This is a genomic window from Streptomyces sp. GESEQ-35, from assembly GCF_017948485.1.
GTDB lineage: Bacteria > Actinomycetota > Actinomycetes > Streptomycetales > Streptomycetaceae > Streptomyces.
In genome coordinates this window covers 57,672-114,326 of sequence record NZ_JAFFSX010000002.1, presented here as the reverse complement: position 1 = coordinate 114,326, position 56,655 = coordinate 57,672, and the positions used below count along the sequence as shown (strand labels likewise).

The window sequence follows — 56,655 nt, the reverse complement described above, 5'->3', positions numbered from 1 at the left end:
CTCAGTACCTGGCGCGGATGGTGCAGCAGCAGGCTGAGCAGGTCGAACTCCTTGGCGGTGAGCTCGACGGGGGTGCCGGCGCGGTGCACCTCGCGGCTCTCCGTCGTCAGCACGAGATCGCCGAGGACCCGTACGGAGTCGTCGGCCGGCCGCCGCTCGGCCCCGGCGCGGCGCAGCAGCCCGCGCAGCCGCAGCACGACCTCCTCCAGGGAGAACGGCTTGGTCACATAGTCGTCCGCGCCTGCCGACAGCCCGTCGATACGGTGCTCCAGGGCGTCCCGGGCGGTGAGCATCAGGACGGGCAGCTCCGGTTTCTCGTACCGCAGACTGCGCAGCACCTGGAGGCCGTCCAGGTCGGGCAGCATGCCGTCCAGGACGACGGCGTGCGGAGCGCAGCCGCGGGCGATCCGCAGCGCGCTCTCTCCGTCCAGGGCGGGGTAGGGTCGCCAGCCCGCCTCGGTGACGGCGACGGCGAGCAGTTCGGTGAGACCGGGCTCGTCGTCGACGATGAGGACGCGGATACGGCCGGTGCGCAGCCCAGAGGTGCCAGACATGTTGCGATCCTGTCCCGGTCCGCTGGGGGAATCCTGTGTTCCACCTGAGACGGGGCGATGTCCTCAAAAAGCCGGTACGCGAAGGGCCGCACCCCCGTCACCGGGGATGCGGCCCAACTGCCGTACGCGATCCGTTACTTGACCGGTTTCCCGATCTGTTACTTGCGGATCAGGCTGCGCAGCACGTACTGAGACATGCTTCGATTGCCGTTCTTAACCCTATTCACCGCCGCCGTTTGACCTCACTCTCGACCAACCACACAAAATGACTGGTCAAAGGCGTGCCGAGGGATACAAACAGGCACTAACTCGCAGTTGGTGAAGCACCTCAGTTCACATGCTTCGGTTGCGATACTTGCGATCGCCACCTCCCCTGAAATCCGACGTTGCGATCGACCCGGGCTCCGAGCCGAGCTTCCGCGCTTGGCACCGGCTTCGTCGGTCATGGGTGGGCATGGCAGCGCTGCTGCGGGCAGGCGAAGACCAGTCGTAGGAAGGAGGCTGTCGGTGTGAGGTCTCAGGAGATGCTTAACCGTTTGTGCTCTGGACATGGTTGACACGTTCGGCTGAACGTCCGCTATCCCCCAACTGCCGGTGCGGCAGCGGCGCTTCCGTCGGAGTCGTGGATGTACAGCAGTTGGCCGAGTACCGCTACCGGGCTGTCCGCGAAGTGCTCGGCGGGTCTCCGATCGGTGAGGTCGCGGCCCGGTACGGCACCTCGCGCCAGACCCTGCACAACTGGCGGCGGCGGTTCGAGCAGGAGGGCATGCCCGGTCTGCTGGATCGCTCCCGCCGGCCGCGGAACAGTCCCACGCGCCTGTCCGCCGAGGTTGAGGCCGAGATCTGCGAGCTGCGCCGCCGACATCCCCGGTGGGGTGCCCGCCGGATCTCCCACGAGCTGTCCGGCCGCGGGCTGGAGTCGGCGCCGTCGCGGGCCACGGTCCACCGGGTGCTGTCCCGCAATGGCCTGGTCCGCGCCCAGGAACAGCAGCATCCGCTCACGTACCGCCGGTGGCAGCGTGAGACGCCGATGCACCTGTGGCAGCTGGACCGGGTCGGAAGGAGGCAACTGTCGGGTTCATCAGCTGCAGCAAACGACACAGCCGAGAACAGCAGCGATGTACCACGGTCGGTTCGACGCTCGGCACGCACGACCGTGAGCGTAGAGCACGCCGACAATCAGAGCGCCTCGCGAACACCATGGCCGCGCCGCCCGGCCTCTGCGGTCGTACTCGAGGACCTCCGGAAGGCGGGAGCCGCCAAGGCCGAGGGCGCGCCTCCTCTGTCACAGGCGCAAGTCGACCGGATCGTCGCCATCCTGCGCCAGCGCAGGCTCTCAGGCCAGTGCACGTCGTGGACGCGGAGCGCCACACCGGACGGCTGGCGGCCGTGGAAACAGTACCCGGCACCGGCGGCACGGGGTGCGGTCACGCTCCTCTCGCGTTCGCGCTCACCCAGCGCCGCAGCGCGAGCCCGCTGGTCTGGTCCTCCCTGATCGCGACCGAGACGGACCTCTGGACCGGGATGGCACCGGCGACGCTGGTGATCGCCCTCGGCTTCGGGACCGGCGTCATCGCCCGAACCAGGCCGCAGTCCATGGAGTGGACGACGACAACCGGAGATCGCCTCGGCGCTGCTCACCTCCGCCCAGCACCTCGGCGTCGCCCCCGGCCTCGCGATCCTGGCGAGCGTCGCCGCTGCAGTCAACGCCGCGCCGCGACGGCCGGCGCGAGTACTTCGTCGAGTTCGTCCTGGGCGACACCAGCGGCCTGGCTCCGGATCAGCTCGCAGACAAGTGGCAGCAGGAGGCAGTGGCCGCCGGCAACGCTGCGTCGGCGGGCCTGCTGCGCCGTCTCTGGCTCCGCCCGGACGGGCTCCCTGCCCTCGGGGTGTGGCAGGCGACCGACCGGGAGACGCTCGACCGGGCGCTCGAGGGTCTCCCTATGGCTCCGCGGCTCATGATGCCGGTCACTCACCTGGATCCACACCCGATGAACTGCGCGAACACCACCCGCGGCTCAGGCCGGTTGAACAGACGCCCCAACGAGCCGGTCAGTCTGGTCAGTTCGTCACGCCACTCGGCTATCAGTTCAGCCGTCACATCCCGCATCATCCCCGGTCAACGACAGCACGCGGACCCCATCACAAGATCTCCGACTGTCGTAGTCGCCGCCGCGTGTCTCGGGATCGAAGCGGGTGCAGAGGCGCGGGCCCGCTTGTGCCTGGGCTGTCTTCCGCCTGCAGACCACCGCCCGGAGCTGCCCGGCCGCCGCGACGATTGACAAGACGGAACGGGCGGCATCGTGACCGTGATGCCGCCCGTTCCGTCGGTGCTCCCTCGGCCCCGGCGGTGTTGCTGAAACTCACCGAGATTCCAGACGCCGACCCCACCCAGTCGTTGCTGGAACTCACCGACAGGCGTTGCTGCCCGTAATCGACATACTCAGTTGTGACGTCTCCCGCCAACGGCTCGCGGGAAAGCGTCGCCAGCAGATACTGCGTCAGGACGAGAGCGGAGACGACCGCCATCACGGTCAGGGGAAGACGCCGCCGGAACACCACTGCCACCGCCATCGACAGACCGATGAGCCAGTCGGCGCCGGTGTCGTAGAACAGCGTCGATCAGGCGACCAGCCCGGCCAGGGCCAGGTCGTACGCCCGATGCCTCCCCGACGTCCGGGATATCCGGCCCAGCATGGCCGCCGGTGCACAACGGTGATCACAGCGCGCGACCGACCCTGTTCCGGTAGCGCCCCGCTGACACTGTCCGAGGTGCGCCGTTCCATGTCGGGCCGCGCATGCGCCTACCCCGTGGAGGACGTCAACGGTAATGCGTCCGTGCGTGAGTGGATGCGATGAGGACGACCGGTGCCGGGACGGCGTTCACTCACCGACCCGGCACGCCGCACCGGCAGCTCGCGCCGCAGCGACTCCGGTGAGATCGGGGGCGCCGGGCGCGTGCCCGCGACGTCGTGTCTGCTACTCCCAGGAGCAGGCTAGATGTGGAGAGCCTGGCCATACTCGGTCGCATGGACGAGACAACGCACGGCAAGTCCCTCCTCGGTGAGTTCCTGTCCACTCGCCGGGCGCAGTTGAAGCCGGCAGACGTGGGGCTGCCGGACTACGGCGACCGGCGGCGGGTGCCGGGGCTGCGGCGTGAGGAACTGGCCCAGCTGGCCGGTGTCAGCGTGGCCTACTACATCCGGCTGGAACAGGGTCTGTCGCTCAACGCCTCGCCCCAGGTCCTCGACGCGCTGGCCACCGCTCTGCGGCTGGACAACGCGGAGCGGCGTCACCTGCACACCTTGTCCGGTGATGCCTGGAAGAGCCGCCGCCGGCTCCCCGCCGAGCGGGTCACCGCAGCGGTGCGCCAACTGGTGGATGCTTTCGGGGACTCACCCGTGGTCGTCCTCGGCCGGCGCTCGGACATCCTGACGTGGAACCGCGCCGGGCATGCGTTGTTCGCCGGGCACTTGGCCCCGGACAGCCCGGATCAAGCGGCCACGCGGCCCAACACGGCCCAGCTGGTATTCCTGGACGCCCACACCCGGGACCTGTACGTGGACTGGCCCAGGAAGGCACGGGACGTGGTGGGCAAGCTCCGGCAGGCAGTCGGCGAGTATCCGGACGACCGGCAGCTGGCCTCCCTCATCGGCGAGTTGACCATGCGCAGCCCGGAGTTCGCCAAGCTGTGGGCCGAGCACCGGGTGCGCGCCTGGGACACGGCCGAGTACCGGATGCACCATCCGATGGTCGGGGAGCTGGACGTGCTGCAGCACTCGCTGCCGGTGCCCCGGGGACAGGGGATCCGGGTAGTGGTGACGACGGCGGCGCCCGGCTCCGCCGCCCAGGCGGCGCTTCAGCTGCTCAACCAGACCCTCCAGCCCGCTGCGGACAGGCCGGCAACCGCCCACCCCGCCGTCGGCACCCCCGCACGCGTCGATCCTCCCGTGCATTCCTGACTCGGCCGTCCGGCCGCCGCAAGACCACAGTCCGCTCAGAGCGTCACGCCTGAACGTCACCCGGCAGCCCCCGGCCCGAGGCCGGCAGGGAGTGCCGCGGGGGCCCTGTCACGCGCGCCTTCCCGCCGCCGATGACGCTGCCACCCCTCTTTTCTTCTCTTTCACGCCAACTGGAGGTTCCCCATGTCCACTACACCTGTCACGGCTTTCGCCGAGGTCATTGACACCGTTGCCCACCTGGTCGAGGCCGTGGAGAAGGAGCAGTGGAGCGCGCCCACGCCCTGCACCGACTGGGATGTCCAGCAGCTTGTCGACCATCTGGCGGCGGGACAGCACACGTTCGCCCTCGTGATGGGGGCGGAGCCGCCCCTGCCCGCGCTCGATGCCGACCCCGCTCCAGAAGCGCTCAAGGAGAAGTTCCGGACGTCGGCCGCCGCCCTGGTGACCGCCTTCGAGGCGCCAGGAGCACTGGAGCGCACGGTGCAGGCCCCGATCGGTGAGGTGCCGGGCGCTGTGGCGCTGCATCTTCAGACCATCGACCAACTGGTGCACGGCTGGGACCTGGCCCGGGCCATCGGCCAGAAAGCCCTGTTCGACGACGCCACGGTCGAGCGGGAGACCGAGTTCGCCCGCGGCCTCGTCGCACAGCTGCCCTCCGGGCCGGGCGCTCCGTTCGCGCCGTCCCGGACCGCTCCGGAAGACGCCCCCGCGATCGACCGGCTGGCCGCCCTGCTCGGACGCGACATCACCAAGTGACCCCCCATACAGCTCACCGCAGTACACACCGGCCCCAACTCTCCCGAGGAGCAAGGACAATGAAGAGGACGAAGCTGAGGATTGCCCTCGCGGGCGCGGCACTTGTCGCTGCCGCGGCCACCGGGACGGCGTTGGCCGCGAGCAGTTCCGATTCCTCTGCCGGACCCGGATCCGGATCCGAGCAGCCCCAGACACAGACCCAGACACAGACCCAGCAGAGCAAGCAGAAGACGCCCAACGTCATCAAGGCCGATGGCGCGAACGTGTTCCCGCACTCCCTGGACTACGACCCGCAGTCGAAGACGTTCTTCGCCACCTCGCTGAAGCAAGGCAAGGTATCCGCCTTCGGTCGGGACGGAAGGGTGCGCACCCACATCGACGACCCGGCGCTGGTGTCGGCGCAGGCCGTCAACATCGACCGCGAGCGGGACCGCATCCTGGTCAGCAATACGGACTACGGCATTGCCGACCGTTCCCACAAGGACAACCCCTTCAAGGTCGCCGGTGTGGGCAGCTACGACCTCGCCAGCGGGAAGCAGCACTGGTGCGTCGATCTGACCGCGGTCGCCAACGACGGCAAGAAGCACCTGATCTCCGACGTCGCGGTGGCGCCCGACGGCACCACGTACGCCGTCGACGAGCTGACCGCGACGGTGTTCAGCGTCGACAGAAACGGCCGCGGCTCGATCTTCCTGCAGAACGACCTGCTCCAGGGCAAGCTCGACATTCCCGACTTCCTTGACGATGTCGGTATGACAGCGGTCGAGTGGGTGGAGGGAAACCAGCTGATCATCTCCATGGCCGACGGCTCCCTGGTACGGGTGCCTGTCGACAACCCCGAAAAAGCGCAGAAGGTGAAGCTCTCCACCCCGCTGTCGTCCCCTCCGGCCGGCATGGAGCTCCTGAAGGACGGCTCCATCAATGTGGTCAGCAGCGGTCTGCTGACCGGCAAGCCCGCCACGATCCAGCATGTGAAGCCCCGCGACGGCTGGAAGGAAGCCACGGTGAGCGTCACCGACTCCGTCAACGACCCCATCACCAGCGACGTCACCGTGGGACCGGGCGGGACGACGTACGCGCTCAGCGGTGGGCTGGCCCAGTTCCTCGCAGGCAAGCCCAACGACGGATTCACCCTGACCCCCGTCAAGACCGATTGAGCCGGAGGCCGTTCCCCGGACGACCTGCGGGCACCGCTCCCGCGACCTGTCCCGGAGCCGGCAGTGTGCGGTAGCGCCCCTCTCACGGGCGGGCCACCGCACGCTGCTTGGTACGAAACGGAGCACAAGGTGGTCGGCGTGTTCCTCCCGCACGTCCAGGCCCTGCGCCAGATGATGGTACAGAACTACCACCGTGACGCCGCAGGACGCCTGCTCTGGCGCACTGCCGAGGACGACGGACCGGGGCCTGCCGCCCTCGTCCCGGGCGATCGTCTCGCCCTACGACACCGCGGCCCGCCACGCACGGCACGGACACATCATCAGCTGGAGCGGGTTCTCCGCTCACGACCAACTCCCGGGCACGAGCCAGGCCCCGCCGGTGCAGAAGGACGACGATGAGTGAGACACCGCTCTCCGATGTCGACGAGGACGTCCAGTCCGCCCTCGCGGCCTTAGAGACCGCCGACGGGCTGGTGCCCGGCGAAGCATTTCCCGCCCTGCAGACCGATGCACTGCGGGCAGTTGCCGTCCGGAGTCTGGCCGGCCACGGCCGCGTCCTGCTGGTCCGCGAACACCATGGAATATCCGGCTTCACCAGCGGCTACGACGACACCGTGGGCGAACGCCTGGCCGCCGAGGGCATCGGAGTCCTGCCGCCCTTGGACCGGGCGGTGCTGGTACTGGTCCTGCTGCGCACGGTCGCAGCCCTCGCGTGGCGGACGGCGGGTACGACGTGGCTGACCCGTGCAGTGTGGACCCAATGGCCGGCACCCTCGCCGAGGCTGAGGAACTGCTCGCCGAGGCGCGGCGGCGCCCGGCGCTGTGGCGGATCGGCGTCGGCGGGCTGACGGCGGAAGGCGCCGGCAGAAGATTGCCGGCGCCTTCCGCCGTTCCCTGGCCAGAACGCGACTGTCAGGTTCCCTTCAGCCATGGTTCATCACGCCGGGTGATCTGGAGCGCAAGGATCATGAGGTTCGCCCGGTTGCTGATCCCCCGCCTTCCCCCGGATCCTGCGCAGATAAGTGTCGACGGTGTGCGGGCTGAGGTGCATGCGCCGCGCGATGGAGGAGTAGGTGTGTCCTTCTGCGAGGTGGCTCAGCACCTCGATTTCGCGCGTACTCAGCAGGTCGAGTACGTCGCTGGAGGGCAAGGGCGCGTCCAGTTCGGGTCCATCGGATACACAGGGCCGTCCCATACCAGTGCCTGATCGACGAGACCGGGCACTGTCGTGTCCTGGCGTCCGTCCGCGTACTCCACACCGCGGGTCTCGTGCAGGGCGTCGGCGACTTCGATGAGGTAGTCGGCGAACGAAGGCCACACGCCCAGTTCTGGGATGCCGGCCTCTTCGAAGGTTCCGATCCGCCCGTAGCCCGGCCCTGGCGTGCAGTCGGAGAACAGCCAGTACAAGGCCGCTGCGGTCGGTCGCGGCGAAGGCCAGTTACCGCATCGCGGGGTCAGCGGGCCGACCGATGGTGTGGGGGCCCTCGTCCCAGGTCGGCAGGTGCTGCACCGGGGGGATCGCGTGCTTCATCGGCAACAGCCAGGCAGTCCCCTGTCCTTGCAGGGGGAACCCGGTCTCGGGTTCGGGTGTCCAGCCGAAGTCCGCGGGGTGACCGGTGCCGTTGCGGAGGCGGTAGAAGGCCTTGAGGCCGGGTGGGATGGTGAGGTCGAGTTCCTGCTCGACCTCATGGATGTCGGCCTCCGGGGCGGGCGGAGGAAGCAACCGACAGGAACGTGGAGCGTGCTCCCTCAGCCACGCCTCGATCCTTGCCCAGGCGCCCGCAACGGCCCGCTCCTGCTGCTGAGTCCGGGAACAGATCGCGGGCGATCATGGTCGCAGGCGCGTATTCCGCCCCGTCGAGCGCGAGCGCCCCGCCCCCCGCGCGCGAGATGCAGGGGCAGGGCGCTCGTTCACGTCAGGTCAAGAACCGACAAGTTGGCGCAGCACGTACTGCATGATGCCGCCGTTGCGGTAGTAGTCGGCCTCACCGGGGGTGTCGATGCGGACGACCGCGTCGAACTCGACGCCCGTGTCGGTGGTGACCTTGACCGTGCGCGGCGTGGTGCCGTTGTTGAGCTCCTCGACGCCGGTGAAGGAGAAGGTCTCCTCGCCGGTCAGGCCGAGGGACTCGGCCGAGGTGCCCTCCGGGAACTGGAGCGGGAGCACGCCCATGCCGATGAGGTTCGAGCGGTGGATGCGCTCGTACGACTCGGCGATGACGGCCTTCACGCCGAGGAGCGCGGTGCCCTTGGCCGCCCAGTCGCGGGACGAGCCGGAGCCGTACTCCTTGCCCGCCAGGATGACCAGCGGGATGCCGGCGGCCTGGTAGTTCTGCGAGGCGTCGTAGATGAAGGAGACCGGCGCGCCCTCGACGGTGAAGTCGCGGGTGTAGCCGCCCTCGGTGCCCGGCGCGATCTGGTTGCGCAGGCGGATGTTGGCGAACGTACCGCGGATCATGACCTCGTGGTTGCCGCGCCGGGAACCGTACGAGTTGAAGTCGCGACGCTCCACACCGTGCCCGGTGAGGTACTTGCCGGCCGGGGTGTCGGCCTTGATCGCACCGGCCGGGGAGATGTGGTCGGTGGTGACCGAGTCGCCCAGCTTCGCCAGCACGCGTGCGTCGGCGATGTCGGAGACCGGGGTGGTCTCCATCGTCATGCCCTCGAAGTACGGGGGCTTGCGGACGTAGGTGGACTGCGGGTCCCACTCGAAGGTGTTGCCGGTCGGGATCGGCAGCGCCTGCCACTGGGCGTCACCCGCGAAGACGTCCTGGTAGGACTTGTTGAACATGTCCTCGCCGATGGCGTTCGCCACGACGTCGTTGACCTCGGCCTCGGAGGGCCAGATGTCCTTGAGGAAGACCGGGTTGCCCTCGGTGTCGACGCCGATGGCGTCCTTGGTGATGTCCACCTTCATGGAGCCCGCGAGGGCGTACGCGACGACCAGCGGCGGGGAGGCCAGGTAGTTCATCTTGACGTCGGGGTTGATCCGGCCCTCGAAGTTCCGGTTGCCGGAGAGGACCGAGGTGACCGCGAGGTCGTGGTCGTTGACGGCCTTGGAGACCTCCTCCGGCAGGGGGCCGGAGTTGCCGATGCAGGTGGTGCAGCCGTAGCCGACGAGGTTGAAGCCGACCTTGTCCAGGTACGGGGTCAGGCCCGCCTTGTCGAAGTAATCGGTTACCACCTTTGACCCCGGGGCGAGGGTGGTCTTGACCCACGGCTTGCGGGTCAGGCCCTTCTCCACGGCCTTCTTCGCGACGAGCGCGGCGGCGACCATGACGTACGGGTTGGAGGTGTTGGTGCAGGAGGTGATCGCGGCAACGGTTACGGCACCGTGGTCGATCGTGTAGGTCGAGCCGTCGGGGGCCGTGACCTGGACCGGGTTGGACGGGGCGCCGTTCGGTGCGACGGCCGGGGCGTCGGAGGCCGGGAAGGACTCCTGGCCCGCCTCGTCCACGCTGTCGACGTAGTTGCGTACGTCCGTCTTGAACTGCTCGGCGGCGTTGGCGAGGACGATGCGGTCCTGCGGGCGCTTCGGGCCGGCGATCGACGGGACGACGGTGGACAGGTCCAGCTCGAGCTTCTCGGAGAAGTCCGGCTCGGCCTTCGGGTCCAGCCAGAGGCCCTGCTCCTTGGCGTACGCCTCGACGAGCGCGAGCTGCTGCTCGGAACGGCCGGTGAGCTTGAGGTACTTGATCGTCTCGTCGTCGATCGGGAAGATCGCCGCGGTGGAGCCGAACTCCGGCGACATGTTGCCGATGGTGGCGCGGTTCGCGAGGGAGGTGGCGGCCACGCCCTCGCCGTAGAACTCGACGAACTTGCCGACGACACCGTGTTTGCGGAGCATCTCGGTGATCGTGAGCACGAGGTCGGTGGCGGTGGTGCCGGGGGTCAGCTCACCGGTGAGCTTGAAGCCGACGACGCGCGGGATGAGCATGGAGACCGGCTGGCCGAGCATCGCGGCCTCGGCCTCGATACCGCCGACGCCCCAGCCGAGGACGCCGAGGCCGTTGACCATGGTGGTGTGGGAGTCGGTGCCGACGAGGGTGTCGGGGTACGCCTGGCCGCCCCGCACCATGACGGTCCGGGCGAGGTGCTCGATGTTGACCTGGTGGACGATGCCGGTGCCCGGCGGGACGACCTTGAACTCGTCGAAGGCGGTCTGGCCCCAGCGCAGGAACTGGTAGCGCTCCCTGTTGCGGCCGTACTCCAGCTCGACGTTCTGCGCGAACGCCTCGTTGGTGCCGAACTTGTCGGCGATGACGGAGTGGTCGATGACCAGCTCGGCCGGGGCCAGCGGGTTGATCTTCGCCGCGTCACCGCCCAGCTCCTTGACGGCCTCGCGCATGGTGGCGAGGTCCACGACACAGGGCACGCCGGTGAAGTCCTGCATGATCACACGGGCGGGCGTGAACTGGATCTCCTGGCTGGGCTGGGCCTGCGAGTCCCAGCCGCCGATGGACCGGATGTGGTCGGCGGTGATGTTCGCGCCGTCCTCGGTCCGGAGCAGGTTCTCCAGCAGCACCTTCAGGCTGTACGGAAGGCGAGCCGAGCCTTCCACCTTGTCCAGCCGGAAGATCTCGTACGACTCGTCGCCCACCTGCAGCGTGCTGCGGGCGTCGAAGCTGTTCGCCGACACGACAGTCTCCTTCTTTGATGTGCGCGTTCCCACCGCATCCTGCCGCCACGACGTCTTGGCCGATCCGCTAAGGTCAGGCTAAGTTAGGTAACCCTTACTGCCAGACCGGTGATGGCGTGCGGTTGCGGTACGCCTCCGTAGATATCTCGATGTCGAGATAACTCTAGTACATGGGGGCCGGATGGTCATGCCCGGCCCACGGCGATCTGCCATGCCCGCACGCCTTCCGGGTATCCGCTACGGAAGGAAGGGAGGCACCCATGCCCCTGACGTTCCGCAAGAGTTTCCGGATACTTCCGGGAGTGCGCCTGAACATCAATCGGCGCTCATGGTCCATCACCACCGGCGGCGGCAAGCACGGGCCGCGGCATACACACAGCAGTACCGGACGTCGTACGACATCGGTTGATTTGCCCGGACCTTTCGGATGGCGTCGCACCCGTAACTCCAGGCGGCGTTGACGGCCCGTCACCCGAATGGCCTCCTTAGGAGGCGCCATCTCATATCTGAGATAACCTCAACCCCATGGCAGACGACTACCTCGTACGCATCGGCAAGCTCATCCGTGACGCCCGGCAGCACCGGGGCTGGACACAGTCGCAACTCGCCGAGGCGCTCGGCACCAGTCAGAGTGCGGTGAACCGCATCGAACGCGGCAACCAGAACATCAGCCTTGAGATGATTGCCCGGATCGGTGAAGCGCTCGACAGCGAAATCGTCTCTCTGGGTTACGCGGGGCCGATGCACCTGCGTGTGGTCGGTGGTCGTCGGCTGTCCGGCTCCATCGACGTGAAGACCAGCAAGAACGCGTGCGTGGCACTGCTGTGCGCCTCGCTGCTCAACAAGGGGCGCACAGTGCTGCGTCGGGTGGCGCGCATCGAGGAGGTGTACCGCCTGTTGGAGGTGCTGGGCTCGATCGGGGTCCGCACCCGCTGGATCAACGACGGGGTCGACCTGGAGATCGTGCCGCCGGCCGAGCTCGACCTGGAGGCCATCGACGCCGAGGCCGCCCGCCGCACCCGGTCCATCATCATGTTCCTCGGTCCGCTGCTGCATCGTATGGACGCCTTCAAGCTGCCGTACGCGGGCGGTTGCGACCTGGGGACCCGGACCATCGAGCCGCACATGATCGCCCTGCGGCGCTTCGGGCTCGACATCGCCGCCACCGAGGGGCTGTACCACGCCCAGGTGGACCGGTCCGTCTCCCCCGAGCGGCCGATCGTGCTGACCGAACGCGGGGATACGGTTACCGAAAACGCGCTGCTGGCCGCCGCGCGGCATGACGGCGTAACCGTTATCCGCAACGCGTCCTCCAACTACATGGTCCAGGACCTCTGTTTCTTCCTGGAGGCGCTCGGCGTCAAGGTCGAGGGCATCGGCACCACCACGCTCACTGTGCACGGCGTGCCGACGATCGACGTCGATGTGGACTACTCGCCCTCCGAGGACCCGGTCGAGGCGATGAGCCTGCTGGCCGCCGCCGTCGTCACCGAGTCGGAGCTGACGGTGCGTCGGGTGCCGATCGAGTTCCTGGAGATCGAGCTCGCGGTCCTCGAGGAGATGGGGCTCGACCACGACCGGAGCCCCGAGTACGTCGCCGACAACGGCCGTACGCGGCTGGTCGACCTCACCGTACGGCCCTCCAAGCTGGAGGCGCCGATCGACAAGATCCACCCGATGCCGTTCCCGGGCCTGAACATCGACAACGTCCCGTTCTTCGCGGCCATCGCGGCCGTCGCGCAGGGCCAGACCCTCATCCACGACTGGGTCTACGACAACCGGGCGATCTACCTCACCGACCTCAACCGCCTCGGCGGACGCCTCCAACTCCTCGACCCGCACCGGGTGCTGGTCGAAGGGCCGACCCGCTGGCGGGCCGCCGAGATGATGTGCCCGCCGGCGCTGCGGCCCGCCGTGGTCGTCCTGCTGGCGATGATGGCGGCCGAGGGCACGTCCGTGCTGCGGAACGTGTACGTCATCAACCGGGGATACGAGGATCTGGCCGAGCGGCTCAACACGATCGGGGCGCAGATCGAGATCTTCCGGGACATCTGAGAAACGGGGTACGGGCTACGCTCCGCGCGCCGCGAACACCGCCGCACCCAGCAGGGCCTTGTCCTCGCCGTCGTCGTGCACCGACAGGGCGAGTCGTTGGAGCCGCGGGCTGTCCTGGGTGAGGCCGGCGGCGAGGGGCGGGCCTATCAGCGGCCACGCGGCCGTGATGGAGCCGCCCAAGGCCACCGTGTCGGCCTCGAAGGCGGTCAGCCACGGGGCGAGGGCGCCGCCGAGAGCGCGCAGTGCCGAGGTGATCACGTCTCGGGCGATGACGTCGACGGCGGCGAGGGCCGTCAGTTCCCGTAGCCCGTCGACGGGACGGCCGGTGCGGTTCGTGTAGTGGGTGGTCATCGCCCGGGTGGAGACCGTGTCCTCCAGCGGGCGGCCGTCGACGGTGAGCAGGTCGACGCGACCCTCGGGCGGCACGCGTGGGTCGTCCTCGACGATCGTTCCCCGGTCCAGGAACGCGGAGCCGACCCCCGTGCCGAGCGTGACCGCGACGAGGCGCCGGCTCCCGGTGTGGGCCGCGTGCCAGGCACCGAGGGCGAACGCGGAGGCGTCGTTGAGGAACCGCAGCCGGTCCGGGCGGCGGCTCAGACGGGGCGTCAGGAGCCCGCCGACGGCGAGGCCGTCCAGCGAGGCGAACTTGCCGACGCCCTGGTAGCGGGCGATGCCGCGCGCGTAGTCGAACGGCCCCGGTACCGCGATGCCCCAGGTGCCGCCGACCGCACGCGCGCCGAGGGCCGTCGCCGAGAGCACGCCGTTGGCGGCCTCGGCGAGCGCGGCGAGGAAGTCCTCGGGGCCGATACCGGACGTCAGCGGCAGGCGGCGCCTCGTGCCGTCGGCGATCGTGGCACGGTCCAGGTCGACGGCCGCCGCGGTGACATGGGAGCCACCCACTTCGAGGACCGGCACGACGGGCAGCGGCACGGGGCCTGCGGAATCCGCCAACGGCGACATCGACGTCATCGGCGCCTACCGCGCTGCCAGGTGGTCGACGAGCGTGGCGCGGTCCAGGTCGACGGCCGCCGCGGTGACATGGGAGCCACCCACTTCGAGGACCGGCACGACGGGCAGCGGCACGGGGCCTGCGGAATCCGTCATCGGCGACATCGACGTCATCGGCGTCTACCGCGCTGCCGGGTAGTCGACGAGCGTGGTCGCGATGGTCACGCGCCGCGGCGGCTGCGGGACAGTACTTGCCTGGCGCTCGAACAGCAGCGCCGCGGCGGCCCGGCCGATTTCGGCCGGGTCGTAGGCGACGACGGTGAGCGGCAGGTGCAGCATGTCGGCGAGTTCGATGTCGTCGAAACCCGCGAGGGCGACCGGCTCCTCGTCCTTCGCACGGCCTTGCAGGGCACGCAGCGCCCCGATCGTGTTCCGGTTGTTGGCGGTCAGCAGGGCGGTCGGCGGGTCCGGCAGGGCGAGCATGGCGCGCGCCGCCTTCTCCGCGAGCACTCGGTCACCCCGGTGCCGGCTGATGTACCGCTCGTCGAGCGCGATGCCCGCCTCCTCCAACGCCACCGCGTAGCCCCGGAAGCGCTCTGAACCGGTCCACAGCGACGGCGGCAGACCGAGGAAGCCGACGCGCCGGTGACCGCGGGCGACGAGCCGGCGGCACGCCTCCCGGCTGCCGCCGAAGTCGTCGACGAGGACGCAGTCCACGTCGACCCCCATCGGCGGGCTGGCCGCGAGGACCACCGGGAGGTCGCGCAGCCCTTCGCCGCCGAGGTGGCTGTGATCGTGACCGGCCGGGACGACGACCAGGCCGTCCACGCCACGATCCACCAGGTCGGCCACCACCTCCCGTTCGGCGGCCGGGTCCTCCCCGGTACTGCCGAGCACGACCCGTGCGCCATAGCCGACACAACTCTGTTCGAGACCCACGGCGAGTTGGGAGTAGAACGGGTTCGCCAGGTTGGTCACGACCAGGCCGATGAGTGCGTTGGGACTGCCCGAACGCAGCCCTCGGGCACGCTTGTTGGGGCGGTAGCCGAGAGCCGCCACCTCGGCGAGCACCCGCTGCCGGGTGGCCTCGCCGATTCCGGGCTGACCGCGCAGCGCGCGGGAGACCGTCATCGGGCTGACGCCGAGCCGCGCGGCCACGTCCCTCATGGTGAGGGCCTGTTCGGCATCCGAATGTGCGCTCATACCACCTGTGCCTTCACCAGCCGGACCGGCTCCGGCCCTGGATTGTGCACCCGGTAGGCGGTGACCGACGCCGGGATTGCGAGAGTCTCGGCATAGTTTACGGAGTGCCGGTGCCCGGCGTCGGTGGTGACGATCGCGCCCTGTCCGTCGACGACGGTCAGCACGTGGAAGCGGCCGTCGGTCTGCTGCTCGGCGGCGCGGCCCGGCTCGACGGCTATCCGGTGCACCTGGAAGAACATCGCGGGCAGCGCGCCGATCACCTCCTCGTGCCAGCCGTCGCCGGCGTGCAACGGCCGGGGCCGCTGGACCAGTTCGCGGGCGACCGCGGCACCCGACCGGGCCGGGTCGAGGTTGCGGAAGGCGTGCTCCACATGCACGGCACGCTGCCGGTCCGCCGCGTCCCGCCGCAGCCAGTCGTAGAACCGCAACGAGTACAGGTAGGGAGTGGCACTTACTTCCAGGACGACATTGCCCTCGCCGCTGCCGTGCGGTGTACCGGCCGGGACCAGGTACAACTGCCCGGCCTCGGCGGGAAACACCTGCACGTACCGCTCGATGTCGAACGGCGTGCCGTGCGCGTCGGCGGCGTGCGCGCTGTGCTGGAACGCCTCGACGTCGGCGCCCTCGCTCAGTCCGAGGAAGACCTTGCTGTCCGCCCCGGCGCGCATGAGGTAGTAGCTCTCGTGCTGGGTGTACGGCCAGCCGAAGACGCCGCGCATGTCGTCGGGCCTGGGATGGCAGTGGACGGACAGGTTGCCGCCGCCGACGGTGTCGAGGTAGTCGAAGCGGACCGGGAACGACGTGCCGAACAGGTCGTACACGGCCGGGCCGAGCACGTCCAACGGGGAGAGCGCGACGACGAGTTGGAACGGCACCTCCACACACCGGGAGGCGTCGTCGCCGAGCAGGACCCCGCTCTCCGGCGCGATCAGTTCGTAGCCGAGAGCCGTGTTCTCCGCGTCCGGGTTGTGACCGAGCGTCTCCTGTCCCCAGTGCCCGCCCCACGGCGTCGAGTTGAAGGTCGGCCGGGTACGGAAGGGGCGGGTGGCGAGCGACCGGCAGGTCTCGCGCAGCGCCGGCCCACGGATCGACGTCGGATTTACGGTATCGGTAACGTCGATCCATCGGTCGATCCGCCCCGCCATGTGGTCGCGATGGCGGTCGAGCAGCGGCCAGTCGATGTAGAACAGCCGCCGCAGGGTCGGCGGCTCGCCCTCGGGCGCCGCAAGGTTGCGGCCCCGGCCGTGTTTGACCGCCGCCTCCGCGTAACGCTTCGGCAGATCGACCCACCACAGGACGTCGGCGTCCCCGAGCGCGGCGCCGGGCCCGAGCAGGACGCGCAGCACGCCGCCCTCGTCCGGGCCGGCGAGCGCCGCCAGGGCCGACGGGTCCATCAGGTCGAGGAGGTCGCCGCTCGCGAGTCTCGCGAAGTCGGGGTCGTCCCGCAGCTCGTCGGAGTCCGTGAGCCGCCGCACCGTCTCCCAGTCGCGCACCGCCGTCCGGACGTCCGCGATCTCCACCCGGGTGCGCCCGTCGTCGAACGCCGCGTGCAGTCCGGCGGCGACGGCGGCCCAGTCCAGCACCGCGGGGCCGTCCACGGCGAGGACCCGCGTCCCCGTCGGAAGCGTCCCGGCCGCCTCGGCCCAGCCGACGGCGACCCTGTCGGCGAGGACCGGGTAGCACGGCATCGGTTCGTACTTCAGGACTTCCGCCTTGACCAGCGAGCTCTCGACCATGTCACCAATCCCGCGAGATACGTTAACGCGACCACTTCTCAAACCACCTGCGTGCCACTACGTTACCGATACCTTAACAAGGTAGGTGATCGACGTGCCACACGGAATGAGCCGACGCAAGGTGTTGGCCTCCTCTTTCACAGGCATCGCCGGCCTTGCGCTCAGCGCATGCGCACGCGGTTCGATGAGTAGGCCCGCACCGGCCGATGTGGTCTCCGTGTTCAACGACAACCCCACCTGGTCGCCGGGTTTCCAGGCGGCGGGCAGACGACTGCGACCGCTGTCCGGCTTCCGGCTCGCGCCACGGGCGGTTCCCAACGTCAGCAACTACCAGCAGATCGTGCGCATGTCGGCGCGGACCGACTCCACGACCGATCTCATCAAGTGGTGGAACGGGTACCGACTGCGCGACATCGCCCGCTCCGGGATCGTCGCCGACGTCACCGACGCCTGGGACGAGGCGGCACGGCGCGGCTGGAGCGACGACACCGCGTTGCGCGCGACCTTCACCCACGGGGGAAGGCAGTACGGCGTCCCGCTCTACAAGTCGTACTTCGTGGTCTTCTACAGCCGGCCCGCCTTCGAGCGGCTCGGTGTGGACGTGCCGACGACCTGGCAGCAGTTCCTCGACGTGGTGGACGCCGCCCATGCCAAGGGCATCACGCCGATCTCCGCCGGCGGCGCGACCAACTGGGAGTCATTGATCTGGTTCCAGCAGCTGGTCAACGGGCTCGACCACCGCTTCTACCAGGACCTCACGGCGGGCAGGGCGTCGTACACCGACGAGGTCTGCCGACGCGCGATGGCCCTGTGGAGCGACCTGTACCGGCGGGGTGCCTTCTCCGCGCCCGACGCGTCGACCACGGACCTGCCGGCCCGGTTCGCGGGAGGTACCACCGCCATGTGCCTCTACGGCACCTGGAACACCGGGGCGTTCCTCGACAACGGGGTCAAGGCCGCCGACCTCGGCGCCTTCCTGCTGCCTCCGCCGCCCGACGGCGCGCGCTCGGTGATCGTCGAGAGCGGTGTACTGGCGGTGTCGGCACACGCCCACAAGCTCGACGCCGCCCACGCCGTGGCACGCGCCTGGTTCAACCCGTCCGTCCAGACGGCGTGGACCGGATTCCTGCGGGACACCTCCGCCGACCCCGGCGTCGTACCGAACGTGGGCACGGTGCGGCAGGTCGCCGCCCAGGTGCGACGGGAACGGCCGACACAGGCCATCCGCTACTGGGAGGCATCGCCCCCCGTACTGATCGAAGGGAACGTCCAGGATCTGAGCGCCTTCATGATCGACCCCACACACTCCCAGGCGACGAAGACCCTCTCGAACATGCAGCATCGAGCCGACAAGGAGTGGAAGGTGTGGACGTCCTGACCCCTGCCGACCCGGCAGCCGGCCGAACGGGGCCGCGCCGGCCCCGTCCCCCCGGGCCCGACCCGCGCTCCGAGCGCCGTCGCGCCGCCTGGGTGGGCGCGTTCCTGACGCCCGCCGTGGCACTGATCCTTGTGCTCCTGCTCGTGCCCTTCCTGGTCACCGCATGGCGCAGCCTCTTCGACGACAACGGCGTCACCGCGCGCTTCGTCGGCCTGTCCAACTACGTCGCGCTGTTCACCGACCCCGACTTCGGCCGGTCACTGCTGAACACCGTGCTGTGGGTGGTGGGCACGCTGGTCCTTCCCGTGCTGCTGGGCCTGCTCCTGGCGGTGCTGACCCACTCGGTGCGCTGGGGCGCGGTGGCCCGCACCGCCGTGGTCATCCCCTACGCGCTCTCCGGCTCGGCGACGGCGCTGCTGTGGACGTTCCTGTTGAGGACCGACGGGGCGGTCAACCAGACGCTGAGCGCGGTGGGGCTCGGCGGCTGGCAGCAGGAGTGGCTGCTGCACTGGCCGATGAACACCCTCGTCATGATCGTGGCGACGACGTGGCAGGCGACCGGGGCCTCGTTGATCCTGTTCCTGATCGGGCTCCAGACCATCCCCTCGGAAACCGTCGAGGCCGCCCGGCTCGACGGGGCGCGGGGCCTCCAGCTGTTCCTGCGCATCATCCTGCCGCAGCTGCGGCCGATGACCGTCGTGGTGGTGGGCATGTCCATCGTCAACAGCCTCAAGACCTTCGACATCGTGTGGCTGCTCACCCAGGGCGGCCCCGGAACGGCCTCCGAGACGCTCGCGCTGACCATGTACCGGCAGACGTTCACCCTCAACCGGTACGGCTACGGCGCGGCCGTCTCCGTCGTGCTGACGGTCGTCGTCATCGCCGCCTCCTGGCTCTACCTGCGGCGTCAGGTGCGGCAGCGGACGGGGGAGGCAGTATGACCGGCAAAACGGCGCGCGGCGTTCTGGTCGCTCTGATCTCCGTACTGTGGCTGGTGCCGACCTGGCTGGTCGTCGTCAACGCCTTCACCCCGGCCGAGCAGTACACCGGATCCCCCCGGTGGTGGTTCACCTCCCCCGGGTTGTTCTCGAACATCCGCGCCGCGTTCGACAGCGCCGAGGTCGGACAGGGACTGCTCAACACCCTGATCTACGCGGTGGTCGGCGGGGTGGTGGCCGTGCTGATCGCGGCACTCGCCGCGTTCGCCGTCGCCGTGATGCCGGTGCGGCGGCCAGGACTCTGGTTCTGGTTCATCTTCGTCGGCACCGTGCTGCCCCTCCAGACGTTCCTGTCCCCGCTGTTCACCGGGTACGCCACCACCGACCTCTACGACACCCAGTACGGCATGGTGCTGATCTACGTGGCGCTGACGATCCCCTTCGCGTTCTTCGTCAACCGCAACTTCATGATCACCGTGCCGAAGGAGATCTCCGAGTCGGCCCAACTCGACGGCGTGAACTGGCTGTCGATGTTCCTGCGGATCCACCTGCCGCTGGCCAGAAACGCGCTGCTGGCCGCGTTCATCTTCCAGTTCACCTGGATCTGGAACGACCTGCTGTTCGGCATCACCCTGTCGCTCAGCCCCAACGTGCGGCCGGTGACGGCCACACTGGCCGACCTCAGCGGAAACTACGGCACGGTGGGCCCGCCCGTCGTGCTCGCCGGCGCGCTCGTCGCCTCGGTGCCGACCGTGGTCCTCTTCTTCGTGTTCCAGCGCTTCTTCGTCAACAGCCTGAAGCTCACGGCCTGAAGCTCACGGCCTGAACCGAACCACCCTGAAAGAGAACTGACACATGACGACTCGCGCCCTCGTACGCGATCACCGCTGGTCCACCGACAAGGCCCGGACGAGCATGATCGGCCTCGCCGTCGCCGCGACCGCGCGAGCCGGTGGCACGGAACTGCGGGCCCTGCCGGAACACCTCATTCAGCGCGACGACGCCGGTGCCAGGCGCAGTGTGCGGATCCTCGTCTCCGGCGACGCGCCGGGCCACGACGAGTGGACCTTCGAGGTGGACGTCGCCGGCCGTGGCCGGGTGCCCGTGGAGGTGCTGCCCGCGCCCGGCGGGCCACGCCTCATGCTCCCTGTGGAACACGACCGCCGCGACGTGCGCGTCACCGCCCGCAAGGGCGGGGTGTCGGCGGTGCTCGCCTTCGCGCTGGAACCGCCGCGCGACTGGACGATCCACCTGGTCCACCACTCGCACCTGGACATCGGCTACACCGATCCGCAGGGCACGGTCCTCGGCGAACACGTGTCCTTCCTCGACTCCTGCCTCGACCTGACCCGGGTCACCGACGGCTGGCCCGACGACGCCAGGTTCCGGTGGGCCGTGGAGTCGCTGTGGTCGTTCGAGCAGTGGGCCGCGGCCCGGCCCCCGGAACGGGTCGCGGAGTTCATCGAGCGGGTCCGCGCCGGACAGATCGAGCTGACGGCCCTGCCGTACAACCTCCACACCGACACCTGCTCCACCGACGAACTCCACGAACTGCTGCGGTCGGCCCGCCAGTTGAGGGACACGTACGGGATCGAGTTCCGCTCGGCGATGCAGACCGACGTACCCGGCTCGGTCGCCGGGCTGCCGGACGCCCTGTCCCCCCTGGGCGTGCGTTATCTGTCGGTGGCGCACAACTGGGCCGGACGCTCGGTGCCCACCATCAACGGCGGGGCACGGTTGCCGCGCCTGTTCCGGTGGCGTGCTCCGTCGGGCAAGGAGGTGCTGGTGTGGATGACCGACAGTCCGCACGGCCTGGCCTACATGGAAGGGCCCGTACTGGGCTTCAACACCTCCTACACCATGGTGGACGACCTGCTGCCGGCCTATCTGACGTCGCTCGCGACCCGGCCCTACCCGTTCCCGCCCGAACTCCTCGGCTCGCCGGCCCCCGCTCCGGGGGAGCGTGCGCCCTACCCGTGGGACGTGCTGCATCTGAGGGTGCAGGGCCACTTCGGGGACAACGCGCCGCCGCGGCTGATCCTCGCCGAGACCGTCCGCCGCTGGAACGAGACATGGCAGAGTCCGAGGCTCCGGCTGTCCACCAACACCGACTTCTTCACCGACGCCGAGTCCCGCCTCGGCGGTGCCATCCCCGCCTTCGAGGGCGACTGGGGCGACTGGTGGGTCGAGGGCGTCGGCTCGGGCGCCCGGCCCCAGGCCATGGTGCGCCGCGCCCAGTCCACCGTCACCGACGCCGCCACCCTGTACGGCATCGCCGCCCTGGCCTCCCCCGCGGGCCCCACCACCACCCTGGCCACCGCCGCCCGCGGTGGCGCCGACCAGGTGTACCGGTCGGTGTCCCTGTTCAACGAACACACCTGGGGCGCCGCCGACCCGTGGACCCACGGTGACGCGGGCGGCGAGTCGGGCGAGCAGCAGTGGCACTGGAAGTACGGGTACGCGCTGCGCGGCGACAACGACGCCGACACCTTCCTCGACCACGCCTCGGCCGCACTGGGCGCCGTACTGCCCACCGCGGCGACCGCCGACGTGACGTACTGGGCCGTCAACACCACGGCGGTCGCGCGCACTTCGGTCGTGACGGTGTTCCTGCGCGAGAGCCGGATCCCGCTCACGAGCCGGGTGTCGGTGACGGACGGCCGCAAGGGCGTGGAGCTGCCGGTGGTCCAGGAGGCGCAGACCAACCCGGTCCACCGGGACGCCGGGCGGTGGCTGCACATCCAGGTGCCCGACGTGCCGCCGTTCGGCCTGGTACGGCTGGACGTGACGGCGACCGGCGAGAGCAGCGGCGCGGGGGCACCACCGCTGCCGCTCCGCCTCGACCAGGACGACGAGCACAAGAACCGCGCGGTGCCCCTGCCCACCGCCGACGACCTGATCCTGGAGAACGAGCACCTGCGCGTCCGTGTCGACCTGACCACGGCCTGTGTGGCGAGCCTCGTCGAGAAGGCCACCGGCCGTGAACTCGTAGACCAGGACGCCGTCGTCGGTTTCAACGGCTATGTCTACGACACCTACACCACCGCGGGCGGCTACAACCACCAGGCCAACAAGACCACGGTGAGCGAGGAGTTGGAACTCCTCGGCTCCCGGACCCTGGCCCGCCCCGCCGTGCTGCTCGAACGCGTCGACGACGCTCTCGGGCAGCGCCTTACCTACGAGTACGCGGCGGACGGCGTCCGCCAGGCCCGCACCACGGTCAGCCTCGGCCGCGACGACTCGCACCTGGTGATCGACAACCGGTTCGACAAACCCGCCACCATGACGAAGGAGAGCGCGTACCTCGCGTTCCCGTTCGCGCTGTCGCAGCCCACCGTGCACTACGAGATCACGGGCGCGCTGACCGGCACCGGCCTCGCGCATGTGCCCGGCGCGCCCCAGCACATGCGTGCCGTCAGGTCGTTCGTCTCCCTCGCCGACGACGACGGCCCCGTCGCCTGGATCACCAGGGACGCGCCGCTGGTCCAGCCGGAGACCATCGCTCTGCCCTACGCGCCCTTCCCCGACTCGATGGCGCCGCGACAGGCCGGGACGGTCTATTCCTGGGTGCACAACAACCTGTGGGACACCAACTTCCCGTCCCAGCAGGCGTTCCACACCACCTTCCGGTACGCGGTGGGCGTCCGCCGGAGCGGCGAGAGCATCGATGCCGACGCCCTGGCAGTGCGCACCGCCTACGAGGTCGACCACCCGCTGATCGGCGTACCGGCACATGGTGCGCCCGACGCGGACCGGCCGGCCGAACTCGCGCTGCTCTCCGTGGACGACGCTCGCGTCGCGATCCGCGACGTGGCCCCGGTCCCGGGTGACGACGGCGTCGACCTCCTGATAAGGCTCCAGTCCTTCGCCACGAGTCCCGGGACGGTCCGGCTCAGGTACGGCTTCCCTGTCGCGGGCGCGGAGCGCTCAACCTATCTCGGCGACCCCGACGGCCCCGCCGTTCTCGACGGCGACGGCATCCTCGTGGAGATCCCCCGTCTGGGCACCACCGCGGTGCGCGTGCGCCTCGGCACCGCGGGGTAGGTCACGGGGCCGGCTGGTCCCTTCCGGGGAAAGCGGGCGGTGCTCGCCCACGTCCTGCGCGCCGTTCTCGACGAGGTGCCGGGCTGACGCTCGACCGCTGCACCGGGAGCAACGCCGGCCCGGAACTGGACGAGACCTACCCGCGCTCAGTGTCCTGGGGAGCGTCTCCGACCACCGCGTCCGGCTGCCGCGCGCGGCCTTCGAGAAGCTCCTCACGGCAATCGTCGCGCGTACGGGTGCCCTGGGCGCGATGGCGGAAACAGCAGGGCGGCCCGGTCGTCCCCGGTGTCGGTGTGACAGAGACCGTAGAACACCGCCCTGCGCCATGGACCGGGTCCGTCGGCAGCAGAACGCGCAGGGCCATGGAAACTCCGTGAACGACGTGCGGCCCTCGGTACCCCTCCGCGCGCCGGCGACACCGTGCATCGGCCGGTTCGGTCCTCCGCGCTCCCGGGTACTCGGAGTGGCCACGTCCCCCACGGAGGCACCTGAGATGGCTGACTTCGGATACTTCCTCTCCTGCGAGGAGCACACGCCGGCACAACTCGTCGACCAGGCCCGGATGGCCGAGCAGGCGGGTTTCGACGCTCTGTGGATCTCGGACCACTACCACCCGTGGAACGACCGTCAGGGCCAGAGTCCGTTCGTGTGGTCCGTGATCGGCGCCTTGTCCCAGGCCGTGTCGCTGCCCGTGGAAACGGCGGTGACCTGCCCACTGATACGTACGCATCCAGCCGTGATCGCCCAGGCCGCCGCCACCAGCGCGGTACAGCTCGGCGGCCGGTTCCGCCTCGGGGTCGGCACCGGAGAGGCCCTCAACGAGCACATCGTGGGCACCGGCTGGCCCGAGGCTCATGTGCGCCTCGACATGCTGGAGGAAGCCCTCCAGATCATCCGAAGGCTGCTCACCGGCGAGCAGACCAGCCACCGCGGAAGGCACTACACCGTGGAGAACGCCCGCCTGTACACGGTTCCCGACGAGCCGGTCCCCATCGACGTCTCGGCCTTCGGCCCGCAGGCCGCCGAGACCGCCGCGCGGATCGGCGACGGGCTGATCACGATGACGCCCGACGCCGCCCTGGTCGAACGCTTCCGGCGCGGCGGAGGCGGCACCAAACCCGTGTACGGCGGGCTCAAGGTGTGCTGGGGCGCCGACCGGCCGGAGGCGGTCCGCGCCGCCCACCGTCTGTGGGCGAACGAGCAACTGCCCGGGGAACTCCCCCAGATCCTGCCCACCCCGAGCCACTTCGAGCAGGCGTCCGAGCTGGTCACCGAGGACCAGGTGGCGTCCGCCGTAACCTGCGGCGACGATCCGGACGCACACGTCGAGGCGCTGACCGCGTTCGTCGACGCGGGATTCGACACCGTTTACGTCAACCAGATCGGCCAGGACCAACAGGGCTTCTTCGACTTCTACCGCACCAAGATCCTTCCGCAGCTGCGCAATTGACGAAGCCTCCATGGCCGTAGGCGAGTCGGTGTGCTGCCCGCCGTCCGGGCCTCCTCTCCCGGCAGCCTGGTGCCGGCCGCCGGGCCCTGCACCTCGCGGAGGACACCTGCGCCGCCCTGAGTCACACACCCCTTACGGAAAGGACCGACCATGTCGACGAAGGTCTCCGACCACATCCTTCAACGGCTGCGCGAGTGGGAGGTGGAGCATGTCTTCGCCTACCCCGGCGACGGCATCAACGGCCTCCTCGCCGCCTGGGGCCGCGCCGAGAACAACCCCCGGTTCGTGCAGTCCCGTCATGAGGAGATGTCCGCCTTCGAGGCCGTCGGCTACGCCAAGTTCTCCGGCCGGGTCGGCGTCTGCGCCGCCACCTCCGGCCCCGGCGCCATCCACCTCCTCAACGGCCTCTACGACGCGAAACTCGACCACGTACCCGTGGTCGCGATCGTCGGTCAGACCAACCGCAGCGCGATGGGCGGTTCCTACCAGCAGGAGGTCGACCTCCTCAGCCTCTACAAGGACGTCGCCTCGGACTTCTGCGAGATGGTCACCGTCCCCGAGCAGCTGCCCAACGTCCTCGACCGGGCGATGCGCACAGCCGTCGCCCGCCGTTCGGTGACCGCCGTGATCATCCCGGCCGACGTGCAGGAACTCGACTACGCGCCGCCCGGGCACGCGTTCAAGATGGTGCCGTCCAGCCTCGGTATGCCGCACTACGCGCCGGTGCCGGACGACGACGACCTGCAACGGGCCGCCGACGTCCTCAACTCCGGCGGCAAGACCGCCATCCTGATCGGGCAGGGCGCGCGGGCCGCCCGGCCGGAGGTCGAGGCGGTCGCCGACCGGCTCGGCGCCGGGGTCGCCAAGGCGCTGCTGGGCAAGGACGCCCTGGACGACGACCTGCCGTATGTGACCGGGGCGATCGGGCTTCTGGGCACCCGGCCGTCGTACGAGATGATGCGCGAGTGCGACACGCTGCTGGTGATCGGCTCGTCGTTCCCCTACACCCAGTTCCTGCCGGAGTTCGGCAAGGCGCGGGCCGTGCAGATCGACATCGACCCGCACATGGTCGGTCTGCGCTATCCGTTCGAGGTGAATCTCGTCGGTGACGCCGCCGGGACCCTGCGCCGGCTGCTGCCCCTGTTGGAGCAGATGGAGGACCCTGCCTGGCGCCAGAAGATCGAGGCCGACGTGGCCCGCTGGTGGGAGGTCATGGAGCGGCGGGCCGCCGTCGACGCCGATCCGGTCAACCCGGAGTACGTCACCCACGCGCTCAGCGGTCTGCTCCCGGACGACGTCATCCTGTCCGCCGACTCCGGATCCGCCGCCAACTGGTACGCCCGGCACCTGAAGCTGCGCGGTGCGATGCGCGGTTCGCTCTCGGGCACGCTCGCCACGATGGGGCCGGGCGTGCCGTATGCCATCGGTGCCAAGTTCGCGCACGGTGGCCGGCCGGCGATCGCCCTGGTCGGCGACGGGGCGATGCAGATGAACGGCATGGCCGAGCTGATCACCGTGGCCAAGTACTGGCAGGACTGGGAGGATCCGCGGCTGATCGTCGCCGTCTTCAACAACCAGGACCTCAACCAGGTCACCTGGGAGATGCGCGCCATGCAGGGCGCCCCGCAGTTCCAGCCCTCGCAGTCGATCCCCGACGTCGGCTACGCCGACTTCGCCCGGTCCCTGGGCCTGGCCGGCCTGCGCGTCGAGAAGCCGGACGACGTGGTGGGCGCGTGGGAGACCGCGCTCGCGGCCGACCGGCCGTGCGTGCTGGACTTCGTGACCGACCCTGCCGTACCGCCCATTCCGCCGCACGCCACCCTCGACCAGATCGAGGCCTCCGCGGCATCCCTCCTCAAGGGCGACAGCGACCGGAGCGCGGTGGTGCGCCAGGGGTTCAAGGCCAAGGTCCAGGAGTTCCTGCCGGGCAAGCGCCATGACCGAGATGAGCGGTGAGCAGGTCGTGGAGCGGGGGGCAGCGGGGCGTACACGCGCTCGGGCGCAAGGGCCCGGCTGCCCCTTTTGCTCATCCCTCGATACCGGTGGAGGTGTGCGGGGTTCCGACGGGCTTGGACTCCGGGGAACCTCGCTGGCGCAGGTAGACGGAGAAGATCGCCATGGAGGCGACTGCCAGGAGTTCGGACTGCCAGTTCTGGAGGCTACGGCTCCAGAAGTCCGCGGACGCGAGGTACTGCGTCCAGTCGATGGGAGCCTGGAGCTGCCTCAGCTGCTGCTCGTTGTAGGCGGCGGCGCCCGCGATCGACTGGGCCAGCCAGGACAACAGGAAGAGCCCGGCCATCACCAGGCCGAGCGACCGCGAGAACACCGCCTGCCGCGCCCCGCCCACGCCCGCCCAGCGCGGTGAGTCCGGGCGGGCGTGCCCGCCCATCAGCTGATCCTCATCCGTTTCGGGGCCGGCCTTGTCCATCTTCTTCGACTCCGGTGACCCGCGTTGCAGCAGCCAGACGGTGGCGAAGATGTAGAGGAAGAACTGTAGGTACTCCGACTGCCAGTTCTCCGTCACGTCCACGGCGAAGTCGGAGGACGCCAGGTAACCGAGGAAGCCGATCTGCGCGAGCCCGTCGGTGGCGAGCTGGTTGTTGAACTCCGCCCAGCCCGCGATCGCCTGACCGGCGAGAGCGAGCAGAAAGGCGATACCGAAACCCAGACTTATGCCGTTGTCGCGTACGAAGCGACGCGTGCCGTGGCCCCTTGCCGCGGTGCCCTCGTGCCGGTCCGGTTCGTCGCGCGGAGACTTCGGGACGGAGGCGGTCATCGCCGCATCAGTCCCACCACGATGAAGTAGGCAAGGCCGCCCACCACGACGGTCAGGCAGAGCGTGAACATGGTGCGCATACGTCAGCCTCCTTTGACCGAGCACTGGTACGGCTGCCCGGGACGGGGCCGGCATCCGGCGGCCACGATCTTCCAGCCACCCGGGAACTGGGCCAGGAACAACGTGTCCGACGCCAGCACAACCCGGGCCTGACGCCCATATACGTCCACGCCGCTGACCGGGCCTCCGGCCGGGAGATCCTGCGCGCCGACGGCATCGACGCACGTCTCCTCCTCGGAGTCCTCCACCTCGGCGCGCGTCTGCGGAGCCAACGCCGAGCACTGCGCTGCCCGGTCGCCACCGGCCAACGCCTTCTCGAAGGCAGCCGCCGCGGCGGACGCGTCCGCCTCGCGCTCCCCGGCGCCGCCGCAACCCGCCAACGCCAGCACCAGCACGCACCCGGGACCGAGTGCCCGCCCTGCGCGCCGACGGCGTCCGCTCACCATGGTTCCTCCTGTCACCGAGGCACGTCCCAGCCGATCGTGGGCGACTGGATACCCGAATTGCCGCCTGACACGCCTTGCCCCATGGCTTGTGTTTCCTTCAACGCCACAGGCGAGAACTTCCGTATGGCGGAGAAATTTTTCCAGGCAATACCCCCGGGTAGGGGTTTACTCAGTGCGTCTGATCGGTAGCGTGGGGTCGTCGTTGCCGCCGCACGCAGGGCGCCAGGCCCTGAAGAATCGCGGCGCGATGAGGATTCGATCTTGACTCAGGCGACTGTCGCCCCAGCCGAGACCTTCCAGCTCCAGCCCTATACCGACCAGTGCCGCGTCATCGCCGGCGAGGGCGCGCACGCGATCATCGGGGTCTCCCCCGGCAACAGTTACTTCTCCGCCCGGCGTCTGAACGATCTGGCGCGCTGGGCCGCAGCCCGGTTCGACCAGGCGGACTTCGTCTATACCGATGTCCATGTGGCCGACATGTACCAGGCCCTCGGCCACACCCCCGAACACGCCCGGCAGAAGGCGGTGAAGAACGTCCGGGGCGTGCGCGCCAAGGTCTCCACCGCCTGCGCGGACGCGGACCCCGGGGGCGATCGCCTGACCTGGCACCCCATGTCGGCCTTCCAGGGCAACGCCGCATATCGGCGCCTCCACCACGAGGTGGTCCACGCCGTTGAGACCGACCCGGCCGTGCGCGAGACCTGCGATGCCCTGGCCGGCCTCTTCCTGGCCGGAAAGCTCGGCCCGGACGGACAACCCACCGACGAGCAGCGGCAGGTGTGCCGGGACTACGTCTGCGCCGAAGTCCCCCTGTTCATCGACACACCCGCCATCCTCGGCGTCCCGTCGTCGCTGAACTGCTACCACCAGGCCCTGCCGCTCGCCGACCTGCTCTACGCACGGGGGTACGGCCTGCGCGCCTCCCGCAACCAGGGCCACGGCATTCTCACGCCCGCCGAAGGAGAAGCACGTTGATCACCGCCGCGACCGAGACGCTCCCCGCGTTCCCCTTCGACTGGAACGGCACCCGCCTGCCCGAGGACGTCGAGGCCCTGCGCGATGCGCCCGTGAAAAAGGTCCGCACGATCGCCGGAGCCGAAGCGTGGCTGGTCTCCTCGTATCGCCTGTGCAAGCAGGTACTCGAAGACGACCGGTTCTCCCTCAAGGACACCTCCGCCCCCGGCGCTCCCCGGCAGTACGCCCTGACGATCCCGCCGGAGGTGGTGAACAACATGGGCAACATCACCGGCGCCGGGCTGCGCAAGGCGGTGATGAAGGCCATCAGCCCCAAAGCCCCTGGCCTTGAGGAGTGGATGCGGCGCGAGGCCGGCCGGCTGGTGGACGGGCTCCTCGCCGAGGCGGCACCGGCCGAACTTCGCGGCGGTTTTGCCGACCCGTACTCCGCCGGGATGCACTGCCACATCCTCGGTGTTCCGCAGGAGGATGCGGCGTTGCTGCTGCGCAGCCTGGACGTGGCGTTCATGAACTCGCCCCGGGAGATCGAGGCGGCGCGGCTCAACTGGGACCGCGACATCGCGTACATGGCCGCTCGCCTCGACGACCCGGCCACGACGGGCCTGATGGGCGACCTCGCGAAACTGCGCGGCACCGGCGAATACGCCCACGTCACGGACGAGATGTTCGCCACCGTCGGCGTCACGCTGTTCGGCGCGGGGGTCATTTCCACCTCGGGATTCCTCACCATGGCACTCGTCTCGCTGCTGACCCGCGACGACGTCCGCCGGGCACTCACCACCGGCGGCGTTTCGGTGGCGGACGCGATGGACGAACTCCTGCGGATCAACCTGTCCATCGGCGACGGCCTGCCCCGCCTCGCCCTGGAGGACGTCCGGCTGGGCGATGTGGAGGTGAAGAAGGGGGAGTTGGTCCTGGTCCTCGTCGAGGGCGCGAACCACGACCCCGCGCGTTTCCCTGAGCCGCACAGGTTCCAGCCGGGCCGGGAAGGCGCCGCCGATCATCTCTCCTTCGGTGCAGGAGCGCACTACTGCCCGGCCACCGCCCTGGGGAAGAAACACGCGGAGATCGCGCTTCAGGCCCTGCTGGAGCGGCTTCCGGGCCTGCGGCTGGCCGTACCGGTCGAACAACTCGTGTGGCGCACCAACTTCATGAAACGCCTGCCGGAGCGGCTCCCCGTCGCCTGGTAGGCGTCAGGACAAGAAACAGGGCAGGAAAGGAGAACAGGGGCGCCTCACCGCAGGCGCCCCTGTGATCCGGGTCAGGCGAGCGCGTCTACCGAGGGGACGACGACGCCGTACATGTCCGTGATCGTCGCCAGCGCGCTCCGGTGGAGCTGCTCGGCAGTCACCTCGCCGGCGGCCGTGCTGACGGCAGCTCACCCGCGTCTTCAATACGGAACTGGGCACGACCCCCGCCGCCTATGTCGATTCGGCCCGGTCGAGGTGGCGCGGAACCAGCTGGAAACCACGGACGACACCCTTGCCGCCGCAAGCTCGACACCACCCCGACCGAGTACCGAAACCGGTTCCGTCACACGACATGAGCAAGCGTCTTCCGACGCTTTCCTTCCGACGCTTTCCTTCCGACGCTTTCCGCGGGGCTGCCCCGCCTCAGCTGCCCACGTAGTCCGCGAGGTGCTCACCGGTGAGGGTGGCGCGGGCGGCGACCAGGTCGGCGGGTGCGCCCTCGAAGACGATCCGGCCGCCTTCGTGCCCCGCGCCGGGGCCGAGGTCGATGATCCAGTCGGCGTGCGCCATGACCGCCTGGTGGTGCTCGACGACGATGACCGACTTCCCGGAGTCCACGAGCCGGTCGAGCAGGGCGAGCAACTGCTCGACATCGGCGAGGTGGAGACCGCTGGTCGGCTCGTCGAGGATGTAGATGCTGCCGGACCCGGCCATGTGGGCGGCCAGCTTGAGCCGTTGCCGCTCGCCGCCGGACAGGGTGGTGAGCGGCTGACCGAGGCTGAGGTAGCCGAGCCCGACGCCGGCGAGCCGGCCGAGGGCGGCGTGCGCGGCCGGCGTGCGCGCCTCACCGGCGCCGAAGAACTCCCCGGCCTCGGTCACCGACATGGCGAACACCTCGCTGATGTCCCGGCCGCCGAGACGGTACTTCAGCACCGAGGCCTGGAACCGCTTCCCCTCGCACTCCTCGCAGGTGATGGCGGTACCGGCCATGATCGCCAAGCCGGTGTAGGTGACGCCGGCGCCCCTGCAAGTGGGGCAGGCACCCTCGGAGTTGGGGCTGAACAGAGCCGGCTTCACGCCGTTGGCCTTCGCGAACGCCTTGCGGATCGGGTCGAGCAGTCCGGTGTACGTCGCCGGGTTGCTGCGCCGGGAACCCCTGATGGCTCCCTGGTCCACCGTCACCACGCCGTCCCGGCCGGCCACCGAGCCGTGGATCAGCGAGCTCTTGCCGGAGCCGGCGACCCCGGTGACCACGGTGAGCACGCCGAGCGGGATGTCCACGTCGACGGCGCGCAGGTTGTGGGTGTCCGCACCGCGCACCTCCAGCACGCCGGACGGCCCCCGCACCGACGGCTTCACCGACGCCCGGTCGTCCAGGTGCCGTCCGGTGAGCGTGCCGCAGGCCCGCAGCCCCTCCACCGTGCCCTCGAAGACCACCTCGCCGCCGGACGCACCGGCCGTCGGCCCGAGGTCGACCACGTGGTCGGCGATCAGGATCGTCTCCGGCTTGTGCTCCACGACCAGCACCGTGTTGCCCTTGTCGCGCAGTTGAAGCAGCAGGTCGTTCATGCGCTGGATGTCGTGCGGATGCAGGCCGACAGTGGGCTCGTCGAAGACGTAGGTGACGTCGGTGAGGGCGGAGCCGAGGTGGCGGATCATCTTGGTGCGCTGCGCCTCACCGCCGGAGAGCGTGCCCGAGGACCGGTCGAGCGAGAGATAGCCGAGCCCGATCCGGGCGAACGAGTCAAGGGTCTCTCCCAGTACCGCCAGCAGGGTCGCGACCGACGGCTCGTCGAGGCCGCGGATCCATGCGGCCAGGTCGCTGATCTGCATCGCGCAGGCGTCGGCGATGCTGACACCGTCGATCTTCGAGGACCGGGTGATGTCGCTGAGCCGGGTTCCGTGGCACGTGGGACAGACGCAGAACGTCACTGCCCGGTCCACGAACGCCCGGATGTGCGGCTGAAGCGCTTCTCTGTCCTTGGACAGGAACGACTTCCGTACCCGCGCGATCAGGCCCTCGTAGGTGGTGTTGATCCCCCTCACCTTGACCTTGACCGGGTCCCGGTGCAGGAAGTCGCGCAGCTCCACGCCGGTGTAGTCGCGGATCGGCTTGTGCGGATCGAGGAAACCGGATGCGGTGAACGACTGCACCACCCAGCTGTCCGCCTTCCACCCCGGAACGGTGATCGCACCGTCGGCGAGCGACTTGGAGTCGTCGTAGAGCCGGCGGGGATCGATGTCGGAGACGGTGCCCAGGCCCTCGCAGCGCAGGCACATGCCGCCGACGACGCTGAAGCTCTTCTCGATCAGCTTGCCGTTCACCTCCAGCGTGCCCGACGCCTCGACCGAGGCGATGTTGAAGGAGAACGCCTTTTGCGAGCCGATGTACGGCTTGGCGAGCCGGCTGAACAGGATGCGCAGCAACGCACCCGCGTCGGTGGCGGTGCCGACCGTGGAGCGGGGACTGGCGCCCATCGGCTGCTGGTCGACGAGGATCGCGGTCGTCAGCCCGTCGAGTACGTCGACCTCGGGCCGCCCCAAGGCCGGCATGAAGCCCTGCACGAAGGCGCTGTAGGTCTCGTTGATCAGCCGCTGCGACTCCGCGGCGATCGTGTTGAACACGAGCGAACTCTTGCCCGAGCCGGAGACACCGGTGAACACCGTCAGCCGGCGCTTCGGGATCTCGACGTCTACGTTCTTGAGGTTGTTCTCACGCGCGCCGTGCACGCGGATCAGATCATGGCTGTCAGCTTCACTGGTCATGCCCCTTAAGCGTACCTCTGCAACGCCCGTTGAGACTTTCTCGGAGAAGTGGCAGGACACCTGCGATAAAGTCTCAAACCGTGGACCACCTGCGCCCTTCCGACCTCGCCCGCGAGCACGGCATCTCGACCCAGGCGGTCCGTAACTACGAGCGGGACGGCTTCATCCCGCTCGCCGAACGCACCCCGTCCGGCTACCGGACCTACACCGAGGTCCACGCGACGGCGCTACGCGCCTATCTGGCGCTCGTCCCCGCGCACGGTCACGCCGTGAGCGGACAGATCATGAGGTCGCTCAACGCGGGTGAACTCGACGCCGCGCTGACGGCCGTGGACCGCAGTCATGGCCAGCTGCTGCGCGACCGGGGAACGCTGGACGCGGTCGGACAGGCCGTCGAGCACCTGACCACCGGCCCGGACACCGCCGCGCACGCACCCGCGGGCGCCGAGCCCCTCAGCGTCGGCGAACTGGCCCACCGTCTGGGCGTCACCGCAGCGACCCTCCGCAACTGGGAGGTGGCGGGCATCCTCGCCCCCGGCCGCGAGCCGGTCACCGGACACCGCATGTACGGTGCCGCCGACATCCGCGACGCCGAGCTCGCCCACCTCCTCAGACGAGGCGGCTACCCGCTGGACCAGATCGCCGTCGTGGTCGAGCAGATCCGTACCGCCGGCGGCACCCAGGCGCTGTCAGCCGCCCTCGACGACTGGCGGCAGAGACTCACCGCCCGAGGGCTCTCCATGCTCCACGCGGCCGCCCGGCTCGCCCAGTACGTGGCCCTGCTCGACAGCGTCCAGACCGGCACTTCCTGAGGGAGTTCAGCTCGAGGACGGGGCGAGCACCACGAAGTCCGCGCCCGACGGGTCGAGGCAGACGGCCAGCCGGCCGACACCCTCGGCGTCGTCCGGGCCCATCTGCACACTGCCGCCGTTCTTGGTGACCTCGGCGACCGCGGCGTCACAGTCGGCGACGGCGAAGACCGGGTGCCAGTAGGGCCGCCCGTTCGCCAGCGCGAGGTTCTCCTTGGGGAGCTCCATGAGGCCGCCGTGCATGCGGTCCTCGGGAAGCCCGGCGGGGGTGATGAGGCCGTACGTGCCGCCGCCGCCCGGCAGCTCCATGTCGCTGAACTGCCAGCCGAGGACACCGCCGTAGAACTCCTTCGCGGCCGCGGCGTCGCTCGTGTACAGCTCGGTCCAGGACAGCGAGCCCGGCACGTCCACCAGCTCGACGCCCTTGTTCGTCCCCGGCTGCCAGACGGCGAACTGGCCGCCCAGCGGATCGCTGTACTGCGCCATCCGGCCCCACTCGTCGAGGTCCATCGGCGCGACCCGCACCGTGCCGCCCGCGCGCTCCACGGCCTTTGTGGTGGCGTCCGCGTCAGCGACGCTGTAGTAGATCATCCAGGCGGGGCGCGCGCCCTCCTCGGTGAGCTTGCCGAGCCCGGCGACGATCTTGCCGTCCGTCCGGAACATCCCGCCTTCCACGTCCTCCCCCTGGCCCATGGACTCGAAGTCCCAGCCGAGCACCGCGCCGTAGAAGGCCGCGGCGGCCCGGACGTCAGGGGCACCGAGGTCCAGCCAACAGGGTGAGCCGGGGACGAAATCTGTGGTGATCACGGCGATTTCCCTTTCGCAGATCCTGTGTGACCCCAGCCTGACACCCGGCACTGACAATCGCCCCTCGGCCGGTCCCGCCAAGGGCCGGACATGCCGTCGCGCCTCCCCTGTCCGGCGGAGGCGCGACGGTTGACGGTCCTGTTGCGTCAGCCCTGGGCAGGGGTGACGTCCTGGGCGGGTCAGCCCTTGCTCAGGGTGACGTCCTTCTGGAGTTGAGCGTGGAAGTGCGGCATCAGGGGCAGTCCGCCCCAGGGGCGGAGTTCCACCACCGTGGCCTCGACCTGGGCCTTGCCGAGCTTGAGCGTGCTCGGCTCGTGCTTGCCGGTGTTCTCCCAGCGGTGCACGGCGCCGTCGCACACGGCGCGGGTGCCGCCGACGGAGTAGCTGACCGTCATGGATCCCAGGCTGTTGGTGTTGCTCTTGCTCTGGCCGACATTGGAGCTGACGAAGGTCGGGCCGACGCTGTCGCGGCAGCGGTAGGTGCCGGAGAGCTTGACGGTCCCGTCGGCCGCCATACTCACCTTCTTGTCGACCGTCACGGTCTCACGGGGCTCGGCGGGGGCGGGCGGGGCGGCGGGCGCGGACGGGGCGGCGGCCAGCAGGAGCAACGCGGCGCCCGCTGTGGCTAGGACGGCAGGAACGGGACGGACGGGCATGGCAGGATCTCCCGATTGAACGGAATAGAGGTTTCCACATCTAATTCCACCGGTACGCCCGCAGGCGTGAACCTCACCCCTTCGGTGGCGAGTCCGCCCCGACCGTCGTGGAACCGTCCAGGTGTTGTCCGCGTGTTGTCACGCTTGGCGACAGGCCGTTCCGCCCACTTTCCCGCGAGGGCATGGTCTATCCATAGGGATGGCTCAAGGACGGCCTGACTGACCTGGAGGTACGCCATGTGTTCCCACCAGACTTCGTACTCCTCGGCCGACAGCAACACTTCGCACATCGTCGCCGCCCACCCGGAGCAGGGCTGGAGTCTGCTGTGCGACGGCGCGATCGTCTTCGACGACTCCGGTGAACTGCTCCCCGACGGCCGCGTCGTCGCGCCGCACCGGGTGCCGGTGGAGCGGCCGGCCCTCGCCGCCTGACCGACTCCTACGGCAGTACGGCGAACCCGTCGAGCTCGACCAGCGCCTGTACGTCCCACAGGCGTACGACCTCCACGACCGCCATCGCCGGATAGTCCCGCCCGGCCAACCTGCGCCAGACTCCGCCCAGTTCGGCGGCGTGGGTGCGGTACGCGGCGACATCCGTGGCGTAGACGGTGACGCGGGCGAGGTCGGCAGGGGTGCCGCCCGCGGCGCGCAGGGCGGTCAGCAGGTTGGTGAGAGCTTGCTCGAACTGCTCGGGGAGGGTGGATCCGGTGACCTTGCCGTCGGCGTCGAGGGCGGTCTGGCCGGCCAGGAACACGATGCGGGCGCCGGTGGCGACGACCGCGTGCGAGAAGCCTGTGGGCGGGGAGAGCTCGGGCGGATTGACACGCTCGGCGGTCACGGAGCCTCCCCCATGGATGCGTACAACTCCTTGGCGATGATGCCTCGTTGGACCTCGCTCGCGCCTTCGTAGATACGTGGCGCACGCACCTCGCGGTAGAGGTGTTCGAGGAGGTGGCCGTGGCGCAGGGCGCGGGCGCCGTGCAGTTGGACGGCCGTGTCGACGACGTACTGCGCGGTCTCGGTGGCGAGCAGCTTCGCCATCGCCGCGCGCTTGGGGACGTCCGGGGCGCCTTCGTCGTACGCCGTCGCGGCCGCGTACACCATGAGGCGGGCCGCGTCCGTGCGCAGCGCCATCTCGGCGACCTGATGGGCGACGGTCTGTAGGTCCTTCAGCTTGCCGCCGAAGGCGTCCCGCCCTGCGGTGTGGGTGAGGGTCGCGTCGAGAGCGGCCTGCGCCATGCCGACCGCGAAGGCGCCGACGCTCGGGCGGAAGAGGTTGAGGGTGCCCATGGCGACGCGGAAGCCGCGGTCGACCTCGCCGAGCACGTCGTCCGCGGTGACCGGCACGGCGTCGAAGTCGAGGGTGCCGATGGGGTGCGGGGAGAGCATGTCCAGGGCGGCGCCGGTGAGGCCGGGGCGGTCGGCGGGCACGAGGAAGGCGGTGACACCGCGGGCACCGGCGCCGGGGGTGGTGCGCGCGAAAACGGTGTAGCAGTCGGCCTCGGGGGCGTTGGAGATCCAGCACTTCTCGCCGGTGAGCCGCCAGCGGGAGGGGCCGTCGCGCTCGGCCGACAGGGACAGAGCCGCCGCGTCGGACCCGGCCCCCGGCTCGCTGAGCGCAAACGCCGCCACCGCGCTTCCGTCTTTCACCCGGGGCAACCACCGCTCCCTCTGGGGTGGCGTGCCGTGCGCGTGAACCGGATGCGCGCCCAGCCCCTGAAGGGCCAGTGCGGTCTCCGCCTCCGTGCAGGCGTACGCGAGGGACTCCCGCATCAGGCACAGATCGAGAGCACCGGAGGTGAACAGACGCTCCAGTAGGCCCAGTTGGCCGAGTTCGGCGATCAACGGACGGTTCACACGTCCTGGCTCACCCTTGTCGGCGAGCGGGTGCAGGCGTTCGTGGGCCAGGGTGCGCAGCTCCGCACACCAGGCGGTTTGCGCCGGATCGAGCGAGAATGCGGGCATTGCCGGTCCCCTCTCTCCATTGGGCCCTACGACGATATCGCGCACCATTGACTGCCGTCACCAACACGATACGCTCGTTGCGCCGGCCCACCCAGGCGCCCACAAGGCAAGGGGGCGAACCGCCATGAACGTCTCGGCCCACGTGGACTCCTTCGCACGCGACCATCTCCCGCCACCCGAGCAGTGGCCCGAGCTCCGCTTCGACCTGCCGGAGCTGCGTTACCCCGATCGGCTGAACTGCGCCGCCGAACTGCTCGCCGGGCCGGACGACGATCGTCCGGTGTTCCACACACCCACCGGCGACACATGGTCGTACGGCACACTCCGCGCCCGCGTCGACCGGCTCGCGCATCTCCTCACCGGCGACCTGGGCGTCGTCCCCGGCAACCGCGTCCTGCTGCGCGGCCCCACCACCCCCTGGCTGGCCGCCTGCTGGCTGGCCGTGCTGAAGGCGGGCGCGGTCGCGGTCACCGTGCTGGCCCAGCAGCGCCCGCACGAGCTCAGGACCATCTGCGAGATCGCCGAGGTACGGCACGCGCTGTGCGACATCCGGGCCGTCGACGACCTCGCCAAGGCCGAGATACCGGGCCTGCGGATCACGACGTACGGCGGTGACGCCCCGGACGACCTGCTGCACCGCACGGCGCCCGACACGCCGTACGCCGCCGTGCCCACCGCTGCCGACGACGTCGCGCTGATCGCCTTCACCTCCGGCACCACCGGCCGCCCGAAGGGGTGCATGCACTTCCACCGGGATGTGCTCGCGATAGCGGACACCTTCTCGAAGCATGTGCTGCAACCACATGTGGGCGATGTCTTCGCGGGCAGTCCCCCGCTCGGCTTCACCTTCGGGCTGGGCGGGCTGGTGATCTTCCCGATGCGAGCCGGCGCGAGTGCGCTGCTGCTCGAACAGGCGGGCCCCAAGCAGCTGTTGCCCGCGATCGCCGAACACCGGGTCTCGGTGCTGTTCACCGCGCCGACGGCGTACCGCGTGATGCTCGACGAGCTCGACTCCTGCGACATCTCGTCGCTGCGCCGCTGTGTCTCCGCCGGCGAGAACCTGCCCGCCGCCACCTGGCGGGCCTGGCACGAGCGCACCGGGCTGCGCATCATCAACGGCATCGGCGCCACCGAGCTGCTGCACATCTTCGTCTCGGCCGCCGACGAGCACATCCGGCCGGGGACGACAGGGGTTCCCGTACCGGGGTGGCACGCGCGCGTGGTCGACGAGCTCGGCGCCGAAATGCCCGACGGCGAACCGGGGCTGCTCGCGGTGCGCGGGCCGATCGGCTGCCGGTATCTCGCCGACCCGCGGCAGCGGGAGTACGTGCGCGGCGGCTGGAACATCACGGGTGACACCTACGTCCGCGAGGTTGACGGCTACTTCCGCTATGTCGCCCGCGCGGACGACATGATCATCTCGGCCGGCTACAACATCGCGGGACCCGAGGTGGAGGACGCGTTGCTGCGGCACCCGGATGTGCTGGAGGCCGCCGTCGTGGGACGGTCCGACGAGGCGCGCGGGCAGGTCGCGGTGGCGTACGCCGTGCTCAGGGAGGGCGCGCGGCGGGACGCCGAGGCGCTGCGCACGTTCGTGAAGGCGGAACTCGCGCCCTACAAGTGCCCACGCGAGATCGTCTTCCTGGACGCGCTGCCGCGCACGCCGACCGGCAAACTCCAGCGCTTCAGACTGCGCACCGACGGTGACCGGCACATGGGGCCGCGCACCGAAGGTGACCAGCAGTGATGCCGACGACCTAAGATGATCAACGTGTCCGACCAGCATGCTCCACGGTCCCTGATCGTCACGCTCTACGGCGCGTACGGCCGCTTCCTCTCCGGCCCGATGCCCGTCGCCGAGCTGATCCGGCTGCTCGCCGCAGTGGGCGTGGACGCGCCTTCCGTGCGTTCGTCGGTGTCACGGCTCAAACGGCGCGGGCTGCTGGCACCGGCCCGTACGGCGCAGGGCGCGGCCGGGTACGAACTGTCGCCGGACGCCCGCCAGTTGCTCGACGACGGCGACCGGCGCATCTACGCCGGCACGCCGCCCGAGGACGCGGGCTGGGTGCTCGCCGTGTTCTCGGTGCCGGAGTCGGAGCGGCAGAAGCGGCATGTGCTGCGCTCGCGGCTGGCCGGTCTTGGCTTCGGCACCGCGGCCCCGGGTGTGTGGATCGCCCCGGCCCGGCTGTACGAGGAGGCCCGGCACACCCTCCAGCGGCTGCGGCTCGACCCGTACGTCGACTTCTTCCGCGGCGACCACCTCGGCTACGCGCCGACCGTGGAGGCGGTCGCCCGCTGGTGGGACCTGGCCGCGATCGCCAAGGAGCACGAGGCGTTCCTCGACCGCCACGCGCGCGTGCTGCGGGACTGGCAAGGGCGCGCGGCGGCGAACACCCCGCCCGAGGAGGCCTACCGCGACTATCTGCTCGCCCTGGACTCCTGGCGGCACCTGCCCTACGCCGACCCCGGACTGCCCGCGCATCTGCTCCCCGCCGACTGGCCGGGCGTCCGCTCGGCGGAGGTGTTCCGGGGACTGCACGAGCGGCTGCGGGACGCGGGGGCCGTCTTCGCGGGCGTGTGACCTCACCCACGAATTGTGTGATCCCACCCACATCATGCGTCACTAATGGAACCCTTAGGTTCTTCTATCGCTCTTCTCAAAGTTCTTACCTAGCGTCCACTCAGCACGCCAGGTAAGGAAAGAGGATTCTGACGCATGACCACCACGGCAAGGGCTCAGGGAGCCACCGTCTGGCTCACCGGGTTGCCGAGTGCGGGTAAGACGACGATCGCCCGGCATCTCGGTGAGCGGCTGAAGGCCGAGGGACATCGCGTGGAGGTCCTCGACGGCGACGAGATACGGCGTTTCCTCTCCGCCGGCCTGGGCTTCTCCCGCGAGGACCGCAACACGAACGTGCAGCGCATCGGCCTCGTCTCCGAGGTCCTCGCCCGCAACGGCGTGCTCTCAGTCGTCCCGGTGATCGCGCCGTACGCCGACAGCCGGGAGGCGGTGCGCAAGCGGCACGACGCGAGCGACACCCCGTACATCGAGGTGCATGTCGCCACGCCGGTCGAGGTGTGCAGCGAGCGGGACGTGAAGGGTTTGTACGCCAGGCAGGCCGCGGGCCAGCTGTCGGGGCTGACCGGCGTCGACGACCCGTACGAGCCGCCGACGGACGCGGCGCTGGTGCTGCCGACGCAGGACCAGACGCCCGAGGAGTCGGCGGACGCGGTGTACGCGGTGCTGGCGGAGCGGGGGTTGGTGTGACCGGGTTCAGCCTCTCCCATCTGGACGCGCTGGAGTCCGAGGCGGTGCACATCTTCCGTGAAGTGGCGGGTGAGTTCGAGCGGCCGGTGATCCTGTTCTCCGGCGGCAAGGACTCCATCGTCATGCTCCACCTGGCACTCAAGGCGTTCGCCCCGGCGGCGATCCCGTTCTCACTGCTGCACGTGGACACCGGGCACAACTTCCCCGAGGTGCTGGAGTACCGCGACCGTGTGGTGGCCGCACATGGGCTGCGCCTCCATGTGGCCTCCGTACAGGACTACATCGACCGCGGTGTGCTGCGCGAACGTCCCGACGGGACGCGTAATCCGCTGCAGACCCTGCCGCTGACCGAGAAGATCCAGTCCGAGAAGTTCGACGCGGTCTTCGGCGGCGGACGCCGGGACGAGGAGAAGGCCCGCGCCAAGGAGCGGGTGTTCTCCCTGCGGGACGAGTTCTCCCAGTGGGACCCGCGCCGCCAGCGCCCCGAGCTGTGGAACCTGTACAACGGCCGGCACGCGCCCGGCGAGCACGTCCGCGTCTTCCCGCTGTCCAACTGGACCGAGCTGGACGTGTGGCAGTACATCGCCCGCGAGGAGATCGAGCTGCCGGAGATCTACTTCGCACATCAGCGTGAGGTGTTCCAGCGGGCCGGCATGTGGCTGACCGCCGGCGAGTGGGGCGGGCCCAAGGCGACCGAGACGGTCGAGAAGCGGCAGGTCCGCTACCGCACCGTCGGCGACATGTCCTGCACCGGCGCCGTCGACTCCGACGCCGACACCATCGAGAAGGTCATCGCCGAGATCGCCGCCTCCCGGCTCACCGAACGCGGCGCCACCCGTGCCGACGACAAGATGTCCGAGGCCGCGATGGAAGACCGTAAGCGCGAGGGGTACTTCTAACCATGAGCACGACCATCGACACCCTCCGCTTCGCGACCGCCGGTTCCGTCGACGACGGCAAGTCCACGCTCGTCGGCCGGCTGCTGCACGACTCCAAGTCGATCCTCACGGATCAGCTGGAGGCCGTGGAGCGCGCCTCGGCGAGCCGCGGCCAGGACGCCCCCGACCTCGCGCTGCTCACCGACGGGCTGCGCGCCGAGCGCGAGCAGGGCATCACCATCGACGTGGCCTACCGCTACTTCGCCACCCCGCGCCGCCGGTTCATCCTCGCCGACACCCCCGGCCACGTGCAGTACACCCGCAACATGGTCACCGGCGCCTCCACCGCCGAACTGGCCATCATCCTGATCGACGCCCGCAACGGCGTCGTCGAGCAGACCCGCCGCCACGCCGCCGTGGCCGCCCTGCTCCGTGTCCCGCACGTGGTCCTCGCCGTCAACAAGATGGACCTCGTCGGGTACGAGGAGAAGGACTTCGAGCGCATCGTCGAGGACTTCGCGGGCCACGCGGCCGAGCTGGGCCTGCCCGGCTTCACACCGATACCGGTTTCGGCGCTCGTCGGCGACAACGTCGTGGACCGCTCGGCGCACATGGACTGGTACGAGGGCCCGGCGCTGCTGGAGTTCCTGGAGAACGTGCCCGTCGGCAGCGGCCCCGCGGACGCCCCGGCCCGCTTCCCCGTCCAGTATGTGATCCGGGACGGGGAAGTCCGGTACTACGCCGGGCAGTTGGTGTCGGGCTCGCTGAAGGTCGGTGACCGCGTCACCGTTCACCCGTCCGGCGAGACCTCCGAGATCACCGCCATCGACGTACTCGGCACCGAGGCCGACGTGGCGCATGCGCCGCAGTCGATCGGCATCCGGCTGGCCGACGAGCGGGACATCTCCCGCGGCGACATGATCACCGCATGCGTCGACGCGCCGACGCTCACGCGGGAAGTGCGGGCCGCCGTCTGCCACCTGGCCGACCGCCCCCTGCGGGTCGGCGACCGCGTCCTGGTCAGGCACACCACCCGCACCGTGAAGGCCCTCGTGCAGGATCTGGCAGGCGCGACCGAGCTGACCGCGAACGACCTGGGCCGCATCACCCTGCGCACCGCCGAGCCGCTGGCGCTCGACGACTACGCGGTGTCGCGGCGGACGGGCGCGTTCATCCTGATCGACCCGGCGGACGGCGCGACGCTGACCGCAGGAATGGCCGAGCTGTAGAGCGCCTGCCTTACAAAGAGGATGTACGCCTTCAAGTCCCCAGCGTCAGCCGGGGCTTGGGGGCGTCCGTGCGACCGGTCTGCGGACGGCGACTGCCCGCCCGGTGCGACGCCGGCCAGCCGACACCCGACCCCGTCGTAGCCCTGGAGCTGCAACCCAGCCCCACGCACACGCCCTCAAGTCCCCAGCGTCAGCCGGGGCTTGGGGGCGTCCGTGCGGCCGGTCTGCGGGCGTCGGCTGCCCGCCCGGTACGACGCCGGCCAGCCGACACCCGACCCCGTCGTAGCCCTGGAGCTGCAACCCAGCCCCACGCACACGCCCTCAAGTCCCCAGCGTCAGCCGGGGCTTGGGGGCGTCCGTGCGACCGGTCTGCGGACGACGACTGCCCGCCCGGTACGCCGTCGGCCAGCCGATGCCCGGCCCGTCGTAGCCCTGCTCGGCCGCCGCGTGCAGCGTCCAGTGCGGGTCGTAGAGGTGCGGGCGGGCCAGCGCGCACAGGTCTGTGCGCCCGGCCAGGATCAGCGAGTTGACGTCGTCCCAGGACGAGATCGCGCCGACGGCGATCACCGGGATACCGGTCTCATGGCGGATACGGTCGGCGTACGGCGTCTGGTACGAGCGCCCGAACTCCGGCCGCTCCTCGGCGACGACCTGCCCGGTGGACACGTCGATCGCGTCGGCGCCGTGCGCGGCGAAGGCGCGGGCGATCTCCACCGCCTCCTCGCCGGTGGTGCCGCCCTCGGCCCAGTCGGTGGCGGAGATCCGGACGGTCATGGGCCGGTCCTCGGGCCACACTCCGCGTACGGCATCGAAGACCTCGAGCGGGAAGCGGAGCCGATCGGCGAGCGTGCCGCCGTAGGCGTCGGTGCGGAGGTTGGTCAGCGGGGAGAGGAAGCCGGAGAGCAAGTAGCCGTGGGCGCAGTGGAGTTCGAGGAGGTCGAAGCCGGCTCGGGCGGCGCGCCGGGCGGCCGCCGAGAACTGTTCGCGGATGTCGATGAGTTGGGCGCGGGTCAGTTCGCGGGGGGTTTGGCTCTCCGGTTTGTACGGGATCGGGGAGGCGGCCACGAGCGGCCAGTTGCCGTCCTCCAGCGGCTCGTCCATGCCCTCCCACATCAGCTTGGTCGAGCCCTTGCGGCCGGAGTGGCCGAGCTGGATGCCGATCGCGGTACCGGGCGCCTGGGCGTGCACGAAGTCGGTGATCCGTTTCCAGGCCTCCGCCTGTCTGCCGGTGTAGAGGCCGGTGCAGCCCGGGGTGATCCGGCCCTCAGGGCTCACGCACACCATCTCGGTCATCACCAGACCGGCGCCGCCGAGAGCCCGTGCGCCCAGGTGGACGAGGTGGAAGTCGCCGGGGTCGCCGTCGACGGCCGAGTACATGTCCATCGGTGACACCACGACCCGGTTGCGCAGGGTCAGCCCGCGCAGCCGGAACGGCGTGAACATCGGGGGCGTGCCGGGCGGGCAGCCGAACGCGCGCTCCACCGACGCGGTGAAGTGGGCGTCGCGCAGCCGCAGGTTGTCGTGGGTGACGCGGCGGCTGCGGGTGAGGAGGTTGAAGGCGAACTGGCGGGTCGGCTGGTCGAGATAGAGGGCGATGTTCTCGAACCACTCCAGGCTGGCGCGGGCGGCGCGCTGCGTGGAGGCGACGACGGGGCGCCGCTCCTCTTCGTAGGCCTCCAACGCGCTCTCGATCGAGGGCTGTTCCTCCAGACAGGCGGCCAGCGCCAGTGCGTCCTCGACGGCGAGCTTCGTGCCGGAGCCGATGGAGAAGTGGGCGGTGTGGGCGGCGTCGCCCAGCAGCACCACGTTCCCGTCCGACCAACGTTCGTTGACCACCGTACGGAACGTGGTCCACGCCGACTTGTTGGACCTCAACGGCCGGCCGCCCAGCGCGTCCGCGAAGATCTTGGCGCAGCGCTCGACGGACTCCTGCGGGTCGAGCTCGGCGAAGCCGGCCGACTGCCACACCTCCTCGCGCATCTCGACGATCACCGTGGAGGCGTCGGGCGCGTACGGGTAGCCGTGCAGTTGCATCACGCCGTGTTCGGTTTCCGCGATCTCGAAGCGGAAGGCGTCGAAGGCGAAGTCGGTTGCGAGCCAGATGTAGCGGCAGTGGTGTGTGGCCACATGGGGGCGGAACACATGGGCGTAGGACTCGCGGGTGGTGCTGTTGACTCCGTCGGCGGCGATGACGAGGTCGTTCGTCTGTGCCAGCCAGTCGGGGTACGGGGCCTCGGAGCGGAAACGGAGCTCTACGCCCAGGGCGCGGCAGCGGTCGTGCAGGATCTCCAGGAGGCGCTTCCTGCCCAGTGCGGCGAAGCCGTGGCCTCCGGAGGCGTGGTGGGTGCCTCGGTGGACGATGTCGATGTCGTCCCAGCGGATGAATTGTTTCTGCAGGGCCTCGTAGACCGCTGGGTCGGCGTGTTCGATGCCGCCGAGGGTTTCGTCGGAGAGGACTACGCCGAAGCCGAAGGTGTCGTCGGGGGCGTTGCGTTCCCAGACGGTGACTTCGCGGGCCGGGTCCAGGCGTTTCAGCAGAGCTGCGGCGTAGAGGCCGCCGGGGCCTCCGCCGATGATCGCCACTCGTAGGGGGTGGCCTGTCTTGGTCGGCGACTGCGGGTTGTCTGTGGCTGGTCGCGCAGTTCCCCGCGCCCCTGGGGTTGGCACAGTCCCCTCGGTCGAGAACATCGCTACCTCCCCTGCCATTTCGGAGGGCGCTTCTCCTTGAATGCCGCGTGGAACTCCGCGTAGTCCTCGCCGTTCATCAGCAGAGCCTGTGTCGAGGCGTCCAGCTCGATCGAGGGCGCCAGCGGCATGTCCAGTTCCGCCGTCAGGAGGGCCTTCGTCTGGGCGTACGCCAGAGCCGGGCCCTCGGCCAGGCGGCGGGCCAGCGCGCCCGCGGCCTCGTCCGCGCGGCCCTCATCCGTCAGTTCGCTGATCAGGCCGATGCGCTCGGCCTCGGGGGCCCGGACCGGCTCGCCCAGCATCAGCAGGCGGGTCGCGTGGCCGAGGCCGACGACCCGGGGCAGCAGGTACGCCGCGCCCATGTCGCCGCCCGACAGGCCGACCCTGGTGAACAGGAAGGCGAAGCGGGCGGTGGGGTCGGCGACGCGGAAGTCGGCGGCCAGGGCGAGGACCGCGCCCGCGCCCGCTGCCACGCCGTGCACGGCGGCGATCACCGGGAACGGGCACTCGCGTACGGCCCGGACCACCTGGCCGGTCATCCGGTTGAAGTCGAGGAGCTGGGCGGTGTCCATGGAGAGGGTGGCGCCGATGATCTCGTCGACGTCGCCGCCGGAGCAGAAGCCGCGCCCCTCGCCGGTCAGCACGAGGGCGCGGACCGCCCGCTCGCGGGACAGCTCGGCGAGCAGGTCGCGCAGGTCGGCGTAGGCGCCGAAGGTGAGGGCGTTGAGTTTCTCGGGGCGGGCGAGGGTGACGGTGGCGACGCCGTCGGTGAGCTCGACGCGCAGGTGCTGCCAGTCGGAGGTGCGGGCGGCCGAGCCGGTGAAGGGACTCATGACGTGGGGCCTCCTCGGGCGACGTTGCCTCACGGGGCGCTGCCCTTCGAAGTTATCACCTATATGTGACTGTCGTCATGAGGGCGCGATAGAGGCAGCCATCCCACTAGCCGTTACAGGTAACCGGTCTCGGTCACATCCGTCACGGAACGGCACGGATCGTCAATAGCGCGGTAACGACGGGAGCAGTCGCGCTAGGCGGACCGTTGGAACGGGTAAGCCGCCCGATACCGGGGCCGAAGGTCCCATACGGCGCCCGTCGAGCGGCTCTGCCGGAGGGCGCCGTACCATTCATATGGTTGAAAGCAGGACAGCCTGCTCATGAACGGAACCGCCTTGTACGAACGCTCGCCCGCCTCCGCCTCCTGGCGCATCGCGCTGCCGCACACCGCTGCGGCCGTGCCCGTGGCCCGCGCCCTGGTTCGCACGGCGCTGGCCGAGCTGGAGCACGGGGCCGACTGCGACACCGCGGAACTGCTCACGGCGGAGCTGGTCGCCAACGCCGTGGAGCACGCCACCGGGGAAGGCCCGATAGAGCTGGTGGTGGAGCTGCTGCCGTCCGGCTGCCAGGTCGAGGTGCACGACCCGGACCCGGCGCCGCCCGGGAACCTCACCCGTCCGGCCCACGGGGAGCCCGACCCCTGGCAGGAGCACGGCCGCGGTCTGCTCCTCATCCGCGCCCTCAGCTCGTCCTGCGGCCACCGCCCCACCGGTTCCGGCAAGGCGGTGTGGTTCAGGCTGCCGGTGATACCGCCTCAGCGGCGTCCGGCCTGACCGACGCGGGGTCAGGCGAGAGTGGCGACCAGCACCGCCTTGATCGTATGCATGCGGTTCTCGGCCTCGTCGAAGACGACCGAGTGCGCCGACTCGAAGACCTCGTCGGTCACTTCCAGCGACTCCAGACCGTGACTCTCGTAGATCTCGCGGCCGACCTTGGTGCCGAGGTCGTGGAAGGCCGGCAGACAGTGCAGGAACCTGACGTCCGGGTTGCCGGTGGCCCGCAGGACGTCCATGGTCACGGCGTACGGCGCGAGAGCCGCGATCCGCTCGTCCCAGACCTCCTTCGGCTCACCCATCGACACCCAGACATCGGTGGCGACGAAGTCGGCCTCCCGAACACCCTCGGCGACGTCCTCGGTGAGGGTGATGGCGGCGCCGCTGTCCTCCGCCAGCTTGCGGGCCCGGGCCACGACCTCGTCACCGGGCCAGTACTCCTTGGGCGCGACGATGCGTACGTCCATGCCGAGCAGAGCCCCGGTGACCAGGTAGGAGTTGCCCATGTTGAAGCGGGCGTCGCCGAGGTAGGCGAAGGTGATGCCGTCGTCCAGGCTCTTGGCGCAGTGCTCCGTCATCGTGAGTATGTCGGCGAGCATCTGGGTGGGGTGCCAGTCGTCGGTCAGGCCGTTGTAGACGGGCACACCCGCGTACGCCGCCAGCTCCTCGACCTTCTGCTGACTGTCCCCGCGGTACTCGATCGCATCGAACATCCGCCCAAGGACCCGCGCGGTGTCCTTCACCGACTCCTTGTGCCCGATCTGCGAGCCCGACGGGTCCAGATACGTCGTCGAGGCGCCCTGGTCGGCGGCCGCGACCTCGAACGCGCAGCGGGTTCGCGTCGAGGTCTTCTCGAAGATCAGCGCGATGTTCTTCCCGCTCAGGTACCGCGTCTCGGTCCCGGCCCGCTTGGCGGCCTTCAGCTCTGCGGACAGCGCGATCAGGGCGCGGAACTCCTCCTCGGTGAAGTCCAGCTCCTTGAGGAAATGGCGGCCGGCGAAGGCGGTCGGGACTGTCGCCATGGGGGCGCTCCAGAGGTACGAGAACAAGACCCTTGGAAGTCTATACGACCGTAGGCATTTCTATACGGCCGCACGTTCGACCGGGCAGCTCATGCACCGCGGCCCGCCCCTCCCCCGCCCCAGTTCGCTGCCCGGGATCTCGATCACCTCGATGCCCTGCTTGCGCAGATGCGTGTTGGTGGTGGAGTTCCGCTCGTAGGCGACGACGACGCCCGGCTCGACGGCGAGGACGTTGCAGCCGTCGTCCCACTGCTCTCGCTCGGCCGCGTGCACGTCCTGTGTCGCGGTCAGGACGCGGATCTCGCTGAGCCCCAGCGCGGCGGCGATCGCGCGGTGCATGTGCTCCGGCGGATGGTCGGTGACCTTCAGCTCCTTCTCGGCGACGCCCGGTTCGATGGTGTACGAGCGGAGCATGCCGAGCCCCGCGTACTGGGTGAAGGTGTCGCCGTCGACCATGGTCATCACGGTGTCGAGGTGCATGAAGGCCCGCCGCTTGGGCATGTCGAGGGCCACGATCGTCTCGGCCGAGCCCGCGGCGAACAGTTTGTGGGCGAGCATCTCGACGGCCTGGGGGGTCGTCCGCTCGCTCATGCCCATGAGAACGGCTCCGTTGCCGATCACCAGGACGTCGCCGCCCTCGATGGTGGACGGATAGTCGGCCTGTCCCTCGGACCAGACGTGGAACGTCTCGTCACGGAACAGCGGATGGTGCCGGTAGATCGCCTCGAAGTGCACGGTCTCCCGCTGCCGGGCGGGCCATCTCATCGCGTTGACGGAGACGCCGTCGTAGATCCAGGCGGAGGTGTCGCGGGTGAAGAGGTGATTGGGAAGGGGGGCGAGGAGGAAGTCGTCGAGGTCCATGACGTGGAAGCGGACGGAGGTCGGCTCCGGGTGCACGTCGAGGAACTCGCGCTTGGTCATGCCGCCGACCAGGAGCTCGGCGAGCTCGCCGGCCGGCAGGGACTCGAAGGCGGCCCGGAGGTGGTCCGTGGCGAGCACCCCGTACTCCTTCTCGTCGAAGACGCGGTCCAGGACGAGCGAACGGGCCACCGGGATCGCCAGGGCCTCGGTCAGCAGGTCGCCGAAGAGATGGACGGCGACACCACGGTCGCGCAGCACATCCGCGAACCCGTCGTGCTCGGCGCGCGCCCGGCGCACCCAGAGCAGGTCGTCGAAGAGAAGCGCGTCCTTGTTGCTGGGGGTGAGCCTTTTGAGCTCGAGATCCGGCCGGTGCAGGATGACGCGGCCGAGCCGCCCGGCCTCGGAGTTGACATGGAATCCCATGACTCCATCCTGACCATCGCCGACCGGGTTCACCCCCTGCTCGACCGTTTCTGTTTTCGTCCCCTTGACGAAAAGCGGGCCTGCCCCCAGCCGGTGAGCAGGCTGGGGACAGGCCCCGGTCACAGCCGCGGGTCCACCGGCTCCGACTCCAGCGCCAGCACCCCGAACACCGCCTCGTGCACCCGCCACAGCGGCTCGCCCTCCGCCAGCCGGTCCAGCGCCTCAAGGCCCAGCGCGTACTCGCGGACCGCGAGCGAGCGCTTGTGGTTGAGGAAGCGGGAGCGGAGGCGGGCGAGGTTCTCCGGGCGGGTGTACTCGGGACCGTAGATGATCCGCAGGTACTCACGGCCGCGGCACTTGATGCCGGGCTGCACAAGTCGGCCCTGTTCTCCCCCACTCTCGGCTTCGCTCGAGCGGGGGGACCCCCATCGCACGACCGCACCCACCGGCTTGACGACCATGCCCTCGCCGCCGCGTCCGGTCATCTCCAGCCACCAGTCGACGCCCGCCTGCACCGAGTCGGGGTCGGCGGTGTCGACGTACAGGCGCCGGGTGGTCTGGAGCAGGCCGGTCGTGTCGTGCTCGACGAGCCGGTCGAGCAGGGCCAGCTGCTCGTCGTGCGGCAGGCCGGCGAGGCTGCGGCCCTGGACGGCGAGGATCTGGAACGGGGCCAGGCGGACGCCGTCCAGGCCGTCGGTGGTCCAGCAGTAGCGACGGTACGAGTCCGTGAACGCGGCGGCGTCCGCGGCCCGTTCGCGCTGCCGCGCGAGCAGGTCGGTCACCTCCACGCCCCGCGCCGCCGCCCCCTCCAGCGCGGCCAGCGCGCCCGGGAACACCGCCCCGGACGCGGCGCCCACGGCCGCGTACTGCGACCGCAGCAGCCCGGACGCCTTCAACGACCACGGCATCAACTCGGCGTCGAGCAGCAGCCAGTCGGTCTCCAGCTCGGTCCAGAGGCCCGCCGCCCCGACGGCCGTACGCAGCCGATCGAGGATCTCCTCCGTCACCGCCTCGTCGTCGAAGAACGGGCGGCCGGTACGGGTGTAGAGGGACCCCGTGGGGCCGTCCACGCCGAACCGCTTCCGCGCCGCCTCCGCATCACGGCACACCAGCGCCACCGCACGCGAACCCATGTGCTTCTCCTCGCACACGACCCGCGCGACCCCGTCCTCCCGGTACTGAGCGAAGGCCTCGGCCGGGTGCTCCAAGTAGCCGTCGATATGCGAGGTCGCCGTCGGTGCCATGGTCGGCGGCAGGTACGGCAGCAGCCGCGGGTCCACGGCGAAGCGGCTCATGACCTCCAGGGCCGCGGCCGCGTTCTCCTCGCGGACGGTCACCCGGCCCGCGTGCCGTGTCTCCACGACCCGGCGGCCGTGCACATCGGCTAGGTCGAGCGGCCGTCCGTCGTGACCGCCGGGCGCCTCGGTCCGCAGCGGCCTGGCGGGCTCGTACCAGACCCGCTCGGCCGGTACGTCGACCAGCTCCCGCTCCGGCCAGCGCAACGCGGTCAGCTTGCCGCCGAAGACGGCGCCGGTGTCGAGGCAGATGGTGTTGTTGAGCCAGGTGGCTTCGGGCACGGGAGTGTGGCCGTACACCACGGCGGCCCGGCCCCGGTAGTCCTCGGCCCACGGGTAGCGCACCGGCAGCCCGAACTCGTCCGTCTCCCCGGTCGTGTCGCCGTAGAGCGCGTGCGAGCGCACCCGCCCGGAGGTGCGGCCGTGGTACTTCTCGGGCAGACCCGCGTGGCAGACGACCAGCCGGCCGCCGTCGAGGACGTAGTGGCTGACGAGTCCGTCGATGAACTCCCGTACCTGCGCGTGGAACTCCTCGGTCTCCCCCTCCATCTGCTCGATCGTCTCGGCCAGGCCGTGGGTGTGCTGGACCTTGCGTCCCTTGAGGTAACGCCCGTATTTGTTCTCGTGGTTGCCCGGCACGCAGAGTGCGTTGCCGGAGCCGACCATCGACATCACGCGGCGCAGCACGCCCGGGCTGTCCGGGCCGCGGTCGACGAGGTCGCCGACGTAGACCGCCGTACGGCCGTCCGGGTGGACGCCGTCGACGTACCCCAACTTGCCGAGCAGCGACTCCAGTTCGGCGGCGCAGCCGTGGATGTCGCCGATGATGTCGAACGGGCCGGTGAGGTGGGTCAGGTCGTTGAACCGCTTCTCGGTGACGATCGAGGCGCTCTCGATCTCCTCCACACCCCTGAGGATGTGCACCTTCCGGAAGCCCTCGCGCTCCAAGTGCCGCAGCGAACGGCGGAGTTCGCGGGTGTGCCGCTGGATGACGCGGCGCGGCATGTCGGCGCGGTCGCTGCGGGTTGCGTTGCGCTCGGCGCACACGTCCTCGGGGACGTCGAGCACGATGGCTATGGGCAGCACGTCGTACTGCCTGGCCAGCTCGATCAGCTGCCGCCGGGCGTCGGACTGCACGCTGGTCGCGTCGACGACCGTGCGCCGGCCGGCGGCGAGGCGCTTGCCCGCGATGTAGTGCAGGACGTCGAAGGCGTCGCGGGTGGCCGACTGGTCGTTCTCGTCGTCGGAGACCAGGCCCCGGCAGAAGTCGGAGGAGATCACCTCGGTCGGCTTGAAGTGGCGGTGGGCGAAGGTGGACTTGCCCGAGCCGGAGGCGCCGATGAGCACCACGAGGGAGAGGTCGGTGACGGGCAGGGTCCGTCCCGTGCGGGTCTCGGTCATGCGGCCTTCGCCTCCTTCTCGTTCGTGGTCCGCATACTGAATACGGCCATCTGCGTGGGCGGTCCCACCTCGGGGTCGTCGGGTCCCACGGGCACGAACTCCACGCCGTACCCGTGCCGTTCGGCGACGGCCCCGGCCCAGGTCCGGAACTCCTCGCGGGTCCACTCGAAGCGGTGGTCGCCGTGCCGGACGTGCCCGGCCGGGAGGGACTCCCAGCGGACGTTGTACTCGACGTTCGGGGTGGTCACCAGGACCGTGCGGGGGCGGGCGGAGCCGAACACCGCGTACTCCAGGGCGGGCAGCCGCGGCAGGTCGAGGTGCTCGATGACCTCGCTGAGCACGGCGGCGTCGTAGCCCCCCAGGCGCTTGTCGGTGTAGGCGAGCGAGCCCTGGAAGAGCTTCACGCGCGAGGCCTGCCGCTCGCCCATACGGTCCAGCTTGAGCCGCCGGGAGGCGATGGTGAGCGCCCGTATCGACACGTCGACGCCGACGATCTCGGTGAACCGCGGGTCCTTGAGCAGCGCCTGCACCAACTGGCCCTGACCGCAGCCGAGATCGAGGACCCGGGACGCGCCGGACGTGCCGAGCGCGGCGATGATAGCGTCCCGGCGCTGTACGGCGAGCGGTGTGGGCCGCTCCTCCGTCTCGGTCTCCGCCTCGACCGCGTTGTCGATCTCCTCGACCTCGCTGTCGTCCGCCTCGGCCAGCCGCACCAGCTCCAGCCGCTCCATCGCCTGCCGGGTCAGCGACCAGCGGCGCGACAGATAGCGGCTGGTGATCAGCTTCTGCTCCGGGTGCTGGGGCAGCCAGCCCTCGCCCGCCCGCAGCAGCTTGTCGACCTCGTCCGGCGCCACCCAGTAGTGCTTGGCGTCATCGAGGACGGGCAGCAGGACGTACAGGTGGCGCAGGGCCTCGGCGAGGGTGAGCCGGGAGGACTCCAGCACGAGACGGACGTACCGCGAGTCGCCCCACTCGGGGAACTCGGCGTCCAGCGCCACCGGTTCGACGGTGACCGTCCACCCGAGCGGCTCGAAGAGGCTTCGTACGAGGCCCGGGCCGCCACGGGCGGGCAGCGCGGGCACCTCGATGCGCAACGGCCGTGCCTGCTGCGGCAGTTCGGGCCGTGCGGTGCACGTGCCCTTCATCGCGCTGGAGAACACCCCGCTCAGTGCCACCGCGAGCAGCGAGGAGGCGGCGTACGGGCGGTCGTTCACATACTGCGCGAGCGCCGCGTCAGGCGCGCCGCCCCGTCCCTTGCCCTTGCCACGCCGGACCAGCGCCACCGCGTCGACCTCCAGCAGCAGCGCCGCCGTGCAGCGCTCGGCGTCCGCCTCGGGGTAGAGGACGTGCGCCGTGCCGTAGGACGTGGAGAACGCCTGCGATTTCTCGGGATGCTTGTGCAGCAGGAAGCCGAGGTCGGTGGCGGGTCGTTCCGGGGTGCCTGTGGTGGTGATCGTCAGGAACACGTGGGTTGGCCTCGAATGGGTCTGAAGTGCGGGTATTCGCCCGCGTGGTCCCTGACAACCTACAGACAACCTCCACACGAACTCCCGCGATTTTCGGCGGCGGCTGTGACAGGCCTGTGACCGGAGGCGTGGCCTCCATCACAGCTCGACGGGTGCGGTCCTGATCCACTCAGCGGATGCGCCCCCTCCTCCTGACCTCATCCGCCGCCCTTCTGCTGCTGCTCACGGCGTGCGGCACGCAGAACGCCGGTTCATCCGGCGGCGGTTCGGCCTCGGCCTGTCCGACGGTGGTGCCGGGAGATCCCTCCGGCCTGGAGCGGGACGGGGTACGGATCACCGGCCTCACGGGCGCCGGATGCGACGAAGTGGAGTACGAGGTCACGAACCGGCAGCGCGAACCCTTCACGTTCACGATCACCTTCGACTACCGCTCGGGCACCGGGGCGGTGATGGCGAACGGCCGGGAGACGGTTGCGTCGGTCCCGGCCGGCCGGACCGTGCGGCGCACCCTCTCCCGGGGTGACAGCGGCGCGGGCCATGTGGAGATCTCCAAGGTCAGAAGCGTTCCCGCCGACGAGGCCCCGTCCGAGGGCGGCGCCTGCCCGGCGTCGGGGGTGCGGGTGTACGCCGATGAGGGCGATGCCGCGATGGGGCTGCGGGTCGTGGGGCTGCACCTGGAGAACTGCGGGACCGAGGCGGCGTATCGGCTCAGCGGCTATCCGCAGCTCCAGCTTCTGGACGAGGACCACGAGCCCGTCGACAGTGTGCGGATCCTTCGCGGCGGCTCCGCGATCGCCTCCGGCACCGGCCAGGACGACCCGCCCCGGGCGCTCGTCCTGCGGCCCGGCGAGCGCGCCCGGACCGGGCTGGTGTGGCGCAACACGACCGGCGCCGGCGACCCGGTGCATGCCCCGTACGTACGGATCCGGGCGAAGTCCGGCGCCTCGCCGGTGACGGTGATCCCGGAACTCGACCTGGGCACGACCGGGAAACTCTCCGTGGGTGCCTGGCAGTTGGACGATGCGGCGAGCGGGCCGGCCCCGGGGAGCGACCGGCCCGTGAGCCCGCCCTCACAGCTCTCCGTACGGCCGTGAGGGCGGCCCCGCGACAGGGCTACGACAGCTGGGACTGGACCTGGGAGGAGATCAGGTCCAGGTGGTCCAGGTCGCCGAGGTCGAGGATCTGGAGGTAGAAGCGCCGGGAGCCGGTCTCGGCGTAGCGGCCGATCTTGTCGACGACCTCGGCCGGGGAGCCGGCCAGACCGTTCGTCTTCAGCTCGTCGGCCTCGCGGCCGATCGCGGCGGCACGGCGGGCGACCTCCTGGTCGTCCTTGCCGACGCAGGCGACGAGGGCGTTGGAGTAGGTGATGTCGTCGGCCTTGCGGCCGGCCTGCTCGGCGGCGGCACGGACGCGGCCGAACTGGCGCTCACTGTCCTCGACCGAGGCGAACGGCATGTTGAACTCGTCGGCGTACTTCGCGGCGAGGCGGGGCGTGCGGGTGGCGCCGTGGCCGCCGATGAGCACGGGGATCTTCGGCTGGGCGGGCTTGGGGAGGGCGGGCGAGTCGGTGAGGTCGTAGTACGTGCCGTGGAAGTCGAAGGTCCGGCCGGCCTCCGTGGCCCACAGTCCGGTGACGATCTCCAGCTGTTCTTCCAGGCGGCCGAACTTCTCCTTCGGGAACGGGATGCCGTACGCCTTGTGCTCCTCCTCGAACCAGCCCGCGCCCAGGCCCAGTTCGACGCGGCCGCCCGACATCTGGTCGACCTGCGCGACCTGGATGGCGAGCACGCCGGGCAGCCGGAAGGTACCGGCGGTCATCAGCGTGCCGAGCCGGATGCGCCGGGTCTCCCGGGCCAGGCCGGCGAGGGTGATCCAGGCGTCCGTGGGGCCGGGGAGACCGTCGCCGGAGCCCATCCTGAGGTAATGGTCGGAGCGGAAGAAGGCGTCGAATCCGAGATCCTCGGTGGCCTTGGCGACCGCGAGGAGGGTGTCATAGCTTGCGCCCTGCTGGGGCTCGGTGAAGATACGCAGATCCATGCATCCATCCTGCATGTTCCTGCCCGCTCAACCCCAACGGTCCCCCCGGTCCCTGCGGTCCCCGGTCGGGTGAAATCCGTGAGCCGGCCTGTGCAGGGGTTTCGCCGCCGGGCGTCACGCCAAGGAGGTCGACGCGGGTTCAGCGCCCCAAAGGGGCGCGGGGAACTGCGCGACCAGCCACCACGAACCCGCAGACGACCTACGGTCCATCGCGCCGCCACCCGCGGAGCGCTCAGCCCGCCTCCCGCTCGGGTAATACCGGCCCCGTCTCCCGGTCCGCCAGCCTGCGCAGCATCTCCCGTACGCGGTCACGGGATTCGTCGGCCGCGTCGATGGCCTCCATGCACTGCCAGTACGTGGACTCGTCGTCCGCGGAGGAGGCGAGGCCGACGAGGGCGATGCCCACCTCGCCGAGGAGGCCGCCGAGGTACATCAGGGCCTGGCGGGCGTCGCCCAGTTCGGTGAGCTGGGCGGCGCGCAGGTCGCTGTCGGGGAGGTCGGGGCGGTCCAGGACGCCGCAGCCCCGGCCCGCCAGTTCGGTCAACCCCAGTGCCTCGCCCCGCAGTTCGGGCGGGCCCGAGACCGCGAGCCGGCCGCCTATCGCCTGGGCCAGGGCCTGTGCCTGCCACGCTTCCGCCATGGTTTGCACCGCTTCTTCGCTCCCTGCGAGCGCACGCCTGTTCGTCACGATGAGCCGCACAGCGTCCATGCGCTGCCCCCGTCCGTCCGACGCGCTCCAGGCACGTCCACCCAACCTCCACTATCCACTACCCAGAGTGAGTGGCCGTGAGACGAAAAGCTAGAGGAAGACGGAAATCTTCGGACAACAAATCGGTGACCGGCAGGTTTTCAACTACTGAGAGTTAAAGCGGAGCTTGCCGCTCAGCGCGGCCCCTCCTCGCTGCGCTCCCCTGCCGCCGGGAACCTCTGTTCGTTCCTGTCGATCTTCGCGTCCAACGCGGCCAGCGGGTCGATCCCGAGGACCTCGCAGAGCTGGAGCAGATAGGCGAGCACATCCGCGACCTCGTCGGTGACGCGGTGCGCGGTGTCGGGGTCGCCCATCACGCGGGACGACTCCTCGGGCGTCAACCACTGGAAGATCTCCACGAGTTCGGAGGCTTCCACACTGAGGGCGGCGACGAGGTTCTTCGGGGTGTGGTACGGCTGCCAGTTCCGCGCGGCGGCGAACTCGGCCAGCCTGCGCTGTAGTTTC

Annotated in this window: 52 protein-coding genes and 1 pseudogene (2 of these 53 running past the window's edge); 27 read left to right on the top strand and 26 right to left on the bottom strand. The window is 70.0% G+C overall.

Translation table 11 applies throughout. From position 1 onward, the window contains the following. Positions 1–554, bottom strand: the 5' portion of a protein-coding gene (locus KCH87_RS04090) for a response regulator transcription factor (protein WP_210584192.1). 172 nt of this gene lie to the left of the window's left edge; only the first 554 of its 726 coding nucleotides appear in the window; the start codon lies at positions 552–554; its stop codon lies beyond the left edge, outside the window. Between the two features lie 538 nt (positions 555–1,092). Between KCH87_RS04090 and KCH87_RS48835 the strand changes: the two genes are divergently transcribed. Then, the gene (locus KCH87_RS48835; RefSeq protein ID WP_308298744.1) at positions 1,093–2,049 is read left to right on the top strand and encodes a helix-turn-helix domain-containing protein; all 957 of its coding nucleotides are present in this window, start codon (positions 1,093–1,095) and stop codon (positions 2,047–2,049) included. Here the strand turns inward: KCH87_RS48835 and KCH87_RS04080 are convergent. After that, complete coding sequence (locus tag KCH87_RS04080; protein ID WP_210585026.1) at positions 1,982–2,128, bottom strand: hypothetical protein; 147 nt, start codon at positions 2,126–2,128, stop codon at positions 1,982–1,984. The two genes, KCH87_RS48835 and KCH87_RS04080, sit on opposite strands and share 68 nt — an antisense overlap. Positions 2,129–2,155: 27 nt before the next feature. Between KCH87_RS04080 and KCH87_RS50685 the strand changes: the two genes are divergently transcribed. From KCH87_RS50685 to KCH87_RS04050, 6 genes are all read left to right on the top strand, one after another. After that, positions 2,156–2,836 (top strand): muconolactone Delta-isomerase family protein, encoded by a 681-nt coding sequence (locus KCH87_RS50685; RefSeq protein WP_210584191.1) that lies wholly within the window; start codon positions 2,156–2,158, stop codon positions 2,834–2,836. A 747-nt stretch (positions 2,837–3,583) separates the two neighbouring features. Next, entirely contained in the window at positions 3,584–4,516 is a 933-nt protein-coding gene (locus KCH87_RS04070; protein ID WP_210584190.1) for a helix-turn-helix domain-containing protein, read from the top strand. Between the two features lie 183 nt (positions 4,517–4,699). After that, positions 4,700–5,272 carry a TIGR03086 family metal-binding protein gene (locus tag KCH87_RS04065; protein WP_210584189.1) on the top strand — a complete coding sequence of 191 codons (573 nt, stop codon included), beginning with the start codon at positions 4,700–4,702 and terminating at the stop codon, positions 5,270–5,272. Between the two features lie 59 nt (positions 5,273–5,331). Continuing rightward, positions 5,332–6,429 (top strand): hypothetical protein, encoded by a 1,098-nt coding sequence (locus KCH87_RS04060; protein WP_210584187.1) that lies wholly within the window; start codon positions 5,332–5,334, stop codon positions 6,427–6,429. Positions 6,430–6,622: 193 nt separating this feature from the next. Next, positions 6,623–6,832, top strand: coding sequence for a hypothetical protein (locus KCH87_RS04055; RefSeq protein ID WP_210584185.1), 210 nt, complete (start codon positions 6,623–6,625; stop codon positions 6,830–6,832). After that, the gene (locus KCH87_RS04050) at positions 6,825–7,277 is read left to right on the top strand and encodes a hypothetical protein (RefSeq protein WP_210584183.1); all 453 of its coding nucleotides are present in this window, start codon (positions 6,825–6,827) and stop codon (positions 7,275–7,277) included. Before KCH87_RS04055 ends, KCH87_RS04050 begins: the two co-directional genes overlap by 8 nt. 89 nt (positions 7,278–7,366) lie before the next feature. Here the strand turns inward: KCH87_RS04050 and KCH87_RS04045 are convergent, their stop codons facing one another. The 4 genes from KCH87_RS04045 to acnA all read right to left on the bottom strand — a co-directional run bounded on the left by KCH87_RS04045 (position 7,367) and on the right by acnA (position 11,068). Next, on the bottom strand, positions 7,367–7,624 hold the full coding sequence (locus KCH87_RS04045) for a response regulator transcription factor (protein WP_210584181.1): 258 nt from the start codon (positions 7,622–7,624) through the stop codon (positions 7,367–7,369). After that, positions 7,549–7,836, bottom strand: coding sequence for a hypothetical protein (locus KCH87_RS48830; protein ID WP_247195858.1), 288 nt, complete (start codon positions 7,834–7,836; stop codon positions 7,549–7,551). The genes KCH87_RS04045 and KCH87_RS48830 overlap by 76 nt, the downstream gene beginning before the upstream one ends. 31 nt (positions 7,837–7,867) lie before the next feature. Continuing rightward, positions 7,868–8,152, bottom strand: coding sequence for an SMI1/KNR4 family protein (locus KCH87_RS48825; protein WP_247195697.1), 285 nt, complete (start codon positions 8,150–8,152; stop codon positions 7,868–7,870). 198 nt (positions 8,153–8,350) lie between these two features. Next, positions 8,351–11,068 carry an aconitate hydratase AcnA gene (acnA, locus tag KCH87_RS04035; protein WP_210584179.1) on the bottom strand — a complete coding sequence of 906 codons (2,718 nt, stop codon included), beginning with the start codon at positions 11,066–11,068 and terminating at the stop codon, positions 8,351–8,353. A gap of 260 nt (positions 11,069–11,328) precedes the next feature. Here acnA and KCH87_RS04030 point away from each other — a divergent pair, with 260 nt between their 5' ends. Further along, entirely contained in the window at positions 11,329–11,529 is a 201-nt protein-coding gene (locus tag KCH87_RS04030; RefSeq protein ID WP_210584177.1) for a DUF4236 domain-containing protein, read from the top strand. Positions 11,530–11,593: 64 nt separating this feature from the next. Next, the gene (locus KCH87_RS04025; protein ID WP_210584175.1) at positions 11,594–13,123 is read left to right on the top strand and encodes a UDP-N-acetylglucosamine 1-carboxyvinyltransferase; all 1,530 of its coding nucleotides are present in this window, start codon (positions 11,594–11,596) and stop codon (positions 13,121–13,123) included. A gap of 15 nt (positions 13,124–13,138) precedes the next feature. Here KCH87_RS04025 and KCH87_RS04020 read toward each other — a convergent pair whose 3' ends face one another. Genes KCH87_RS04020 through KCH87_RS04010 form a run of 4 tightly spaced genes read right to left on the bottom strand, consistent with a single transcriptional unit; the run spans position 13,139 to position 17,010 of the window. Beyond that, on the bottom strand, positions 13,139–14,092 hold the full coding sequence (locus tag KCH87_RS04020) for an ROK family protein (protein WP_210584173.1): 954 nt from the start codon (positions 14,090–14,092) through the stop codon (positions 13,139–13,141). Between the two features lie 6 nt (positions 14,093–14,098). After that, positions 14,099–14,227, bottom strand: coding sequence for a hypothetical protein (locus KCH87_RS50020; RefSeq protein ID WP_282612914.1), 129 nt, complete (start codon positions 14,225–14,227; stop codon positions 14,099–14,101). Positions 14,228–14,251: 24 nt separating this feature from the next. Continuing rightward, complete coding sequence (locus KCH87_RS04015; RefSeq protein WP_210584171.1) at positions 14,252–15,274, bottom strand: LacI family DNA-binding transcriptional regulator; 1,023 nt, start codon at positions 15,272–15,274, stop codon at positions 14,252–14,254. Beyond that, a complete protein-coding gene (locus KCH87_RS04010; protein ID WP_247195696.1) occupies positions 15,271–17,010 on the bottom strand; it encodes a class I mannose-6-phosphate isomerase in 1,740 nt (579 codons plus the stop codon). Before KCH87_RS04010 ends, KCH87_RS04015 begins: the two co-directional genes overlap by 4 nt. A gap of 184 nt (positions 17,011–17,194) precedes the next feature. Here KCH87_RS04010 and KCH87_RS04005 point away from each other — a divergent pair, with 184 nt between their 5' ends. The 6 genes from KCH87_RS04005 to KCH87_RS03980 all read left to right on the top strand — a co-directional run bounded on the left by KCH87_RS04005 (position 17,195) and on the right by KCH87_RS03980 (position 26,776). After that, a complete protein-coding gene (locus KCH87_RS04005; RefSeq protein WP_210584170.1) occupies positions 17,195–18,388 on the top strand; it encodes an ABC transporter substrate-binding protein in 1,194 nt (397 codons plus the stop codon). Then, the gene (locus KCH87_RS04000) at positions 18,376–19,329 is read left to right on the top strand and encodes a carbohydrate ABC transporter permease (RefSeq protein ID WP_210584168.1); all 954 of its coding nucleotides are present in this window, start codon (positions 18,376–18,378) and stop codon (positions 19,327–19,329) included. The genes KCH87_RS04005 and KCH87_RS04000 overlap by 13 nt, the downstream gene beginning before the upstream one ends. Then, positions 19,326–20,138, top strand: coding sequence for a carbohydrate ABC transporter permease (locus tag KCH87_RS03995; RefSeq protein WP_210584166.1), 813 nt, complete (start codon positions 19,326–19,328; stop codon positions 20,136–20,138). The genes KCH87_RS04000 and KCH87_RS03995 overlap by 4 nt, the downstream gene beginning before the upstream one ends. Positions 20,139–20,181: 43 nt before the next feature. Beyond that, complete coding sequence (locus KCH87_RS50015) at positions 20,182–23,370, top strand: glycoside hydrolase family 38 C-terminal domain-containing protein (RefSeq protein WP_210584164.1); 3,189 nt, start codon at positions 20,182–20,184, stop codon at positions 23,368–23,370. A gap of 493 nt (positions 23,371–23,863) precedes the next feature. Beyond that, a complete protein-coding gene (locus KCH87_RS03985) occupies positions 23,864–24,820 on the top strand; it encodes an LLM class F420-dependent oxidoreductase (RefSeq protein ID WP_210584162.1) in 957 nt (318 codons plus the stop codon). Positions 24,821–24,970: 150 nt separating this feature from the next. After that, entirely contained in the window at positions 24,971–26,776 is a 1,806-nt protein-coding gene (locus tag KCH87_RS03980; RefSeq protein WP_210584161.1) for a thiamine pyrophosphate-requiring protein, read from the top strand. A 70-nt stretch (positions 26,777–26,846) separates the two neighbouring features. On the opposite strand, the gene KCH87_RS03975 is transcribed toward KCH87_RS03980, so the two are convergent. Together KCH87_RS03975 and KCH87_RS03970 are read right to left on the bottom strand one after the other, a co-directional pair. Beyond that, positions 26,847–27,596: a DUF6766 family protein gene (locus KCH87_RS03975; protein ID WP_247195695.1), complete on the bottom strand. Its 750-nt coding sequence runs from the start codon at positions 27,594–27,596 to the stop codon at positions 26,847–26,849. Positions 27,597–27,679: 83 nt separating this feature from the next. Then, positions 27,680–28,102 (bottom strand): hypothetical protein, encoded by a 423-nt coding sequence (locus KCH87_RS03970; RefSeq protein WP_247195694.1) that lies wholly within the window; start codon positions 28,100–28,102, stop codon positions 27,680–27,682. Between the two features lie 261 nt (positions 28,103–28,363). Between KCH87_RS03970 and KCH87_RS03965 the strand changes: the two genes are divergently transcribed. The 3 genes and pseudogenes from KCH87_RS03965 to KCH87_RS48810 all read left to right on the top strand — a co-directional run. Further along, entirely contained in the window at positions 28,364–29,077 is a 714-nt protein-coding gene (locus KCH87_RS03965) for a tRNA-dependent cyclodipeptide synthase (RefSeq protein ID WP_210584159.1), read from the top strand. Beyond that, positions 29,074–30,267 carry a cytochrome P450 gene (locus KCH87_RS03960; protein ID WP_247195693.1) on the top strand — a complete coding sequence of 398 codons (1,194 nt, stop codon included), beginning with the start codon at positions 29,074–29,076 and terminating at the stop codon, positions 30,265–30,267. The genes KCH87_RS03965 and KCH87_RS03960 overlap by 4 nt, the downstream gene beginning before the upstream one ends. Positions 30,268–30,448: 181 nt before the next feature. Continuing rightward, positions 30,449–30,623, top strand: a pseudogene (locus KCH87_RS48810) (AraC family transcriptional regulator); the annotation flags it as partial. A gap of 67 nt (positions 30,624–30,690) precedes the next feature. Here KCH87_RS48810 and KCH87_RS03950 read toward each other — a convergent pair. Beyond that, on the bottom strand, positions 30,691–33,033 hold the full coding sequence (locus KCH87_RS03950; RefSeq protein WP_210584157.1) for an excinuclease ABC subunit UvrA: 2,343 nt from the start codon (positions 33,031–33,033) through the stop codon (positions 30,691–30,693). 80 nt (positions 33,034–33,113) lie between these two features. Here KCH87_RS03950 and KCH87_RS03945 point away from each other — a divergent pair, with 80 nt between their 5' ends. Next, the gene (locus KCH87_RS03945) at positions 33,114–33,845 is read left to right on the top strand and encodes a TioE family transcriptional regulator (protein WP_210584155.1); all 732 of its coding nucleotides are present in this window, start codon (positions 33,114–33,116) and stop codon (positions 33,843–33,845) included. A 6-nt stretch (positions 33,846–33,851) separates the two neighbouring features. Here KCH87_RS03945 and KCH87_RS03940 read toward each other — a convergent pair whose 3' ends face one another. Both KCH87_RS03940 and KCH87_RS03935 read right to left on the bottom strand, forming a co-directional pair. Then, positions 33,852–34,649, bottom strand: coding sequence for a VOC family protein (locus tag KCH87_RS03940; RefSeq protein ID WP_210584152.1), 798 nt, complete (start codon positions 34,647–34,649; stop codon positions 33,852–33,854). A gap of 179 nt (positions 34,650–34,828) precedes the next feature. Then, complete coding sequence (locus tag KCH87_RS03935; RefSeq protein WP_210584150.1) at positions 34,829–35,305, bottom strand: DUF6299 family protein; 477 nt, start codon at positions 35,303–35,305, stop codon at positions 34,829–34,831. Between the two features lie 237 nt (positions 35,306–35,542). Here KCH87_RS03935 and KCH87_RS03930 point away from each other — a divergent pair, with 237 nt between their 5' ends. Next, a complete protein-coding gene (locus KCH87_RS03930) occupies positions 35,543–35,737 on the top strand; it encodes a DUF5999 family protein (protein ID WP_210584148.1) in 195 nt (64 codons plus the stop codon). A 7-nt stretch (positions 35,738–35,744) separates the two neighbouring features. Here KCH87_RS03930 and KCH87_RS03925 read toward each other — a convergent pair whose 3' ends face one another. Next, complete coding sequence (locus KCH87_RS03925; RefSeq protein WP_210584146.1) at positions 35,745–36,143, bottom strand: RidA family protein; 399 nt, start codon at positions 36,141–36,143, stop codon at positions 35,745–35,747. After that, positions 36,140–37,270 (bottom strand): acyl-CoA dehydrogenase family protein, encoded by a 1,131-nt coding sequence (locus KCH87_RS03920; protein ID WP_210584144.1) that lies wholly within the window; start codon positions 37,268–37,270, stop codon positions 36,140–36,142. Before KCH87_RS03920 ends, KCH87_RS03925 begins: the two co-directional genes overlap by 4 nt. 124 nt (positions 37,271–37,394) lie before the next feature. On the opposite strand from KCH87_RS03920, the gene KCH87_RS03915 reads away from it, so the two are divergent. The 5 genes from KCH87_RS03915 (at position 37,395) to KCH87_RS03895 (ending at position 42,645) form a co-directional block, all read left to right on the top strand. Beyond that, positions 37,395–39,017, top strand: a complete 1,623-nt coding sequence (locus KCH87_RS03915; protein WP_210584142.1) for an AMP-binding protein — start codon at positions 37,395–37,397, stop codon at positions 39,015–39,017. A gap of 15 nt (positions 39,018–39,032) precedes the next feature. Then, positions 39,033–39,851: a PaaX family transcriptional regulator C-terminal domain-containing protein gene (locus KCH87_RS03910; protein WP_210584140.1), complete on the top strand. Its 819-nt coding sequence runs from the start codon at positions 39,033–39,035 to the stop codon at positions 39,849–39,851. A gap of 135 nt (positions 39,852–39,986) precedes the next feature. Further along, complete coding sequence (gene cysC / locus KCH87_RS03905) at positions 39,987–40,538, top strand: adenylyl-sulfate kinase (protein ID WP_210584138.1); 552 nt, start codon at positions 39,987–39,989, stop codon at positions 40,536–40,538. Beyond that, the gene (gene cysD / locus KCH87_RS03900) at positions 40,535–41,437 is read left to right on the top strand and encodes a sulfate adenylyltransferase subunit CysD (RefSeq protein WP_210584137.1); all 903 of its coding nucleotides are present in this window, start codon (positions 40,535–40,537) and stop codon (positions 41,435–41,437) included. The genes cysC and cysD overlap by 4 nt, the downstream gene beginning before the upstream one ends. 2 nt (positions 41,438–41,439) lie before the next feature. Continuing rightward, the gene (locus KCH87_RS03895; RefSeq protein WP_210584135.1) at positions 41,440–42,645 is read left to right on the top strand and encodes a sulfate adenylyltransferase subunit 1; all 1,206 of its coding nucleotides are present in this window, start codon (positions 41,440–41,442) and stop codon (positions 42,643–42,645) included. Between the two features lie 321 nt (positions 42,646–42,966). Here KCH87_RS03895 and KCH87_RS03890 read toward each other — a convergent pair whose 3' ends face one another. Together KCH87_RS03890 and KCH87_RS03885 are read right to left on the bottom strand one after the other, a co-directional pair. Further along, positions 42,967–45,333, bottom strand: coding sequence for a bifunctional salicylyl-CoA 5-hydroxylase/oxidoreductase (locus tag KCH87_RS03890; RefSeq protein ID WP_210584981.1), 2,367 nt, complete (start codon positions 45,331–45,333; stop codon positions 42,967–42,969). A 2-nt stretch (positions 45,334–45,335) separates the two neighbouring features. Beyond that, on the bottom strand, positions 45,336–46,163 hold the full coding sequence (locus KCH87_RS03885) for an enoyl-CoA hydratase family protein (RefSeq protein WP_210584133.1): 828 nt from the start codon (positions 46,161–46,163) through the stop codon (positions 45,336–45,338). A gap of 321 nt (positions 46,164–46,484) precedes the next feature. Between KCH87_RS03885 and KCH87_RS03880 the strand changes: the two genes are divergently transcribed. Beyond that, on the top strand, positions 46,485–46,937 hold the full coding sequence (locus KCH87_RS03880) for an ATP-binding protein (RefSeq protein WP_210584131.1): 453 nt from the start codon (positions 46,485–46,487) through the stop codon (positions 46,935–46,937). A gap of 11 nt (positions 46,938–46,948) precedes the next feature. Here the strand turns inward: KCH87_RS03880 and argF are convergent, their stop codons facing one another. The 4 genes from argF to KCH87_RS03860 form a co-directional block, all read right to left on the bottom strand. Continuing rightward, positions 46,949–47,959 (bottom strand): ornithine carbamoyltransferase, encoded by a 1,011-nt coding sequence (gene argF / locus KCH87_RS03875; protein WP_210584129.1) that lies wholly within the window; start codon positions 47,957–47,959, stop codon positions 46,949–46,951. Positions 47,960–48,019: 60 nt separating this feature from the next. After that, complete coding sequence (locus KCH87_RS03870) at positions 48,020–49,243, bottom strand: arginine deiminase (protein WP_210584127.1); 1,224 nt, start codon at positions 49,241–49,243, stop codon at positions 48,020–48,022. A 119-nt stretch (positions 49,244–49,362) separates the two neighbouring features. After that, the gene (locus KCH87_RS03865; RefSeq protein WP_210584125.1) at positions 49,363–51,939 is read right to left on the bottom strand and encodes a polynucleotide kinase-phosphatase; all 2,577 of its coding nucleotides are present in this window, start codon (positions 51,937–51,939) and stop codon (positions 49,363–49,365) included. After that, positions 51,936–53,405 carry a 3' terminal RNA ribose 2'-O-methyltransferase Hen1 gene (locus KCH87_RS03860; protein WP_210584123.1) on the bottom strand — a complete coding sequence of 490 codons (1,470 nt, stop codon included), beginning with the start codon at positions 53,403–53,405 and terminating at the stop codon, positions 51,936–51,938. Before KCH87_RS03860 ends, KCH87_RS03865 begins: the two co-directional genes overlap by 4 nt. A gap of 176 nt (positions 53,406–53,581) precedes the next feature. On the opposite strand from KCH87_RS03860, the gene KCH87_RS03855 reads away from it, so the two are divergent. Then, entirely contained in the window at positions 53,582–54,499 is a 918-nt protein-coding gene (locus tag KCH87_RS03855) for a DUF4232 domain-containing protein (protein WP_210584121.1), read from the top strand. A gap of 19 nt (positions 54,500–54,518) precedes the next feature. Here the strand turns inward: KCH87_RS03855 and KCH87_RS03850 are convergent, their stop codons facing one another. From KCH87_RS03850 to KCH87_RS03840, 3 genes are all read right to left on the bottom strand, one after another. After that, positions 54,519–55,442 carry an LLM class F420-dependent oxidoreductase gene (locus KCH87_RS03850; protein ID WP_210584119.1) on the bottom strand — a complete coding sequence of 308 codons (924 nt, stop codon included), beginning with the start codon at positions 55,440–55,442 and terminating at the stop codon, positions 54,519–54,521. A gap of 232 nt (positions 55,443–55,674) precedes the next feature. Continuing rightward, entirely contained in the window at positions 55,675–56,151 is a 477-nt protein-coding gene (locus KCH87_RS03845) for a DUF6099 family protein (RefSeq protein ID WP_210584118.1), read from the bottom strand. Between the two features lie 173 nt (positions 56,152–56,324). Then, positions 56,325–56,655 carry the 3' portion of a nucleotide pyrophosphohydrolase gene (locus KCH87_RS03840; RefSeq protein WP_210584116.1) on the bottom strand. Its footprint extends 23 nt past the window's final position, so the window shows 331 of its 354 coding nt (coding positions 24–354); its start codon lies beyond the right edge, outside the window; it ends in the stop codon at positions 56,325–56,327.

Bases quoted from the DNA above. Each gene is read 5' to 3' on its own strand.
- KCH87_RS03870 (WP_210584127.1), bottom strand. From the start codon at position 49,243: ATGGGATTCCATGTCAACTCCGAGGCCGGGCGGCTCGGCCGCGTCATC.
- KCH87_RS04070 (WP_210584190.1), top strand. From the start codon at position 3,584: ATGGACGAGACAACGCACGGCAAGTCCCTCCTCGGTGAGTTCCTGTCC.
- KCH87_RS03910 (WP_210584140.1), top strand. From the start codon at position 39,033: ATGATCAACGTGTCCGACCAGCATGCTCCACGGTCCCTGATCGTCACG.
- KCH87_RS50015 (WP_210584164.1), top strand. From the start codon at position 20,182: ATGACGACTCGCGCCCTCGTACGCGATCACCGCTGGTCCACCGACAAG.
- KCH87_RS04045 (WP_210584181.1), bottom strand. From the start codon at position 7,624: ATGGGACGGCCCTGTGTATCCGATGGACCCGAACTGGACGCGCCCTTG.
- KCH87_RS04005 (WP_210584170.1), top strand. From the start codon at position 17,195: ATGAGTAGGCCCGCACCGGCCGATGTGGTCTCCGTGTTCAACGACAAC.
- KCH87_RS50020 (WP_282612914.1), bottom strand. From the start codon at position 14,227: ATGACGGATTCCGCAGGCCCCGTGCCGCTGCCCGTCGTGCCGGTCCTC.
- KCH87_RS03950 (WP_210584157.1), bottom strand. From the start codon at position 33,033: ATGACCAGTGAAGCTGACAGCCATGATCTGATCCGCGTGCACGGCGCG.
- KCH87_RS04050 (WP_210584183.1), top strand. From the start codon at position 6,825: ATGAGTGAGACACCGCTCTCCGATGTCGACGAGGACGTCCAGTCCGCC.
- KCH87_RS03975 (WP_247195695.1), bottom strand. From the start codon at position 27,596: ATGACCGCCTCCGTCCCGAAGTCTCCGCGCGACGAACCGGACCGGCAC.
- KCH87_RS03980 (WP_210584161.1), top strand. From the start codon at position 24,971: ATGTCGACGAAGGTCTCCGACCACATCCTTCAACGGCTGCGCGAGTGG.
- KCH87_RS03935 (WP_210584150.1), bottom strand. From the start codon at position 35,305: ATGCCCGTCCGTCCCGTTCCTGCCGTCCTAGCCACAGCGGGCGCCGCG.
- KCH87_RS04015 (WP_210584171.1), bottom strand. From the start codon at position 15,274: ATGAGCGCACATTCGGATGCCGAACAGGCCCTCACCATGAGGGACGTG.
- KCH87_RS03890 (WP_210584981.1), bottom strand. From the start codon at position 45,333: ATGTTCTCGACCGAGGGGACTGTGCCAACCCCAGGGGCGCGGGGAACT.
- KCH87_RS03930 (WP_210584148.1), top strand. From the start codon at position 35,543: ATGTGTTCCCACCAGACTTCGTACTCCTCGGCCGACAGCAACACTTCG.
- KCH87_RS04025 (WP_210584175.1), top strand. From the start codon at position 11,594: ATGGCAGACGACTACCTCGTACGCATCGGCAAGCTCATCCGTGACGCC.
- KCH87_RS03915 (WP_210584142.1), top strand. From the start codon at position 37,395: ATGAACGTCTCGGCCCACGTGGACTCCTTCGCACGCGACCATCTCCCG.
- KCH87_RS03850 (WP_210584119.1), bottom strand. From the start codon at position 55,442: ATGGATCTGCGTATCTTCACCGAGCCCCAGCAGGGCGCAAGCTATGAC.
- KCH87_RS03895 (WP_210584135.1), top strand. From the start codon at position 41,440: ATGAGCACGACCATCGACACCCTCCGCTTCGCGACCGCCGGTTCCGTC.
- KCH87_RS03855 (WP_210584121.1), top strand. From the start codon at position 53,582: ATGCGCCCCCTCCTCCTGACCTCATCCGCCGCCCTTCTGCTGCTGCTC.
- KCH87_RS03995 (WP_210584166.1), top strand. From the start codon at position 19,326: ATGACCGGCAAAACGGCGCGCGGCGTTCTGGTCGCTCTGATCTCCGTA.
- cysC (WP_210584138.1), top strand. From the start codon at position 39,987: ATGACCACCACGGCAAGGGCTCAGGGAGCCACCGTCTGGCTCACCGGG.
- KCH87_RS04030 (WP_210584177.1), top strand. From the start codon at position 11,329: ATGCCCCTGACGTTCCGCAAGAGTTTCCGGATACTTCCGGGAGTGCGC.
- KCH87_RS03845 (WP_210584118.1), bottom strand. From the start codon at position 56,151: ATGGACGCTGTGCGGCTCATCGTGACGAACAGGCGTGCGCTCGCAGGG.
- KCH87_RS03865 (WP_210584125.1), bottom strand. From the start codon at position 51,939: ATGACCGAGACCCGCACGGGACGGACCCTGCCCGTCACCGACCTCTCC.
- KCH87_RS03880 (WP_210584131.1), top strand. From the start codon at position 46,485: ATGAACGGAACCGCCTTGTACGAACGCTCGCCCGCCTCCGCCTCCTGG.
- KCH87_RS04080 (WP_210585026.1), bottom strand. From the start codon at position 2,128: ATGACGCCGGTCCCGAAGCCGAGGGCGATCACCAGCGTCGCCGGTGCC.
- argF (WP_210584129.1), bottom strand. From the start codon at position 47,959: ATGGCGACAGTCCCGACCGCCTTCGCCGGCCGCCATTTCCTCAAGGAG.
- KCH87_RS03985 (WP_210584162.1), top strand. From the start codon at position 23,864: ATGGCTGACTTCGGATACTTCCTCTCCTGCGAGGAGCACACGCCGGCA.
- KCH87_RS04060 (WP_210584187.1), top strand. From the start codon at position 5,332: ATGAAGAGGACGAAGCTGAGGATTGCCCTCGCGGGCGCGGCACTTGTC.
- KCH87_RS04010 (WP_247195696.1), bottom strand. From the start codon at position 17,010: ATGGTCGAGAGCTCGCTGGTCAAGGCGGAAGTCCTGAAGTACGAACCG.
- KCH87_RS04020 (WP_210584173.1), bottom strand. From the start codon at position 14,092: ATGACGTCGATGTCGCCGTTGGCGGATTCCGCAGGCCCCGTGCCGCTG.
- KCH87_RS03885 (WP_210584133.1), bottom strand. From the start codon at position 46,163: ATGAGTCCCTTCACCGGCTCGGCCGCCCGCACCTCCGACTGGCAGCAC.
- KCH87_RS03920 (WP_210584144.1), bottom strand. From the start codon at position 37,270: ATGCCCGCATTCTCGCTCGATCCGGCGCAAACCGCCTGGTGTGCGGAG.
- KCH87_RS04065 (WP_210584189.1), top strand. From the start codon at position 4,700: ATGTCCACTACACCTGTCACGGCTTTCGCCGAGGTCATTGACACCGTT.
- KCH87_RS03970 (WP_247195694.1), bottom strand. From the start codon at position 28,102: ATGGTGAGCGGACGCCGTCGGCGCGCAGGGCGGGCACTCGGTCCCGGG.